The organism is Cellulomonas algicola (genome assembly GCF_019024305.1).
GTDB classification, from domain to species: Bacteria; Actinomycetota; Actinomycetes; order Actinomycetales; family Cellulomonadaceae; genus Cellulomonas; species Cellulomonas algicola.
Genome location: NZ_JAHKSJ010000018.1, coordinates 57,672 through 115,342 on the forward strand (window position 1 = coordinate 57,672; position 57,671 = coordinate 115,342).

Annotated in this window: 46 protein-coding genes and 1 tRNA gene (2 of these 47 cut by a window edge); 34 read left to right on the forward strand and 13 right to left on the reverse strand. The window is 74.1% G+C overall.

Annotation, left to right across the window (positions count from 1 at the left end):
• Together KOV94_RS14860 and KOV94_RS14865 are read left to right on the forward strand one after the other, a co-directional pair.
• A protein-coding gene (locus KOV94_RS14860; RefSeq protein WP_124343593.1) for an ABC transporter ATP-binding protein crosses the window boundary here: on the forward strand, positions 1 to 1,118 show its 3' portion. It extends 901 nt beyond the left edge of the window; only the last 1,118 of its 2,019 coding nucleotides appear in the window; the start codon falls outside the window, past its left edge; its stop codon occupies positions 1,116 to 1,118.
• An 89-nt stretch (positions 1,119 to 1,207) separates the two neighbouring features.
• Positions 1,208 to 2,101 (forward strand): SDR family oxidoreductase, encoded by an 894-nt coding sequence (locus KOV94_RS14865; protein ID WP_124343592.1) that lies wholly within the window; start codon positions 1,208 to 1,210, stop codon positions 2,099 to 2,101.
• 55 nt (positions 2,102 to 2,156) lie between these two features.
• On the opposite strand, the gene KOV94_RS14870 is transcribed toward KOV94_RS14865, so the two are convergent.
• From KOV94_RS14870 to KOV94_RS14880, 3 genes are read right to left on the reverse strand one after another with little or no spacing between them, the layout of a single operon-like run.
• Entirely contained in the window at positions 2,157 to 2,924 is a 768-nt protein-coding gene (locus tag KOV94_RS14870; protein ID WP_308160568.1) for an FAD:protein FMN transferase, read from the reverse strand.
• The gene (locus tag KOV94_RS14875; RefSeq protein ID WP_218052466.1) at positions 2,921 to 3,463 is read right to left on the reverse strand and encodes an FMN-binding protein; all 543 of its coding nucleotides are present in this window, start codon (positions 3,461 to 3,463) and stop codon (positions 2,921 to 2,923) included. Before KOV94_RS14875 ends, KOV94_RS14870 begins: the two co-directional genes overlap by 4 nt.
• A 6-nt stretch (positions 3,464 to 3,469) precedes the next feature.
• Entirely contained in the window at positions 3,470 to 4,894 is a 1,425-nt protein-coding gene (locus KOV94_RS14880; protein WP_308160570.1) for a ferredoxin reductase family protein, read from the reverse strand.
• 142 nt (positions 4,895 to 5,036) lie between these two features.
• Between KOV94_RS14880 and KOV94_RS14885 the strand changes: the two genes are divergently transcribed.
• The 4 genes from KOV94_RS14885 (at position 5,037) to KOV94_RS14900 (ending at position 9,309) form a co-directional block, all read left to right on the forward strand.
• Entirely contained in the window at positions 5,037 to 6,296 is a 1,260-nt protein-coding gene (locus KOV94_RS14885) for an MFS transporter (RefSeq protein WP_218052468.1), read from the forward strand.
• 62 nt (positions 6,297 to 6,358) lie between these two features.
• Positions 6,359 to 7,675, forward strand: a complete 1,317-nt coding sequence (locus KOV94_RS14890) for an endo-1,4-beta-xylanase (RefSeq protein WP_218052499.1) — start codon at positions 6,359 to 6,361, stop codon at positions 7,673 to 7,675.
• A 46-nt stretch (positions 7,676 to 7,721) separates the two neighbouring features.
• Positions 7,722 to 8,564 (forward strand): TrmH family RNA methyltransferase, encoded by an 843-nt coding sequence (locus KOV94_RS14895; RefSeq protein ID WP_218052469.1) that lies wholly within the window; start codon positions 7,722 to 7,724, stop codon positions 8,562 to 8,564.
• Between the two features lie 187 nt (positions 8,565 to 8,751).
• Positions 8,752 to 9,309, forward strand: coding sequence for a hypothetical protein (locus KOV94_RS14900; protein ID WP_218052470.1), 558 nt, complete (start codon positions 8,752 to 8,754; stop codon positions 9,307 to 9,309).
• A gap of 113 nt (positions 9,310 to 9,422) precedes the next feature.
• On the opposite strand, the gene KOV94_RS14905 is transcribed toward KOV94_RS14900, so the two are convergent.
• Both KOV94_RS14905 and KOV94_RS14910 read right to left on the reverse strand, forming a co-directional pair.
• Entirely contained in the window at positions 9,423 to 10,007 is a 585-nt protein-coding gene (locus KOV94_RS14905) for a YbaK/EbsC family protein (protein WP_124344154.1), read from the reverse strand.
• Entirely contained in the window at positions 10,004 to 10,543 is a 540-nt protein-coding gene (locus tag KOV94_RS14910; RefSeq protein WP_124344153.1) for a YbhB/YbcL family Raf kinase inhibitor-like protein, read from the reverse strand. The genes KOV94_RS14905 and KOV94_RS14910 overlap by 4 nt, the downstream gene beginning before the upstream one ends.
• A gap of 197 nt (positions 10,544 to 10,740) precedes the next feature.
• On the opposite strand from KOV94_RS14910, the gene imuA' reads away from it, so the two are divergent.
• Genes imuA' through KOV94_RS14935 form a run of 4 tightly spaced genes read left to right on the forward strand, consistent with a single transcriptional unit; the run spans position 10,741 to position 18,724 of the window.
• A complete protein-coding gene (imuA', locus tag KOV94_RS20770; RefSeq protein ID WP_225916750.1) occupies positions 10,741 to 11,847 on the forward strand; it encodes a DnaE2-dependent mutagenesis accessory factor ImuA' in 1,107 nt (368 codons plus the stop codon).
• Positions 11,848 to 11,857: 10 nt separating this feature from the next.
• Complete coding sequence (locus tag KOV94_RS14920; protein WP_218052471.1) at positions 11,858 to 13,894, forward strand: DNA polymerase Y family protein; 2,037 nt, start codon at positions 11,858 to 11,860, stop codon at positions 13,892 to 13,894.
• Positions 13,887 to 17,795, forward strand: a complete 3,909-nt coding sequence (locus tag KOV94_RS20775; protein WP_225916751.1) for a PHP domain-containing protein — start codon at positions 13,887 to 13,889, stop codon at positions 17,793 to 17,795. Before KOV94_RS14920 ends, KOV94_RS20775 begins: the two co-directional genes overlap by 8 nt.
• A gap of 44 nt (positions 17,796 to 17,839) precedes the next feature.
• On the forward strand, positions 17,840 to 18,724 hold the full coding sequence (locus KOV94_RS14935; protein ID WP_218052472.1) for a dihydrodipicolinate synthase family protein: 885 nt from the start codon (positions 17,840 to 17,842) through the stop codon (positions 18,722 to 18,724).
• Between the two features lie 38 nt (positions 18,725 to 18,762).
• Here KOV94_RS14935 and KOV94_RS14940 read toward each other — a convergent pair whose 3' ends face one another.
• Positions 18,763 to 19,989: an AI-2E family transporter gene (locus KOV94_RS14940; RefSeq protein ID WP_218052473.1), complete on the reverse strand. Its 1,227-nt coding sequence runs from the start codon at positions 19,987 to 19,989 to the stop codon at positions 18,763 to 18,765.
• Positions 19,990 to 20,143: 154 nt separating this feature from the next.
• Between KOV94_RS14940 and KOV94_RS14945 the strand changes: the two genes are divergently transcribed.
• Positions 20,144 to 20,226, forward strand: a tRNA-Leu gene (locus tag KOV94_RS14945).
• An 80-nt stretch (positions 20,227 to 20,306) separates the two neighbouring features.
• Here KOV94_RS14945 and KOV94_RS14950 read toward each other — a convergent pair.
• From KOV94_RS14950 to KOV94_RS14970, 5 genes are all read right to left on the reverse strand, one after another.
• Positions 20,307 to 21,980 carry a GH39 family glycosyl hydrolase gene (locus KOV94_RS14950; protein WP_218052474.1) on the reverse strand — a complete coding sequence of 558 codons (1,674 nt, stop codon included), beginning with the start codon at positions 21,978 to 21,980 and terminating at the stop codon, positions 20,307 to 20,309.
• Between the two features lie 65 nt (positions 21,981 to 22,045).
• The gene (locus tag KOV94_RS14955) at positions 22,046 to 23,077 is read right to left on the reverse strand and encodes an alpha/beta hydrolase (RefSeq protein ID WP_218052475.1); all 1,032 of its coding nucleotides are present in this window, start codon (positions 23,075 to 23,077) and stop codon (positions 22,046 to 22,048) included.
• Entirely contained in the window at positions 23,074 to 24,708 is a 1,635-nt protein-coding gene (locus KOV94_RS14960) for a glycoside hydrolase family 43 protein (RefSeq protein WP_218052476.1), read from the reverse strand. Before KOV94_RS14960 ends, KOV94_RS14955 begins: the two co-directional genes overlap by 4 nt.
• On the reverse strand, positions 24,708 to 26,252 hold the full coding sequence (locus KOV94_RS14965) for an alpha-N-arabinofuranosidase (RefSeq protein WP_218052477.1): 1,545 nt from the start codon (positions 26,250 to 26,252) through the stop codon (positions 24,708 to 24,710). The genes KOV94_RS14960 and KOV94_RS14965 overlap by 1 nt, the downstream gene beginning before the upstream one ends.
• A gap of 68 nt (positions 26,253 to 26,320) precedes the next feature.
• Positions 26,321 to 27,325, reverse strand: a complete 1,005-nt coding sequence (locus tag KOV94_RS14970) for a LacI family DNA-binding transcriptional regulator (RefSeq protein ID WP_124342272.1) — start codon at positions 27,323 to 27,325, stop codon at positions 26,321 to 26,323.
• A gap of 384 nt (positions 27,326 to 27,709) precedes the next feature.
• On the opposite strand from KOV94_RS14970, the gene KOV94_RS14975 reads away from it, so the two are divergent.
• The 10 genes from KOV94_RS14975 (at position 27,710) to KOV94_RS15020 (ending at position 40,786) form a co-directional block, all read left to right on the forward strand.
• A complete protein-coding gene (locus tag KOV94_RS14975; RefSeq protein WP_235843383.1) occupies positions 27,710 to 29,371 on the forward strand; it encodes an extracellular solute-binding protein in 1,662 nt (553 codons plus the stop codon).
• Positions 29,372 to 29,459: 88 nt separating this feature from the next.
• Complete coding sequence (locus tag KOV94_RS14980; protein WP_124342270.1) at positions 29,460 to 30,512, forward strand: ABC transporter permease; 1,053 nt, start codon at positions 29,460 to 29,462, stop codon at positions 30,510 to 30,512.
• 9 nt (positions 30,513 to 30,521) lie between these two features.
• Positions 30,522 to 31,484, forward strand: coding sequence for a carbohydrate ABC transporter permease (locus KOV94_RS14985; RefSeq protein ID WP_124342269.1), 963 nt, complete (start codon positions 30,522 to 30,524; stop codon positions 31,482 to 31,484).
• Between the two features lie 147 nt (positions 31,485 to 31,631).
• Complete coding sequence (locus KOV94_RS14990) at positions 31,632 to 32,207, forward strand: DUF624 domain-containing protein (protein WP_225916781.1); 576 nt, start codon at positions 31,632 to 31,634, stop codon at positions 32,205 to 32,207.
• On the forward strand, positions 32,204 to 34,243 hold the full coding sequence (locus tag KOV94_RS14995) for a DUF1565 domain-containing protein (RefSeq protein ID WP_218052478.1): 2,040 nt from the start codon (positions 32,204 to 32,206) through the stop codon (positions 34,241 to 34,243). Before KOV94_RS14990 ends, KOV94_RS14995 begins: the two co-directional genes overlap by 4 nt.
• Before the next feature lie 79 nt (positions 34,244 to 34,322).
• Positions 34,323 to 34,886 (forward strand): hypothetical protein, encoded by a 564-nt coding sequence (locus KOV94_RS15000; RefSeq protein ID WP_124342266.1) that lies wholly within the window; start codon positions 34,323 to 34,325, stop codon positions 34,884 to 34,886.
• Positions 34,887 to 34,972: 86 nt separating this feature from the next.
• Positions 34,973 to 36,481, forward strand: coding sequence for a cytochrome ubiquinol oxidase subunit I (locus KOV94_RS15005; protein WP_308160573.1), 1,509 nt, complete (start codon positions 34,973 to 34,975; stop codon positions 36,479 to 36,481).
• Complete coding sequence (locus KOV94_RS15010; protein ID WP_218052479.1) at positions 36,478 to 37,524, forward strand: cytochrome d ubiquinol oxidase subunit II; 1,047 nt, start codon at positions 36,478 to 36,480, stop codon at positions 37,522 to 37,524. The genes KOV94_RS15005 and KOV94_RS15010 overlap by 4 nt, the downstream gene beginning before the upstream one ends.
• Positions 37,525 to 37,595: 71 nt before the next feature.
• A complete protein-coding gene (locus KOV94_RS15015; protein WP_124342264.1) occupies positions 37,596 to 39,458 on the forward strand; it encodes a glycoside hydrolase family 15 protein in 1,863 nt (620 codons plus the stop codon).
• The gene (locus KOV94_RS15020) at positions 39,455 to 40,786 is read left to right on the forward strand and encodes an NAD(P)/FAD-dependent oxidoreductase (RefSeq protein ID WP_124342263.1); all 1,332 of its coding nucleotides are present in this window, start codon (positions 39,455 to 39,457) and stop codon (positions 40,784 to 40,786) included. Before KOV94_RS15015 ends, KOV94_RS15020 begins: the two co-directional genes overlap by 4 nt.
• A gap of 82 nt (positions 40,787 to 40,868) precedes the next feature.
• Here the strand turns inward: KOV94_RS15020 and zwf are convergent, their stop codons facing one another.
• On the reverse strand, positions 40,869 to 42,275 hold the full coding sequence (zwf, locus tag KOV94_RS15025) for a glucose-6-phosphate dehydrogenase (RefSeq protein WP_218052480.1): 1,407 nt from the start codon (positions 42,273 to 42,275) through the stop codon (positions 40,869 to 40,871).
• A gap of 118 nt (positions 42,276 to 42,393) precedes the next feature.
• On the opposite strand from zwf, the gene KOV94_RS15030 reads away from it, so the two are divergent.
• Positions 42,394 to 43,974: a GMC oxidoreductase gene (locus tag KOV94_RS15030; protein WP_218052481.1), complete on the forward strand. Its 1,581-nt coding sequence runs from the start codon at positions 42,394 to 42,396 to the stop codon at positions 43,972 to 43,974.
• A 36-nt stretch (positions 43,975 to 44,010) separates the two neighbouring features.
• On the opposite strand, the gene KOV94_RS15035 is transcribed toward KOV94_RS15030, so the two are convergent.
• A complete protein-coding gene (locus KOV94_RS15035; protein WP_218052482.1) occupies positions 44,011 to 46,593 on the reverse strand; it encodes a helix-turn-helix transcriptional regulator in 2,583 nt (860 codons plus the stop codon).
• 316 nt (positions 46,594 to 46,909) lie between these two features.
• Between KOV94_RS15035 and KOV94_RS15040 the strand changes: the two genes are divergently transcribed.
• The 12 genes from KOV94_RS15040 to KOV94_RS15095 all read left to right on the forward strand — a co-directional run.
• Positions 46,910 to 48,034 (forward strand): flavin-containing monooxygenase, encoded by a 1,125-nt coding sequence (locus KOV94_RS15040; protein WP_124343510.1) that lies wholly within the window; start codon positions 46,910 to 46,912, stop codon positions 48,032 to 48,034.
• A gap of 67 nt (positions 48,035 to 48,101) precedes the next feature.
• Complete coding sequence (locus tag KOV94_RS15045) at positions 48,102 to 48,962, forward strand: alpha/beta fold hydrolase (protein WP_218052483.1); 861 nt, start codon at positions 48,102 to 48,104, stop codon at positions 48,960 to 48,962.
• A gap of 430 nt (positions 48,963 to 49,392) precedes the next feature.
• Complete coding sequence (locus KOV94_RS15050; protein ID WP_218052484.1) at positions 49,393 to 50,952, forward strand: nucleotidyltransferase family protein; 1,560 nt, start codon at positions 49,393 to 49,395, stop codon at positions 50,950 to 50,952.
• Positions 50,949 to 52,199, forward strand: coding sequence for a glycosyltransferase family 2 protein (locus tag KOV94_RS15055; RefSeq protein WP_218052485.1), 1,251 nt, complete (start codon positions 50,949 to 50,951; stop codon positions 52,197 to 52,199). The genes KOV94_RS15050 and KOV94_RS15055 overlap by 4 nt, the downstream gene beginning before the upstream one ends.
• The gene (locus tag KOV94_RS15060; protein ID WP_124343290.1) at positions 52,196 to 53,140 is read left to right on the forward strand and encodes an alpha-amylase family protein; all 945 of its coding nucleotides are present in this window, start codon (positions 52,196 to 52,198) and stop codon (positions 53,138 to 53,140) included. Before KOV94_RS15055 ends, KOV94_RS15060 begins: the two co-directional genes overlap by 4 nt.
• Complete coding sequence (locus tag KOV94_RS15065) at positions 53,137 to 53,871, forward strand: beta/alpha barrel domain-containing protein (protein WP_124343291.1); 735 nt, start codon at positions 53,137 to 53,139, stop codon at positions 53,869 to 53,871. The genes KOV94_RS15060 and KOV94_RS15065 overlap by 4 nt, the downstream gene beginning before the upstream one ends.
• Positions 53,868 to 54,605, forward strand: a complete 738-nt coding sequence (locus tag KOV94_RS15070) for an HAD family hydrolase (protein WP_218052486.1) — start codon at positions 53,868 to 53,870, stop codon at positions 54,603 to 54,605. Before KOV94_RS15065 ends, KOV94_RS15070 begins: the two co-directional genes overlap by 4 nt.
• Positions 54,602 to 54,868 (forward strand): MoaD/ThiS family protein, encoded by a 267-nt coding sequence (locus KOV94_RS15075; protein ID WP_218052487.1) that lies wholly within the window; start codon positions 54,602 to 54,604, stop codon positions 54,866 to 54,868. Before KOV94_RS15070 ends, KOV94_RS15075 begins: the two co-directional genes overlap by 4 nt.
• Before the next feature lie 5 nt (positions 54,869 to 54,873).
• Positions 54,874 to 56,049, forward strand: coding sequence for a molybdopterin-synthase adenylyltransferase MoeB (moeB, locus tag KOV94_RS15080; RefSeq protein ID WP_124343294.1), 1,176 nt, complete (start codon positions 54,874 to 54,876; stop codon positions 56,047 to 56,049).
• A gap of 56 nt (positions 56,050 to 56,105) precedes the next feature.
• Positions 56,106 to 56,654 carry a CYTH domain-containing protein gene (locus KOV94_RS15085; protein WP_124343295.1) on the forward strand — a complete coding sequence of 183 codons (549 nt, stop codon included), beginning with the start codon at positions 56,106 to 56,108 and terminating at the stop codon, positions 56,652 to 56,654.
• Positions 56,654 to 57,115: a CYTH domain-containing protein gene (locus tag KOV94_RS15090; RefSeq protein ID WP_124343296.1), complete on the forward strand. Its 462-nt coding sequence runs from the start codon at positions 56,654 to 56,656 to the stop codon at positions 57,113 to 57,115. Before KOV94_RS15085 ends, KOV94_RS15090 begins: the two co-directional genes overlap by 1 nt.
• Positions 57,116 to 57,311: 196 nt before the next feature.
• Positions 57,312 to 57,671, forward strand: partial view of a dTMP kinase gene (locus tag KOV94_RS15095; RefSeq protein ID WP_218052488.1) — the 5' portion only. The gene runs 276 nt beyond the window's last position; only the first 360 of its 636 coding nucleotides appear in the window; the start codon lies at positions 57,312 to 57,314; the stop codon falls past the right edge of the window.

Sequence of the window (57,671 nt, forward strand, 5' to 3'; positions counted from 1 at the left end):
CCGTCTTCGGCCGCCAGCACGAGGCCGCGCAGACGTTCGACGAGCGCAACGAGGCGCTGTACCAGGCGTCGTTCAAGGCGCAGTACATCTCCGGGATCATCCAGCCCGCCCTGGGCTTCCTCGCGAACCTCAACTACCTCGTCGTCGCGGTCGTCGGCGGGCTGCGCGTCGCGTCGGGAGCCATGAGCATCGGCGACGTGCAGGCGTTCATCCAGTACAGCCGCCAGTTCACGCAGCCGATCACGCAGATCGCGTCCATGGCGAACCTGCTGCAGTCGGGCGTCGCGTCGGCCGAGCGCGTCTTCCAGCTGCTCGACGCGCCCGAGCAGACGCCGGACCCCGAGCCGGCCACGACGCTCGACCGGCCCGTCCGCGGGCGCGTCACGTTCGAGCACGTCGCGTTCCGCTACGACCCCGACACGCCCCTCATCGACGACCTGTCGATCGTCGCCGAGCCCGGCGCGACCGTCGCGATCGTCGGGCCCACGGGCGCGGGCAAGACGACGCTCGTCAACCTGCTCATGCGGTTCTACGACGCCGACTCCGGGCGGATCACGCTCGACGGCGTCGACACGCGCGACCTGACGCGCGACGAGCTGCGCTCGCAGATGGGCATGGTGCTGCAGGACACGTGGCTGTTCGGCGGCACGCTCGCGGAGAACATCGCGTACGGCGTCGACTCCGCGACGCACGAGGAGATCGTCGCCGCCGCGCAGGCCACGCACGTCGACCGGTTCGTGCGGACGCTGCCCGACGGGTACGACACGAAGGTCGACGACGAGGGCGCCAACGTGTCCGCAGGGGAGAAGCAGCTGCTGACCATCGCGCGCGCGTTCCTGGCGGACCCGGCGATCCTCATCCTCGACGAGGCGACGTCGTCGGTGGACACGCGCACCGAGGTGCTCGTCCAGCAGGCGATGAACGCGCTGCGCGCCGGTCGGACGTCCTTCGTGATCGCGCACCGCCTGTCGACCATCCGCGACGCCGACACCATCCTCGTGATGGAGCACGGGTCGATCGTCGAGCAGGGGTCGCACGACGAGCTGCTCGCCGCCGACGGCGCGTACGCGCGGCTGTACGCGAGCCAGTTCGCGGCCGCGGTGACGGCCGACGAGTGAGCGCGGGTGCGGCGCCCGAGGCTCGGGGCGCCGCACCCGGACACCTGTTCCGGTGGCGCTCCGCGGACGCGCGTGCCGACGATGGACCGATGACGGACCAGACCACCCCTCAGGACCCCCGCTCGCAGCAGCCCGGTGAGGAGGCCCAGGACGCGGAGCAGATCCCGCACCCCGGCCTCACCGAGCAGATGGACCACCAGCCCGACCACGGTGAGACGTCGTACCAGGGCGCCGACCGGCTCGCGGGCAAGCGTGCGCTGATCACGGGCGCCGACTCCGGCATCGGCCGGGCGGTCGCGCTCGCGTTCGCCCGGGAAGGCGCCGACGTCGTGCTGTCCTACCTCCCCGAGGAGGAGGAGGACGCGAAGGAGACCGCGCGCCTCGTCGAGGAGGCCGGGCGACGCGCCGTGCACGCCCCCGGCGACATCCAGGACGAGCAGACGTGCGTCGAGCTCGTCGAGACGACCGTGCGCGAGCTCGGCGGGCTCGACGTCCTCGTCAACAACGCGGCCTACCAGATGGCGCAGGAGGACGGCCTGCTCGGCATCACCACCGAGCAGCTCGACCGCGTCTTCAAGACCAACCTGTACGCGCTGTTCTGGATCACCAAGGCCGCGGTGCCGCACATGCAGCCCGGGTCGTCGATCATCAACACGAGCTCGATCCAGGCGCAGCAGCCGAGCCCGCCGCTGCTCGACTACGCGACGAGCAAGGCCGGCATCCTCAACTTCACGCGCGGCCTCGCGCAGCAGCTCGGCGAGAAGGGCATCCGCGTCAACGCGGTCTGCCCGGGCCCGATCTGGACGCCGCTCATCCCCGCGACGATGGACCCCGAGAAGGTCGACTCGTTCGGCTCCGACACGCCGCTCGGCCGCGCCGGGCAGCCCGCCGAGCTCGCCCCGGCGTACGTGTTCCTGGCGTCGCAGGAGTCCAGCTACGTGAGCGGCGACTACATCGCGGTGACGGGCGGCAAGCCGCTCTGACCCGGGTCGCGCCGCGCCGCGACGGACCGCGCACGGCACGTCGGGACGCTCGTCGCTAGACCGGGTTCGACCACGCGTGGGTCGACCCGTCGTCCAGCACGAGGACGCCCGACGTGCCGTGCAGCTCGTGCACCCGGTCGACGGCCGTGACGCCCTGCGCGACGGCCGCCGTCGCGAAGACGTCGGCCCACAGGACCGACGGCCCGATCACGGTCGCCTGACGGACGCCCGTCGCCGCGACGCCCGTGCGCGCGTCGGCGATGTGCGAGCCGCGCGCCGCCGTCCCGGACGTCGCCACCGCACCCGTGCCGACCGGGACGGTCGCCAGGACGCGCGTGCGGTCCACGGGGTCCTCCACACCGACCAGCCACGTGCCGTCCGGGTCGACGCACCGTGCCGCCAGGTCGCCGCCCGCGTCCACCGCCACGTCGGACGCGATCGGCTCGAGGATCCGTGCGGCCCGCGCCACCGCCCACCCCTTGACGAGGCCCGTCGGATCGAAGCCGTCGCGCCACCGCCACGCGTCGAACCATCCGAGCGTCCGCGCCAGCGCGGCCCGGCACAGCCGCTCCACCTCCCGCAGCTCGGGGGCCGCGTCGGCCAGCGCGAGCTCACCGCGCCGGAGCCGGGACAGCTCGGAGTCGTCGCGGAACGGGCTGAGCAGTGCGTCGATCCGGTCGACCTCCGCGAACGCCTGTGCGACGAGGCGTTCCGTCAGCTCGTCGTGCGCGGCCTCGCCCCGCACGTGCACGCTCCACGGCATGCCCATGTGGTGCTCGACCCAGGCCCGGCGCGGCGCGGCGGACGCGTCGACCGGGGTCACGAGAACGCCTGGTCGATCGCGTCCTGCAACGACTGGACGTAGCCGTCGCTCGTCACGGTCGCGCCCGAGACGAGGTCGATGCTCGCGCCCTGCGCCTGCACGACCTCCTGGTCGAGCTGCGGGATCGCGTAGGCGTTGATCTGCCGGTCGCGGCCGTTCGCGTCCGGGTGGACGACCGCGTCGGCGGACGTGATCCGGCCGTCCTGCACGACGATCTGCACCTGCACCGGACCCCAGCGGGTCTGCACCGCGGCGCCCGTGAACGTGCCGGACACCCCGGTCGAGCCCTGCGCACCGTCGGTGGCGCCGCTCGACCCGCCGGCAGTGTCCGCGGACGGGTCGGGCGTGCCGTCCGAGGTGCCAGCGTCGGAGTCGTCGGCGGAGGACGCACCGCCGGTGGACGAACCGCCTCCGCTCGCCTGCGCAGCGGCGGGGGAGTCGGCGGCCGCGTCGACGGACGCGTTCCGGCTGGTCGGGTAGGCGACGAGGGCGACGAGACCGGCCACGGTCCCGACGGCGAGGGCGACAAGACGTCTCATGGTGACCTACCAGTCGTAGCGCTCGAGGTGGACGGCGGAGTCGGGGACGCCGGCGGCTCGCACCGCCGCGACCACCGCGTCGGCCCACGGCGCCGGGCCGCAGACGACGACGTCGTGCTCGTCGAGGTCCGGGACGAGCCACCGGACGGCGTCGGGACCGGGGACGTGACCGAGGTCGGCGGGCAGCCAGGTCGTGCCGGTGGTGCTGCGTGGCCCCGTCAGGGGGACGTACCGCAGGCCGCGGTCGCGCACGAGCCACGCGACGTCCGCGGCCAGCGGCGTCTCCTCGACGGAGCTCGCGCGCAGGACGAGGGTGTCGGTGCCCGGCTGCCACGCGCTGTCGTGCAGGAGCGCCATGACGGGGGCGACGCCGGAGCCCGCGGCGAAGCCGGCGAGCCGTGGGCGCGTGCGCGCGCGCGGAGTCAGGCGTCCGTACGGCCCCTCGACGAGCACGCGCGTGCCGGGCCGCAGCCGGGCCAGGCGCGCGCCGTCGTCGCCGCGCGTCCCGACGGTGAGCCGCAGACCGGCCGACGTGGGCACGGCGGACAACGACAGGGGGTGCCCCCGGGTCCACCCGGGCCCGGTGAGGAAGCGCCACACGAAGAACTGCCCGGCGTCGACGCGGAGCTCCTCGAGCCGGCGCCCGCCGACGTGCACCGACACCAGCCCCGGAGCCTCCGGCACGACGTGGTCCACGCGCAGGCGGTGCCGCAGGGACGTCCGCAGCGGCACGCCGACGCGGAAGACGAGGACCGCGGTGACCGCGGCACCCCAGAGCGTCCACCAGAACACCGCGGCCCGCGGGCGTCCGACGAAGTCCGTCCCCGTCCACAGCTGGTGGGGGACCGCGAGCCCGACACCGAGGTAGGCGTACAGGTGGAGCAGGTGCCAGCTCTCGTACCGCACCCGGCGGCGCGCGGCGCGCAGCGACGACGTCACGACGGCCACCAGCAGCGCCGTGCCCGCGGCCGCGATCAGCATGCCGGGCAGCGTCGTCACCATGTCCCACGCCTCGCGCAGCACGCCCGTGCCGGCGGCGAGCGCATACGACACCACGAGCGTCGCCATGTGCACGAGCAGCAGGTGGAAGGACGTGAACCCCGTCCACCGGTGCCAGCGCGCGAGCCGGTCCTGGCCGAACGCCCGCTCGGCCCACGGGATGCGGGCCATGCCGAGCACCTGCAGCAGCAGCAGGTCGCTGGCGAGCAGCCCGGACAGGCGGCCCACCGAGCCGAGCACGTCGGCGGGCGACCCGGCGAGCGCGCCGACGCCGCCGCCCGTCGCCCACAGCCCGACGACCCACACGACGGTGGCCCACGTCAGCGCGGTGACCGCGTCGGGCCACCAGCGGGCGGTGCGCGGCGGACGCAGGCGCACGGGGAGCGGCGGGGGTGCCGCGGCCGGGGGCTGCTCGACTGTCGTGGTGCTCACGGGACTGACGCTCGTGCCCGTTCCTGGGAGAACCCCGTGAGCAGTGCGGGAGGCGGCCATGAATGGGCCGAGCGGGTGGCCGCGCGCCGCGGGGGACCTCCGGCCCGCGGGACGCGTCACCGGCGGGACGTAACCTGCCCGCATGACCCCCTCCCACCCGCGGCTCCGGCGCGACCGCTTCACCGTCGCGCTGTACGGCTGCTTCGTCGTGTGGGGGTGGCTGCTCTACTCGTTCAACCCGAGCGTGCCGCTGCTCGCCGACGACCTCGACCTCACCGGCGCGCAGGCCGGTCTGCACGGCACCGCGATGGCGGCGGGCGCGATCCTCACCGCGTTCCTCACGCCGCGCTCGGTACAGACCCGCGGGCGGCGCTGGACGCTGCTCGCGTCGTGCGCCGTCGTGGTCGTCGGCATCACGGTGCTGCTCACCGCGGGGTCGCTCGCGGTGAGCCTGCTCGGGATGTTCGTGCTGGCGATCGGTGGGAACCTCGCGATCAGCTCGGCCCAGCCGGGGCTCGCGCAGCACCACGGCCCCGCGGCGTCGGCGGCCGTCACCGAGGCCAACGGCGTCGGGTCGGGCGTGGGCCTGATCGGGCCTCTCGCCGTGGGGGCGTGCGTCGCCGCCGGGTTCGGCTGGCGGCCGGCCGTCGCGGTCACCGCGGCGCTCGCCGTCGTCACCGCGGTGCTCGTGTCACGGCAGCGGGTCGGCGGCGCGATGACGCCGGCGGAGCGGGCCGCGCTCGCGGACGGGACGCCCGCGCCGGACGTGCCGACCGTCGACGTCGCCGACGGGTCGCGCCGCGCGGGCGCGCCGACGTGGTGGTTCCTCGCCGCCATCGTCGCGGCCATCGCGCTCGAGAACGCGACGACCTACTGGGCGACGGACCTCGTGCGCGAGCAGACCGGCGCCGGCGCGGGCATCGCGGCCGCGACCACCGCCGGGCTCGTCGCCGGCATGACGGCCGTGCGGTTCGTCGTCGCGCCGCTGTCGCTGCGCGTGCGGCCCGCGCTGCTGCTGGTCGTCGCGTTCGGCGTGGCGATCGTCGGGTGGGCGATCCTGTGGACCGCGACCGTGCCCGGCGTCGCGCTCGCAGGCCTGGTCGTCGCCGGGTTCGGGTACGGCGCGCAGTACCCGCTGTCGATCTCCCTGCTGCTCGCCGCGGCGCCCGGGCAGGGTGACCGGGCGCAGGCGCGCGCGACGCTCGCGGGCGGGATCGCGATCGGCGTCGCGCCGTTCGCGCTGGGGGCGCTGGCCGACGTCGTGGGTGCGCACACCGCGTTCCTCGTCGTGCCCGTGATCGCGGTCGTCGGGGCCGTCGCGTCGTGGGTCGGCGGGTCCGCGCTGCGGCGTGAGGCGTCCGCGGGTGTGTCGGCGGACGTGCGGGCCGCCGGGGTTCGATAACGTTATCGAACCGGGTGGGCTCCGACCCGGTCGACGACGACCACGAGGACACGCGCAACCCCATGACCCAGCTCTCGCACGCCCCCGTCACCGCGACCACCACGACCGCCGCCGGGGGCGCCGACCCCACGCTGACACACCGGACCGCCGACGTCCGCCTGCTGCTGCGAGGTCCGGACGGCGAGCCCCTGACCAGCACCGACGTCGTCGTCGAGCAGACCCGGCACGCCTTCGGCTTCGGCTGCATCGGCTTCGACCTGATCGGCCTCGCGAACGGCGCGACCACCGACGCGCCGTCCGCGTTCGGCGGCGCGAGCGCCGGGTCCGCGCCCGCGCTCGCCGACCTCTGGTTCGACGTCTTCAACACCGTGACGCTGCCGTTCTACTGGGGCCAGTTCGAGCCCGAGCGCGGACGTCCGGACACCGAGCGCCTGCTGCGCGCGGCCCGCTGGTTCGCCGAGCGCGGCGCCCACGTCAAGGGCCACCCGCTCGCCTGGCACACCGTCGCACCGTCCTGGCTGCGCGACCTGCCCGTCGACGAGGTCGAGACGGCCGTGCGGGACCGCATCACGCGCGACGTCACCGCGTTCGCAGGCGTCGTCGACACGTGGGACGCCATCAACGAGGTCGTCATCATGCCCGTCTTCGACAAGGAGCCGAACGGGCTCACGCGCCTCGCCTGGGACCGCGGGCGCATCCCGACGATCCGGCTCGCGTTCGAGACCGCGCGCGCCGCCAACCCGGGCGCGACGCTCCTGCTCAACGACTTCGACATGTCCACCGCGTACGAGTGCCTCGTCGAGGGCGTGCTCGAGGCCGGCATCCAGGTCGACGCGCTCGGCCTCCAGAGCCACATGCACCAGGGCTACTGGGGCGAGGAGAAGACGCTGCGCATCCTCGACCGCTTCGCACGGTTCGGGCTGCCGCTGCACCTCACCGAGACGACGCTCGTGTCGGGCGAGATCATGCCCGCGCACGTCGACGACCTCAACGACCACCAGGTCGACTCGTGGCCGTCGACGCCCGAGGGCGAGGCGCGGCAGGCCGACGAGCTCGAGCGGCACTACCGCACGCTCCTGTCGCACCCCGCGGTCGCGTCCACGACCTACTGGGGGATCGCCGACGAGGGCGCGTGGCTCGGTGCGCCCGCGGGGCTCGTGCGCCGCGACGGGACGCCCAAGCCCGCCTACGACGCGCTGCGGCGGCTCGTGCGCGACGAGTGGTGGCTCGCGCCGACGACGCTGCGCACCGACGACGACGGGACGGTTCCGGTACGCGGGTTCCTCGGCGACTACGCCGTGACCGTCGGCGACCGCACGGTGCCGTTCGTGCTCGACGGCGGTGCCGTCGGGCCGGTCGAGGTGCGTCTGCCGGCCTGACCGCGGCCCGTGCCGGGGCGTGGTCCGCGGCTGGGAGGATGGGCGCGTGCCACGCCCGGACCTGCAGCCCGTCACCGACCCGTCCGACCCGCGGCTCGCCGACTACGTCTCCCTGACGGACGTCGCGCTGCGCTCCCGGCACGAGCCCGAGAAGGGCCTCTACATCGCGGAGTCGTCGACCGTGCTCGGCCGCGCGCTGCGGGCCGGGCACCGGCCGCGGTCCGTGCTGCTCGCGCCGCGCTGGGTGCCGGACCTCGAGCGCATGCTGGCCGACCTGCCCGACGACGGCGCGATCGTGCCCGTCTACGTCGCGGACGAGCCCGTGCTCGAGGCCATCACCGGCTTCCACGTGCACCGGGGCGCGCTCGCCGCGATGCACCGCCCGCCGCTCGCGCCCGTCGCCGACGTGCTCGCCGGTGCGCGTGACGGTGCCGGGGCGCGTCGCGTCGCGGTGCTCGAGGACGTCGTCGACCACACCAACGTCGGCGCCGCGTTCCGCTCCGCCGCCGCGCTCGGCGTCGACGCCGTGCTCGTCACGCCGCGCTGCGCCGACCCGCTCTACCGCCGCTCGGTGCGCGTGTCGATGGGGACCGTGTTCCAGGTGCCGTGGACGCGCATCGACCCGTGGCCCGACGGCATCGACGAGCTGCGCGCGCACGGGTTCGTCACCGCGTCCCTCGCTCTCGCCGACGACGCGCTCACGCTCGACGAGCTGGTCGCCGAGCCGCCCGGACGGCTCGCGCTCGTCCTCGGGGCCGAGGGGCACGGCCTCAAGCCCGCGACCGTCGCCGCGTCCGACCTCGTCGTGCGCATCCCCATGGCCGGGGGCGTGGACTCGCTCAACGTCGCTGCCGCGGCCGCGGTCGCGTTCTGGGCGACGCGCGCCTGAGCCGCTCCTCGGGCAGCCGGTCGGGTCCGTCCCGTGTGACGAGACGCACACGCGGCCGCTCGGGCGAATCGGGGTGCGCGATGTCGGTGGCGTGCGGCAGGCTCGGAGGCTGACGCCGGCGTCTGCGGTCCTCGCTGTGCTCGCGTGCGCCGCAGGAGCACGGGTGCGACGAGGACGGAGGTGGGACGTGGCCGCATGGGGCCCCGGCGCGTTCGACGCCCACCCCGCGCTCGACTTCCTCGAACGACTCACGTTCCAGCACGCCGAGGTCGACGCGACCCTCGACGTCGTGCCCGGCTCGGTCGACGTCGACGCCGTCGCCGAGCGCCTGCGCCACGAGCTGCGCTCCGCCGCCGACGGCTTCCCGTTCGCGTGCTACGCCTTCCCGCAGTCCACCTACGCCACGGCCGGCCTCGTCGCCGCGGTGCTCACCGGTGCGCACCGCCGACCCCCGTCGCGCCGCCGCCGCGGCGGTCGCGACCGGCTCGGGCTGGGCGCGCACGGCGGGCACACCGTGCTGCTCACCGAGCGGCACGCGCTCGACCTGCAGCCCGACGCCCGGGCCGCCGCCCGCGTCCTCGCGTCGCCCGAGGCCTGGGCCGACGAGCCCGACGCGACCGTGCACCTGCTCGCCGCGACGCGGCAGCTCGAGTCGCTGCTCGGCCGCACCTACGCGCCGTCGCCCGCACCGCTGCGCGTGCCGGGGCAGGCCGTGTGGGGCCGGACGCTCCCGCACCGCCGCTGACGCGTCCGCGCTGACGGCGCGCCGCTGACGATCCCGCTGACGCACGGCAGTCGACGCCCACGCCGTGAGCACCCACGAGTCGCCCCGGCGTCCCACGCCGCCGGCTCCACCGGTCAGCCGAGCGCGAGCCCTTCCACGACCTCGACGCCCGGTGCGGACGCGAGCAGCGCACCGGGCAGCGCGACCTTCGAACGGCGCAGACCGCTGCCGATGACGACGACCGGGCCCGCGTCCGGGTCGTCCGTCGCGACGCGCGCGTCGACCAGCACCCGGTAGTCCGCCGGCAGGCCGAGCGGCGTGATGCCGCCGTACTCCATCCCCGACTCCGCGACCGCGCGGTCCGTCGGCAGGAACGACGCCTTGCGCACGTCCAGCAGCCGCTTCACGGCGTTGTTGACGTCCGCCCGGGTCGTCGCACGCACGACAGCCGCGGCGACGCGCTCGTCGCCCTCGCGGCGGCCTGCCACCAGCACGCAGTTCGCCGACGCCGCCGGCGGCAGGTCGTAGGCGGCCGTGAGCGCCGCGGTGTCCGCCAGGTCGGGGTCGATCTCGGTGACCACCACGGCGTCCGCGACGCGGTCGTCGGCGGCGGCCCACGCCTCGACCGCGGCGCGCACCGGGTCGGCCAGCAGGTCGGGGCGGTCGAGCGCGCGGACCCAGGTCAGCGAGCCGAGCGTCGTCGTCGGGTCCGCCGTCACCGCTGGTACGTCCCGACGAGCACGGCACGCGCGAGCGTGTGGAACACGACGGCGGTGTTCACCGCGCCCGGCATCGCGTCCGGTCCGACGCCGAGCGAGTCGGTGTCGAGCGCGTGCACGACGAAGAAGTACCGGTGCACCTGGTCCCCGGGCGGGGGAGCAGCGCCGACGTAGGCGGGCTCGCCGTCGTCGCCGCGCAGCGCGAAGGCCCCGTCGGGCAGCGTCGTGCTGCCGGCGGTCCCCGCGCCCGTCGCGAGCTCGGTCGTCGTCGCGGGCACGTCCACGAGCGTCCAGTGCCACCAGCCCGCCGGGCCGGGGGCGTCCGGGTCGAAGCAGCTCACGACGAACGAGCGCGTCTCGGGCGGGAAGCCCGACCACGCCAGGTGCGGCGACACGTTGGCGCCGGCCGGGGTGTTCGTGTGCGCGTCGGGGAGGCGGTCGCCGTGCGTGACGTCGTCGCTGCGCAGCTCGAACGACGGCACCGCGGGCAGCAGCGAGTACGGGTCGGGGGCGACGGGGCGGGTCAGCGAGGTCATCGCGTCATCATCGCCCGGCGGGGCGTGCGGTGCGCGCGGTCCAGGCCTGGCGATCGCCCGGGCGGGTGGCTCGGATTGACACGCCTCCGGGTGTCAGCGTCTACTGAGATACTTCGAACAGATGTTCGATCGGATGCGAGATCACGAACGTCGCCGCAGGTCACAGCGGTGTACGTGCGTGCTGGAGGTGGGTGCCGATGGCGGCGAGCGTGCTGTCCGAGCAGGCACGGGTCGAGCTGGCCCGGGCCGTGCTGGCGCACGCCGAGCTGCGGACCGGGGCACGCAGCGTCCGGGTCGGGACGCGCCCGGCCGAGCCGTCCGCGAGCCCTGCCGCGGGCACCCGGCACGGGTCGGAGACCGGGTCCACGCCGGCCGGCGGCGCGCCCGTGCCGTTCGCGGCGGACCCGGTGCGCGGGGCGACACGTCCGTCGTCGGGTCTGCTGCCGACGCACCGTGCCGACCGGTCCACGGCGTCCGCGACGCCCGGCGCCGTGCCCACCGACCGTGCCGTGTCGCCGCACGGCGTGCCCGTCGACCACACCGCGTCGCCGCACACCGCCCCCGCCGACCGCACCCTGTCGTCGCGGGCCGCGGACGAGGCGTGGGCACGGTCGCACCCGACCACGTCCGTGCCCCGGCCCGCCGGGGTGCTCGCCGCCGAGCGGCCGCCGCTGCCCGTCCCGGACCGGCTCGCGCCGCTGCTGCCTGACGGGCTGCGCCGCGGTGCGACGACGGCCGTCGTGGGATCGACCTCGCTCGTCCTGGCGATGCTCGCGCACGCCTGCGCGGGCGGGGCGTGGGCGGCCGTCGTGGGGCAGCCGACCGTGGGGCTGCTCGCCGCCGCGGAGGCCGGGGTGGCGCTCGAACGGCTCGCGCTCGTGCCGCGGCCGGGCCAGGACGCCGCGACCGTCGTCGCGGCGCTCGTCGACGGCATCGACGTGGTGCTCGTCGGGCCGGACACCGTGCTCACCGACACCGACCGGCGCCGGCTGTCCGCGCGGGCGCGCGACCGCGGCGCGGTGCTGCTGTCGAGCGTCGCGTGGCCGGGCGCGTCGACGGTGCTGACCGTCGAGGCGGGCCGCTGGTGGGGCGTCGGCGCGGGGGACGGGCGGCTGCGCACGCACGAGCTGCGCGTCACACGGTCGGGGCGCGGCGGGTCGGCCGTGCCGCTGTCCGTGGACGTCACGCTGCCGCTGTCGGCGGACAGCCCGTCCGTCCCCGTCGCGCCGCCCGCGGCGACGGTCGTGCCGCCCGAGGTCGTCGACGAGCAGCAGCCGGCCGTCGGCCTGCGGCTCGTGGGTTGAGAGGCGCGTCGTGAGCACCCGCACCACCGTCCTCTGGGTCCCCGACTGGCCCGTCGTCGCCGCGACCACCGCCGACGAGGTCCCCGCGCACCTGCCCGCCGCCGTGCACGACGGCCGGCGCGTCACCGCCGTCTCGGCGCTCGCGCGCGTCGAGGGGGTCCGTCGCGGCATGCGGCGTCGGCAGGCGCAGGGGTGCTGCCCCGAGCTCGTGCTGCTGCCCGCCGACGACGCGCGCGACGTGCGCCTGTTCGAGCCGGTCGCGAGCGCCGCGGAGACCGTCGTCGCCGGGATCGAGGTCGTGCGCGCCGGTCTGCTGCTGCTGCCCGCCGGGGGTGCCACCCGGTACCACGGGTCGGAGGACGTGCTCGCGGAGCGGCTCGTCGACGCCGTCGCCGCGCGCGCGGGGCACGAGAGCGCGGTCGGCACCGCCGACGGGCTGCTCGCCGCGGTCGTCGCCGCGCGCACCGGGGCCGTCGTGCCGCCGGGCTCGTCGCCCGCGTTCCTCGCCGCACGCGGGGTCACCGAGCTCGTGCACGCCGCCGTCACCGAGGACGCCGCCCAGCAGGTCGCCGACCTCGTCGACCTGCTGCACCGGCTCGGCCTGCGCACGCTCGGGCAGCTCGCCGCGCTGCCGACCGGGGACGTGCACGCGCGCTTCGGGCGGCTCGGCGTGTGGGCGCAGACGCTCGCGCGCGGCGACGACGAGCGCCCACCGGCCCGTCGCCGCCCCGAGGCCGACCTCGAGGTCGTCGCCGAGCTCGACCCGCCCGTCGACCGGGTCGACACCGCGACGTTCGCCGGCCGCCGGCTGGCCGAGGACCTGCACGCGCAGCTCGTGCACCGGTCCGTGTCGTGCGGGCGCATGCAGATCGCCGCGCGCACCGACGACGGCACCGACCTGGTCCGCACCTGGCGCACCGACCTCGGCGGGTTCGGCGGGCTGACGCCGCAGCGCATCACCGACCGCATCCGCTGGCAGCTCGAGAGCTGGCTGTCGTCCACGGCCGTCGCGACCGCCCGCAGCCGCGCGCAGGACGCCCCCGAGCGCGTCCGTGCGGCCCGTGCGCGCGCCGCACGTGCCCGGGCCGCGCGCGACGGGTCGCAGGACCCGTGGGCGTTCGACGACCTCGTCGACGAGCCGTGGGTCGACGACGACGTCCGGCCCGTGACGCTCGTGCGGCTCGCCGTCACCGCGCTCGACGTCGCCCCTGCGGGTGCGGAGCAGGGCCGGCTGTGGGGCGGCCCGTCGGGCGGCGACCTGCGGGCGCACCGCGCGCTCGACCGCGTGCAGGGGATCGTCGGCGGGCAGGGCGTGCTCACCGCGACGCTCCAGGGCGGTCGCGGTGTGCGCGACCAGGTGCACCTGCAGCCGTGGGGCGAGCAGACGCAGGCCGTGCGCGCCGCCGACCTCCCGTGGCCCGGGCGGCTGCCGGACCCGGCTCCCGCGACCGTCCTCGCACGTCCGCTCCCTGTCGACGTGCGCGACGCCGCCGGGCGGCCCGTGGTCCTCGACGTCCGCGTCGGGCTGCGCGGCGAGCCCGCGACGGTCCGCTGGCCGCTCGCGTCGGACGCCGACGTGCCGTCGGGGGCGCGGGCGTCGGCGCGCTCGGCAGGACCGGGCGCGTGGGGTCCCGGTGGGACGGCACGTCCGTCGGCGTACCGGACGTCGTCCGCAGACGGCTCGTCGGGCCACCTCCCGTCGTCCGCTCGGCTCGCGCCGTCGGCTCGTCCCGGCTCGTCCGCGCGGTTCCCCTCGTCGGGCGGTCTCACGTCGGCCGACGGGTTCCTGGCGTCCGACGGGTGGCCGTCCGGCGGGCCGCGACCGGGTGCGGGTGTCGCGTCGGACGACGGACCCGGCGAGCCGGGCGGAGTGCGCGAGCGGGCGGTCGTCGGGTGGGCGGGCCCGTGGCTGTCGAGCGAGCGCTGGTGGGGGACCGGAGGACGGGGCGGCGTGCGCGGGCACCTGCAGGTCGCGTTCGACGACGGTGACGCGGTGCTGCTCGCCGGCGACGCGGACGGCTGGACGTGCGAGGCGACGTATGACTGACAACTGGCTGGCGCCCGACCGCTCGGCGGTACCTGACGTCTCCCGCACGTCGCGGGCCTCCTTCCCGCCGCGGTACGCCGAGCTGCACGTGCACTCGGCGTTCAGCTTCCTCGACGGCGCGAGCCAGCCCGAGGAGCTCGCCGCGGAGGCCGCCCGGCTCGGGCTCGGCGCGCTCGCGCTCACCGACCACGACGGGCTGTACGGCGTCGTCCGGTTCTCGCAGGCCGCGAAGGCCGTCGGGCTGCCCACCGCGTTCGGCGCCGAGCTGCACCTGCCCGCCCCCGACGGCCGCAAGCACGCGCGGGAGCGCACGCGCGCCACCCCGGGGCTGCCGGTGCTCGACCTGCCGACGGGCGTGCCCGACCCGCGCGCGTCCCACCTCCTGGTGCTCGCGCGCGGACCCGCGGGGTACCGGGCGCTGTCCCGGTCGATCGCCGAGGCGCACCTGCGCACGGGGGAGAAGGGTGCCGCGGACTACCGGCTGGAGGAGCTCGCCGCGAACGCCGCGGGCCAGTGGCTCGTGCTCACGGGCTGCCGCAAGGGCTCCGTGCGGCGCGCGCTCGCGGGCGGCGACCCGTCGGGCGTCGGCGGGGTCGCACCGGGGGGTCTGGACGCCGCACGCACCGAGCTGGACCGGCTCGTCGCGCTGTTCGGCCGGGACAACGTCGCCGTCGAGGTCACCGCGTCGGCCGACCCCTACGACTCCGAGCGGGCCGACGCGCTCGCGTCGCTCGCCGCCGACGCGGGCCTCCCGCTCGTCGCGACGGGCAACGTGCACTACGCGACGCCGCGCGACGCGGACCTCGCCGCGGCGCTCGCGGCCGTCCGGGCCCGCTCGTCCGTCGAGGACCTCGACGGGTGGCTGCCCGCGGCCCCCGTCGCGCACCTGCGGTCCGCGGAGGAGATGCTCGCGCTGCACCGGCGGCACCCGTCGGCGGTCGGCACGGCCGCGGCGCTCGCGGCCGAGTGCGCGTTCGACCTGTCGCTCGTCGCACCGCAGCTGCCGCCGTACCCGGTCCCGGACGGGCACACCGAGGCGACGTGGCTGCGCGAGCTCGTCCGGCAGGGCGCGCTCGAGCTGTACGGGCCGCCCGACGACGAGCGCGTGCCCGGCGCGTACGCGCAGCTCGCGCACGAGCTCCGCGTCATCGAGGACCTCGGGTTCCCGGGGTACTTCCTCGTCGTCTACGACCTGGTGAAGTTCTGCCGCGACCACGGGATCCTCGCGCAGGGCCGCGGCTCGGCCGCGAACTCGGCGGTCTGCTACGCGCTGCGCGTCACGGCCGTCGACGCGGTGCGGCACGGGCTGCTGTTCGAGCGGTTCCTCGCACCCGAGCGTGACGGGCCGCCGGACATCGACGTCGACATCGAGTCCGCGCGCCGCGAGGAGGTCATCCAGTACGTCTTCGAGAAGCACGGCCGGTCGCACGCCGCGCAGGTCGCCAACGTCATCTCGTACCGGCCGCGCTCCGCGATCCGCGACGCGGCCCGGGCCCTCGGGTACGACGCCGGCCAGCAGGACGCGTGGGCCAAGTCCATCGAGCGCTGGGGCAGTCTGCGTCCGCCGGAGCCCGCACCGGCACCCCCGCCGGCACCCCCGTCGCCGGCGCGCCCGACACCGCCGCCGCCCGCCCCGCCGGGACCGTCGGGCCGGCGGCGGTCCGCCGAGACCCCCGCCGCCGGACCGCAGGGGGTTCCGGCGGCGGGCCGTCCCGACCGGTCGCACGACGGCCGTGCCGGGTCGCCCGGTCGACCGGACGACGGCCGTGCCGGATCGCCCGGTCGACCGGAACGCCCGCACGACGGCCGCGCCGGATCGCCGGGCCGCCCCGACCGCCCGCACGACGGGCACGTCGGACTGTGGCCGCCGGAGGGCCACGGTTCGGGGGGTGAGCCGCACGACCGGGCCACGGCCGTCAGCACGGCGCGCGACGAGCGGCGCCGTGCCAAGGCGTCGATGTGGGGCAACACCTACGAGCCGCCGCCGGTGCTGACGCGCTCACCGCGCGGGACCGAGGTGCCGGGGCTCGCGACGTCCGACGGCCACGACGTCGTCCCCGCGGTGCTGCCGCCCGCGGCGAGCGACCTCGACGAGATCCCGGAGCACGTCGTCGACCTCGCGGACCGGTTCCTGCGTCTGCCACGCCACCTCGGGATCCACTCGGGCGGGATGGTGATGTGCGACCGGCCCGTGATCGAGGTGTGCCCGGTGGAGTGGGCGCGCATGCCGGGGCGCACGGTCCTGCAGTGGGACAAGGAGGACTGCGCCGACGCGGGACTCGTGAAGTTCGACCTGCTGGGCCTCGGGATGCTCACGGCGCTGCGGCTCGCGTTCACGGACGTCGAGAAGCACGAGGGGGAGAAGCTCGACCTGCACGCGTTGCCCGCCGAGGACGCACGCGTCTACGACCTCCTGAGCGCGGCGGACACCGTCGGGGTGTTCCAGGTGGAGTCACGTGCGCAGATGGGGACGCTGCCACGGCTGCGACCGCGCACGTTCTACGACATCGTCATCGAGGTCGCGCTCATCCGGCCCGGGCCGATCCAGGGCAACTCGGTGCACCCGTACATCGAGCGCGCGCACGGCCGGCAGGCCGTCACGTACCTGCACCCGCTGCTGGAGAAGTCGCTCGCCAAGACCAAGGGCGTGCCGCTGTTCCAGGAGCAGCTCATGCAGATGGCGATCGACGTCGCCGACTTCACCCCCGCGGAGGCCGACCAGCTGCGCCGCGCGATGGGCTCGAAGCGCTCGACGGAACGCATGGAGGCGCTCAAGGGGCGGCTCATGTCGGGCATGGCGTCGCACGGCATCGGGCCGGACGTGGGGGAGCAGATCTACGAGAAGCTGCGCGCGTTCGCGGACTTCGGCTTCCCCGAGTCGCACGCGTACTCGTTCGCGTTCCTCGTGTACGCGAGCGCGTGGCTGAAGGTGTACCACCCGGCCGCGTTCTACGCGGGGCTGCTCGCGGCGCAGCCGATGGGCTTCTACTCGCCGCAGAGCCTCGCCGCGGACGCCCGCCGGCACGGCGTCGAGGTGCTGCGGCCCGACGTGCAGGCGTCCGACGTGCAGGCGTGCGTCGAACGCACCGGCCCGACGCCGCCGGACGGGGAGCCGCTGCTGGTCCCCGCACCGAGCGGCACGGGACCGGCCGTCGCCGCGGGTGTGCGGACGGGCGCCGACGCGGACGTGCCGCGCTCGCTCGCGGTGCGCCTCGGGCTCGCGTCGGTGCGGTCGGTGGGGGAGGACGTCGCGCAGAAGGTCGTCGACGAGCGCGTCGCGCACGGCCCGTTCGCGGACCTGCGCGATCTCGTGCGGCGCGTCCGGCTGACCACCGTGCAGGTCGAGGCGCTCGCGACCGCGGGTGCGCTCGACAGCCTCGGCTCGACCCGCCGCGAGGCGCTGTGGGCGGCCGGGGCGCTCGCGCAGGAAGGGCCGGACACGCTGCCCGGGGTGAGCGTCGGGGTCGCGGCGCCGACGCTGCCGGGGCTCAGCGACGTCGAGGTCGCGACGGCCGACGTGTGGGCGACGGGCGTGTCCGTCGACTCCTACCCGACGCAGTTCGTCCGCGACGGCCTGGACGAGGCGGGGGTGCTGCGCGTCGTCGACGCGTTCCGCCACGAGCCCGGGCGACGGGTCGCCGTCGCGGGGGTCGTGACGCACCGGCAGCGTCCGGGCACCGCGGGCGGGGTGACGTTCCTGTCGCTCGAGGACGAGACCGGGCTGCTCAACATCGTGTGCTCCGCGGGTCTGTGGCAACGGTTCCGACGCGTCGCGCGGACCTCCCGGGCGCTCGTCGTGCGTGGTCGCCTGGAACGGTCCGACGGCGCGACGAACCTCGTCGCCGAGCACCTGGGCGTCCTGTCGCTCAAGGTCCGCTCCACGTCCCGCGACTTCCGCTGACACACCCGACGCCCTGGCGACGGGTCTTCGCTAGCCTCCCGCCCATGCTCGGACCCCTCGCCGCGTACCTGCCCACCCCGCGCACCGCCGACGGCGGCGTCGCCCCCGGCGTGCTGGCCGCGCTCGCGGACCGCGCCGTCGCTGCCGGAGCGGACGCGGTCGCGGTGCTCGGGTCGACCGGCGGCTTCGCCTACCTGAACGGTGGTGACCGGGCGCGCGTCGCGCGGGCCGCGGTCGAGGCGGTCGACGGCCGGGTGCCCGTGGTCTGCGGGATCGGCGCGCTCACGACGGCCGACGTGCTCGGCCACGCCGCCGCCGCGCGCGCCGCGGGCGTCGACGCGGTGCTGCTCCCGCCGATGTCCTACCTGCCGCTCACCGCCGGCGAGGCGCTCGCGCTGTACCGGGACGTCGCCGCGCTCGCGGAGGTGCCCGTGTGGATCTACCACAACCCCCGCACGACGGGCCTCGAGCTCACGGTCGACGACCTCCTCGCGATCGCCGCGCTGCCCGGTATCGGCGGCCTCAAGGACCGCGGCCTCGACGCCGCCGACGTCCGCACGCGCTGCGCCGCGCTGCTCGCCGGTGTGCCGGCGCACGTCGAGGTCGGGTTCAGCGGTGACGCGCTCGGGTCGCAGGCGCTGCTCGCGGGTGCCCGGACGTGGCACAGCGGCCTCGCGGGCATCCTGCCGGGCCCGTGGGTCGCGACGGCCGCCGCTGCGGTCGCCGGTGACGTCCCGACCGTCGACGCGTGGACGCAGCGGCTCGCCCCGCTGACCACCCTCGGTGCGCGATGGGGGGCGATGCGCCTCGCGGGCGCCGTGGCCCGGCACGTCGCGCTCGACCTCGGCCCGCTGCCCGCCCCGCTGCTCGACCCTCCGGCCGTCGTGCTTGCGGAGGTCGAGGCGGCCGTCGAGGCGGCCCTGGCCTGACACCCGCCGCGACGCGCCCGACTGCCGCCTGCCCGGGTTCAGCCGTGCGCGGGCGTGCTCGCGGTGTCGTCGTCGCTGGTCGGCCGCACCTCGTCGTCCGCCTCGTCCTCCTCCATCGGCGGGTCGAGGGTCCGCAGGCGGGAGAAGATCGCCCAGACGACGGACACGAGCGGCACGGCGATGACGGCGCCAAGGATCCCGGCCGTGAGCGTCCCCGCCGTGACGGCGAGCGCGACGACGACGGGGTGCAGCGACACCTGCTTGCCCATGACGAGCGGCTGCAGGATGTGCCCCTCGAACTGCCCGATGAGCGCGATGCCGATGCCGACGATCGCCGCGGACCACAGCCCGTTCGCGGCGAGCGCGACGATCATCGCGATGATCATGGCGGCGGGTGCGCCGACCAGCGGGATGAACGCACCGATCATGACGAGCACCGCGAGCGGCGCCGACAGCGGCACGCGCAGGATCGTCAGCAGGATGAACGCGAGCAGGCCGTCGGTGACGGCGATGATGACCGTCCCGCGCGTGTAGCCGGAGAACGTGTACCAGCCGGCGCCGCCCGCGACCTTCCAGGTCTCGCGGAACCGCGTGGGCAGCTGGTTGAGGAACCAGGTCCACATCTCCTGCCCGCGGGCCAGGAAGAACACCGTGCAGAAGATCGCGAGCGCGAGCGCGGTGAAGATCTCGACGACGGACCCGGCACCGGCTGCGGCCTGCGACGCGAGGTCGCCCGCGTGGTCCTGCACCCACTTCTGGGCGTTGCTGATCCACTCGGCGATCTGGTCGTTCGTGATCGTGAACGGCAGCGACCCGCTCTGCAGGAAGTCGGTGATCTGCGAGATGCCGTCGCTGAACTGCTTCGTGAGGTCGTTCCACTGGTTCGCGATCGAGTACCCGATGTAGGTGAGCAGCCCGACGAAGAACAGGATCCCGCCCAGGATCGCGAGCGCCGTCGCCAGCCCGCGCCACATGAACCGCGACAGGAAGTCGACGATCGGCCGCAGCACCGCGCTGAACACGAACGCGAGGAACACCGCGATGAACAGCAGCTGCACGCGGGACGTGGCGTAGAACACGAGCGCGACGGCCGCGAGCACCACGAGGAGCCGCCAGGACACTCCCGCCATGACCCGCAGCCAGTGCGGTGCGGTGTGCTCGACCCCGTACACGCTGGGGTTGCGTCGTGCCCCTGCCACCTTGCGGGCTGCCGGGTTGCTCGGGCCGGTCAGCCCCTTGCTCCCGGTGCCGGTCGCCTCGGCCATGAACCCCCCGCCACCTCGGACTCGATCCCCGGCGCTGATGCCCAGGCCGGTGGCGTCAGTCTGCACCCCGGGGCCGATGCATGCCCGGCCGCCGCACCGTGCTATCTTTTCTGCCGCACCTGAGGGAGCCCACGGGCCCCCGGACGGTCCACCTGTCCGGGTGGCGGAATGGCAGACGCGCTAGCTTGAGGTGCTAGTGCCCGAAAGGGCGTGGGGGTTCAAGTCCCCCTCCGGACACTCGTTGAGACAGCGAACACGAAGGGCCTCGATCCACGGATCGGGGCCCTTCGTGTGTGTGCGGGCAGCCCGGACACCCGTCACCGCGCCGCGGCGGCGCCGGCGACCGCCGCGGGGGTGACCGGGACGACGGAGGCGACGGCCCAGGCGGGCAGGTCGAGGTCGATCTCGAGGACGCCCGACTCCCGGACCGTGATCGTCCACCGGCGCAGGTCGTCCGCGACGGCCTTGAGCGCGGCGGTCTGGGCGCGGGTGAGGTTGAGCGGCTCGCCCATCTGGTGCCACGCCTCCGCGGCGTTGCCGTGCTCCCAGTCGAGCTGCTCGACCTGGAACACCGTGCCCGGCTCGAGGCCGGCGATCGTGTGGCGGACCCGCCGGGCCGTCCCGATCTCCCGGTACGCGCGCGTCGCGGCGTAGGAGTCGTGCTGCTCGACGCCGCGGGTGCCCATCTCGGCGGGGTAGTTCAGGAACACCGCGGACACGCGGCCGTCGTCGGACGAGCGCGTGATGATGCCCTGCTCGTCCTGGTGGACGACGCGGTCGCCCAGCCGGTTCAGCATCGCGACGGCGTGGAACGTGGGCTTGTGGATGCCCTGCTCGTTGACGAACCCGAAGCCGCCGTGGAACGGGCCGAGCCCGGCGCCGCCCTCCTCGAAGATGTCGGTGAACGTCCAGTAGGAGATCGAGTCCGCCAGCGCGGCGCCCTTGAGGAGCGCGCGCGTGATGTACGTCGCGGCGAACAGGGTGTCGTGCGTGCGGTCCCGGCTCGACGGCGAGCTCGACCACTCGGTGATGTGCAGCTCGGCGTCGGGGTACGGGCTCGCGGCGATGAGCTCGCGCATGAGGCGCAGGTCCTGCTCGGTGGCGTCGACGTGGCGGTGGATGGCTCTGAACCCGCTGCCGGTGCCGTCGGCGGCGTAGTCCGTCGGGTAGAGGTGCGTCGAGAGGAAGTCGAGCGGGAGGTCGCGCTCGGCGCACCACTCGACGAGCTCGCGGACCCAGACCGGCTGCCAGTCGAGCGCGTCGGGGTCGGGTGCCTGGCCGGTCGCGAACTCGGCCGCGCGGTCGTAGGTCTCGCCGGCGTAGCGGGCGTCGGGCACGAACACGGACGTCGACGGCCCGCCGACCTTGAGCTGCGGGTCGATCGCCTTCAGGGCGCGCGCGGTCGCCTCGTAGAGCTCGAAGTACTCGGTGCGGGTGCCGGTCCAGAAGTGGGGGACCAGGTTGGGCTCGTTCCACACCTCGAACCGCCACTGGCGCACCTCGTCGAGGCCGTACCGCTCGATCCAGTGCCGCACCGTCTCGCTCACGAGGCGGACCCACTCCGCCATGTCGGTGGGCGGGCTGCAGTGCGCCTTCCACCAGAACAGCGTCTCGGTCTGCGTGGCCAGGTCCCGGGGCATGAACCCGAGCTCGACGAACGGGCGCGCGCCCGCGTCGAGGATCGCGTCGAACACCATGTCGACGTAGCTGAAGGTGATCGGCGGCTCGGGCAGGACCTCCGGCGGGGCGAACCCGCCGCCGTAGGTGGCGCGGTACACGAACATGTCGTCGTGGAACAGGCCGTGGAACCGCACGGACCGGACCCCGAGCACGTCGACGGCCTCGCGGAGGTGGGCCTGCCAGTCGGCGCGCAGCGCCTCGTTGGCCCGGCCCGCGCCCACGCACCGGTTCCACACGTGGTGCAGCGGCGCGTCCGTCGGCGGCGCGCCGTCCACCCGGAGCGCGTCGAGCGCGTGCGCGTCGTGGGACATGGAGATCTCCTTCGGTCCACGCGGTGCCTCCTGCGGTCCGTCGCGGCCGGGCACCGTCCGTCGGGTCAGGTTCGGGGGGTCGAGTGCTGCCGATCCGCGGCGGCGTGTGCACCGAGCCGCCCGGCGAGAGCGTCCAGGGTGTCCCGCGCGGACGCGAACCCCACCCAGTCGAGGTGGCCGTGGGGCACGCCCGCCCGGGTCACCTCGACGACGTCGACGCCGGCGGCGCGCAGGCGCGTGCTGAAGTGCTCGCCGCTCGCCCGGAACGCGTCGCACTCGGCGTTCTCCACGTAGGTCGCGGGGAAGCCCTCGAGACGCGCCGCCAGGCCGGGGAACGCCTCGTCGTCGGACTGCTTCGGCTCGTGCCCGAGCACCGTGCGGTTCGTGGCGTCGACCATCCACAGCGGGAGCTGGAGCGCGCGCGGAGCAGAGTCGACCGCCGCGCGGAGCTCGGCTCCGAGCTCCGGCACCCGGGCGTGCAGCATCGGATACACCAAGAACGTCTGCCAGGGCGCCCGGCCGTCCTCGACGGTCCGCAGGGTCACGGCCGCGGCGAGGAAGGCGCCCGCGCTCGCGCCACCGATCGCGACCCGAGCCGTGTCGACCCCGAGGCGTGCCGCGTCCGCGCGCACGGCGTCGAGCACGGCGCGGCAGTCGTCCTGCGGGACGGGGAACCGGACGGGCTCGCCGCGCTCGTCGACGCGGTCGCCGACGGTGCCGCCGAGCTCGGGCATCACCGGGCACAGGCGGTAGTCGACCGACACGACCACGGCGTCCGCGCGGCCGGCGACGCCGCGGGCGACCTCGTGCGCCTCCGCCATGTCGAGGTCGCCCCACGCGAACGCGCCGCCGTGCATCCAGACCAGGCACGGTCGGCCGCGTTCGGGTGGCGGGCCCACCGGCGTGTAGACGCGCACGGGCACCGGGCCGTGCGGGCCGGGGACCACCTGGTCGACCACGGTCAGGTCCCAGTCCTCGGGCGGCCCGAACGGTGCCTTCCACCGCGCGACGACCGCCTCGGGGATCTGCGTGAAGTCCGGGTGGTCCTCGACGAGGTGGCGCCGCGCCTCGAGCTCGGGCACCAGTCGTCCCGTCATGGCCGCATCCCTCCGATGTCGTCGCCGACGCGGAACCAGTCGACGTCCACGTGCCCGCCGGTCTCGGCCGTCGCGTAGCAGAAGATCGCGAACCGGTACCCGGTGAAGTGGTCGAGGCTGTACTCCATCGCCAGGTCGTCGCCGATCGGCGTCCACGCATCACCGTCGAGCGAGTACGCGAACGAGGCGCGGTCGGCGGCATCCCGGAAGTCCACGTCCACCCGGAGCAGGACCGTCTCAGAGGTCAGCGGCACGGGAGCGCTGGTGAAGGCCACGCCGCCGTTCCGGTCGGCACGGCGCATGACGAGCCGGCGGGCACCGTCGGCCATCTCGACCGCCACGTACCCGTACTTCTGCTGGAGCGCGGACAGCCCGGCGACGTCGCCGTCCACCATCGCGGAGACGTCCAGCGAGATCGCGGCGGCGCTCGCGGGCCCGTACGTGCGCTGGGTGAGCGTGTTGCGGGCGTCGAGGATGCCGGACGCGATGCTGCCCGTGGTGAGCCGCAGGTGGCCGGGCCGGTCGGTGAGCGACCAGAACCGGTGGTCCGGGTTGTGGTTCCACTGCCATGTGAGCCCGAGGCTCGACCCGTTCCAGGCGTTCTCGTCCGACGCCGTCAGCGCACCGGCACCAACGGCGTTCCAGTAGCCGGCCGGCGTGGGTGCGTTGTCGAAGTCATCCGAGACGAGGAGCTCGGTCGCCCCCGCCGACGTCGCCGTTCCCGGGAGCGTCGTCCCGGCGTCGAGCGTGTAGACCGGCCACCCGTCCTCGTCCCAGGTCACGCGCGCGAGCTGCGGTGCGCGCCCGAGCGGCCCCTCGTCCTGGAAGAGCATCGCGTACCAGTGCCCGTCGGCCGCCTGGACGACGCCGCCCTGGGCGACGCCGTCGCCGGGGCGCCCGTCGACCGTGACCGCCTGGCGGAGCACGACCCTGCCCTCCCAGGTCCCGCCCTGGGACTGCGGCGTCAGCGACGTCGACCGCCACACGACCTCCTGGCGGATCCCGTCCGTCGGCCACTCGATCATGAAGACGTAGTAGTGGTCGCCGATCTTGTACGCGTGCGCGCCCTCGGCGTCCAGGCCGCTGGTCTGGTCGACGTTCGCGTCGTCGACGAGCCGCGTCGCCGGACCGTCCCAGACGAAGGTCCCGTCGTCGTCCCGGCGGAGCCGGCGCAGGTCGATCACCCCGCCGCCGTAGACGAGGGAGGTGTCCCCGTCGTCGAACAGCAGCGACTGGTCGTGGGCGTAGCCGTCGAGGACCGACCGCGTCCACGGGCCGTGCTCGATGCTCGGCGTCGCGTAGACGTACGTCGTGTCGGTGGTCAGGCTGCCGACCGAGACGTAGAACGTGCCCTCGTGGTACCGGATGCTCGCGGCCCAGCTGCCCCGCCCGTAGGCGTTCTGCCCGTCGCGCAGGGCGAGCGCGTCCGTGTCGTCGAGGATCGCGCCGGTGTAGCCGACGATCGACCAGTGCACCAGGTCGCTCGAGCGCATGATCGGCACGCTCGGCGCGAAGTACATGGTCGTGCTGACCATGTAGTAGTGCCCACCGTCGTGGACGACGTCCGGGTCGGGGACGTCCGCGACGATGACCGGGTGGGCGAAGGTGAGCGCCCGGTCGCCACGCTCCATCAGCGCAGGGCCAGACTGACGGTGACGTAGGAGTGGGCGGGGAGGTCGACCTCGAGCCCGCGCGCGTGGGGCCGCACGTCGTCGTACGCGGTCGGCCGGACGGCGTCGAGCTGCTCCGGGGTGTTGTGCGCGTCCAGGGCCGCCGCGGTCAGCACGCGCGCCTCGTGCCCGACGACGTCGCGGCCGCGCAGGTCGAGCACGACCGTGCGGGCGGTGTCGGCGTCGAGGTTCGACAACGAGACCAGCGCGGTGTCGCCCTTGACCGACGCGGACGCCGAGACCAGCGGGAGCTCGGTCCCGTCGACGGTCCGGGTCTGCACGTCGCGCAGGTGGACGGCGAGCGCGGCGGCGTCGTGGTGCCCGCGGTTCATCGCGAACACGTGGTACGTCGGCGTGAGCACCAGCGCGCCGGTGTCCGGGTCGGTGAGGATCATCGCCTGCAGCACGTTGACCGTCTGCGCGATGTTCGCCATCACGACCCGCTCGGCGTGCCGGTGGAACGCGTCGAGGTGCACGGACGCGACCAGCGCGTCGCGCAGCGTGTTCTGCTGGTACAGGAACCCGGGGTTCGTGCCCTTCTCGACGTTCCACCACGTGCCCCACTCGTCGACGACCAGGCCGACCTTGCGGTGCGGGTCGTACCGGTCCATCACCGTCGAGTGGCGGGTGAGCAGCTCCTCCATGCGGCGAGCCCGGGCCATCGTCGTGTACCACTCGTCGGTGCTGAAGCCGGTGGCGTCGCCCTTGTCGCCCCACGAGCCGGACATCGTGTAGTAGTGCAGCGACAGGGCCTGGAACGGCCGGGCCGGCTCGGCCGGGTCGGCGGCCAGGTCGTCGAACGACCGCATGAGCGTCTCGGTCCAGTGCAGGTCCGACTCGTTCGCGCCCGCCGCGATCCGGTACAGCGCGTTCCCGCCGTGGTCGCGCGAGTACGTGGCGTACTGACGGGCCAACGACGCGAACTGCTCCGCGCGCAGGTGCCCCCCGCACCCCCACGCCTCGTTGCCCAGGCCCCAGAACGGCACGCGCCACGGCTCGTCGCGCCCGTTCGCCCGCCGCAGCGCCGCCATCGGCGAGTCGTCCGCCCGGGTCAGGTACTCGACCCAGTCCGACATCTCCGCCACGCTGCCGGACCCGACGTTCCCCGACACGTACGGGTCCGCCCCGAGCAGCTCGCACAGGTCCATGAACTCGTGGGTGCCGAACGCGTTGTCCTCGACGACGTCACCCCAGTGCGAGTTGACCATCCGGGGCCGCTGCTCGCGCGGGCCGATCCCGTCCCGCCAGTGGTAGTCGTCGGCGAAGCAGCCGCCCGGCCAGCGCAGGTTCGGGATGTGCAGGTCCCGCAGGGCCGCGACGACGTCGGACCGGATCCCGCGCACGTGCGGGACGGGGGAGTCCTCTCCGACCCAGAACCCGCCGTAGACGCACCGGCCCAGGTGCTCGGCGAAGTGCCCGTACACGTGCCGGCTGATCGTCGCACCGGGCAGGTCGAGGTCGATGATCGCTGTCGTGCGGGTCGGCGACGGCACAGAGGTGCTCACAGGGGTGGGTCTCCTTTGACCGGGGGAGCGAGGTGGGGTGACGCGGCGGGCCGCGCACGTGCGTGTGGCTAGTCGCCACCGCGGGTGGATCCACGCACCACGAGGCGGACGGGTGCGACGACGTGCTCGGCAGGACCGGTCCAGCCCGACATCTGGCGGTGCAGCAGACCGACCGCCGCCTGGGCCACGCCCTCGTGGTTGGCGTCGACCGACGTGATGCCCGGGGGGACGAAGCGCGACATGTCGAGGTTGTCGAACCCGGCGAGCTGGACGTCGACGGGGACGCGCAGCCCGTTGTCGACCAGCGCGGACAGCGCCCCGAGGGCGACGATGTCGGTGACGGCGAAGACGCCGTCGAAGGGCAGCCCGGAGGCGATGACCTCGAGCATCGCGTCGCGACCCCCGAGCGACGTGTAGTCGCTGACGGGCACGACATAGGCCGGGTCGGCGGCGAGGCCGGCGTCGCGGCACGCGTTCTCCCACCCGACGCGGCGGTCCGTGGTCATCATGTGCGCGGCGTCGAACGAGCAGCCGAGCGCCACGATGCGGCGCGAGCCGCGCTCGATCATGTGGGCCGTGGCGAGGTGGGCACCCGACTCGTTCGCGAGGCGCACGTGGTTGAGGTGGTCGGGCACGTCGCGCTCGCCCAGCAGCACGATCGGCTTGGCGGTGCGCACCCGCGCCAGCTGCTCCAGGTCGAGTCCGGCGACCGACAGCAGGACGCCGTCGTAGATCTGGAGCCGCGCGACGCTCAGCGCCTCCATCTCCTGCTCCGCGTCGGCGCTCGTCCGTTCGAGGACGAGGTGACGCCCCTCCGCCTCGATCAGCGGGGCGACCTGGTCGGCGAGCTCGCCGAAGTAGTCGTGGAAGCTCGGGACGACGAAGGCGACGGTGTCGGTCCGTCCGGCCCGCAGGTGCCGCGCCGTCAGGTTGACCTCGTAGCCGAGGGCTTCCACAGCCGCCATGACGCGGGCGCGCGTCGGCTCGTTGACGGGGAGGCGCTCGTTGAGGACGTTCGACACGGTCATGACCGAGACGCCGGCCGCGCGGGCCACGTCCGCCATCCGCACCATGCGCGTCCTCCTCTCCCGCGACAGTCTGCCAGTCCAGCCTGCGCTCGTCGGACCCGGAGGTGTCTCGCCACGGCGCCGGGGCGCGCTCACTATATCGATAAAAAGTTGGTCCGCAAGACCCTCGTCACGGGCGACGTCGAGGGAGCCCCGGTGCCGTCGGGGCCGGGTGTGACCGTGACCATCTCGAGACCTTCGAAGGGCTTGACGGTTCGTGGGGGCGTCTCTACTTTAACGCTAAAATCCCGCCGGGATGAGGACGCCAAGCCCGAGCTCGCGTCCGATGTGCACGGGTTCCCGTCAAGGACGACCGGAACTGTTCTCAAGGGAGAGACCTCGGTGCGTACCGCTAGAACGAAGTTGTCAGCTCTTGTCCTGGTCGCCGCAGTGTCGGCCGGACTGGTCGGGTGTACCTCCGACGCCCCCGACGAGGACCCGAAGGACGTCGTCATCCCCGAGGGGGAGCTCGCGGACCAGTCGGGGACGCTCACCCCCAGCAACCCGACGACGCTCACGACCTGGATCACGACGGCCTCGCAGGCCCCGGCCCCCGACAACAAGATCACGAAGCTGCTCGAGGAGAACCTCGGCGTCACGCTGAAGTACGAGATCGTCACGCCGGACGCCGTGGACCAGAAGATCGGCGTCATGCTCGCGGGCGGCGAGTACCCCGACCTGGTCGGCACCACCGACCTGAAGATGCGTCTGCTCGAGGGCGGCGCCCTCCTGCGTCTGGACGACATGCTGGAGACGGGCGACTACCCGAACCTCTCGACGCACGTCGAGGACGACCTCAAGAAGATGAGCTACTCGGGCGAGGAGGTGGACCCGGGCCTGTACATCTTCCCGAACTACAACCGCTTCTACGGCGAGGTCACGGGCGGCACCTACTACGGCCCCGCGTTCTGGATCCAGAAGCGTGTTCTCGAGGACGCAGGCTGGCCGGACCTCAGCACCATGACGCTCGACCGCTACTTCGAGCTCATCGCGAACTACAAGGCGAAGAACCCCCAGACCGACGGCGCCCCGACGGTCGGCTTCGAGGTCCTCGCGTCGACGGGCCGTGAGTGGGGCATGACCAACCCGCCGGCGCTGCTGGCCGGCTCGCCGAACAACGGTGGCGTCATCGTCGACGACGACGACCACGCGGAGATCTACGCCGACAAGGACATCGCGAAGGACTTTTACCAGGTCCTCAACGAGCAGTACAAGGCGGGTGTCGTCGACCGCGAGTCCTTCACCCTGACGTTCGACCAGTACACCGCGAAGCTCGCCACCGGCACCGTCCTCGGCATGCACGACCAGGGCTGGAACTTCCAGACCGCCACCGACTCGCTGCGCAGCGCCGGCAAGGACGAGTACACCTACGTGCCGCTCATGCCCGTCTACGACGGTGCAGAGCCATGGTACGCCGACCGCCCCGTGATGAACACGAACCAGGGCTTCGGCATCTCCGTCTCCAGCAAGCAGCCGGAGAAGGCGATGAAGTTCCTCGACCTGATGCTCAGCGAGCCCTGGCAGAAGGTGCTCTCGTGGGGCGTCGAGGGCGAGGACTACCAGGTCGGCGAGGACGGGATGTTCACGCGCACCGAGGAGCAGCGGGCCAACGCGCGCGACCTCACCTGGCGTGCCTCCAACCGTCTCGAGGCGCTGCTCGACGTGCTGCCCAAGCACAACGGCCAGTTCTCCGACGGCAACGCCTACAGCCCCGACGACCAGCCCGCCGAGTTCTTCGCGACGCTGACCGAGTACGACCGCGGCGTCATGGAGAAGTACGGCAAGAAGACCTGGCTCGAGTTCATGAACCCGCAGCCGGAGAACCCGAAGTACTACCCGGCGTGGAACATCACGCTCTCCGACGAGGCCAACGAGGTCAACCAGCAGCTGACCGACGCCAACGTGCAGAACCTGCCGAAGATCATCGCGGGTGACCCCGCCGAGTTCGAGGCGGGCTGGAAGGCCTACGTCGACACGATCAAGAAGATCGACGTCGAGGTGTACGAGGACGCCATCAACGCCGGCATCCAGGACCGTCTGGAGAACTGGTAGCAGTCCGCGAGGACGCGTGGTGGGGGGTGCCCTCTCACCACGCGTCCTCGACGACGACCCACCGCCCGGCGACGACGAGGTTGGACAGATGACGGACACCACGGTCACCACGCTTGTGGCCGCCACCGGGCTCGAACCGGCCCAGGAGCCCGCGAGCGGCTCGCGCGCTCCACGCCGCAAGGCCCGGACGCGAACGCCGAAGGAGCCCCGGCGCAAGATCACCTGGGACAGGATCTGGGCGCAGCGGGTCCTGCTCGCGATGGCCGTCCCGCTGCTGATGTACCAGATCCTGTTCAAGTACGTCCCGGTCTACGGCTGGGCGATCGCCTTCCAGGACTACAAGCCGGGTCGCGGCAGCATCTGGAACCAGGAGTGGGTCGGCTTCGAGAACTTCGTCGACCTGTTCACCGGCGTCAACGGTGAACGCTTCCGCCGGGTCGTGATCAACACGGTCGGGCAGTCGGTCCTGACCCTCGTCGTCGGGACCCTGGGGGCCATCGTCCTGGCGCTGCTGCTGAACGAGGTCAAGAACGCCCCGTTCAAGCGGATCATGCAGAACATCACCTACATGCCCCACTTCCTCAGCTGGGTGATCGTGGCCAGCCTGGCGTCGGTGGCGCTGTCGCTGCCCTCGTCGGGCGGGTTCATCAACCAGGCCCTCATGGCCGTGGGCCTGGTGCAGGAACCGGTCCTGTTCCTCACCGAGCCGAACCACTTCTGGGGGATCGTCGCCGGGACGAGCCTGTGGAAGGAGCTCGGCTGGAACACGATCCTCTACCTGGCCGCGATCACCGCGATCGACCCGAGCCTGTACGAGGCCGCCGAGGTCGACGGGGCGGGCCGGTACCGCAAGATGTGGAACATCACGCTGCCCGGGATCCGGCCCACGATCGTCGTGCTGCTCATCATCAACGCCGGCTGGATCCTGTCCACGAACTTCGAGCTGCCGTACTTCCTCGGCAACGGGCTGATCTCCGAGCGGGCCGAGACCATCGACGTCTTCGTGCTGCGCTACGGCTACCAGCTGGGCAACTACGACCTCGCCGTCGTCGCGGGCATCTTCAAGACCGTCGTCGCCATCATCCTGGTGGGCTCGGCGAACCTGGCGGCCAAGCGCCTGAACCAAGAGACGCTGGTCTAGGAGGACGTCATGACAAGCACCCTCGCCCCGAAGTCCCTGCCTCGGCGCGCACCGCGGAGCAGGTCGCCGCGTCACCGGTGGACGGCCGAGCGCGTCATCTTCACGACGCTGAACACCACGTTCCTCCTGGCGCTCGCGACGCTCATGGTCTACCCGCTGCTCAACACGCTCGCCATCTCGCTGAACGACGGCATGGACGCCGTCCGCGGCGGCATCGGCATCTGGCCCCGGGTCTTCTCGCTGAAGAACTACGAGGTCGTGCTCAACATGAACACGATCTACCAGGCGTTCTTCATGAGCGTCCTCAAGACCGTCGTGGTGGTGGCGACGAACCTGTTCTTCACCTCGATGCTCGCCTACGCGCTCAGCCGCAAGGAGTTCATCTTCCGCCGCCCGATCACCCTGATCTTCGTGCTGACCCTGTACTTCGACGCCGGGCTGATCCCCAACTACCTGCTCATCAAGGACCTGGGCATGCTGAACAGCTTCCAGGCCTACTGGGTGCCGGTGATCATCAGCGCGTTCAACCTGATCATCCTGCGCACGTACATGAAGTCGATCCCCGACGAGATCACCGAGTCGGCGCGCGTCGACGGGGCGGGGGAGTTCCGCACGTGGTGGCAGATCATCATGCCGCTGTGCAAGCCCGCGCTGGCCGTGGTGGGGCTGTTCGTCGCGGTCGGCAGCTGGAACGCCTGGCTCGACACGCTGCTGTACAACTCGGGCGACCAGGCGCTGTCCACGCTGCAGTACGAGCTGCAGAAGCTGCTCGCGAGCTCGATGAACGCCGGGGCGAACTCCGCGAACGTCGCGGGCAACGCGGCCTCCGTGGGGAGCGGTGGGCAGCTCACCACCCCGATCGCGCTGCGGTCGGCGATCACGATGGTGGCGGCCGTGCCGATCCTGCTCGTCTACCCGTTCCTCCAGAAGCACTTCGTGTCCGGTCTCATGATCGGCTCCGTCAAGGGCTGACGGCGTCGGCCTCCCGCCGTACGGGAGGCCGACCCGTCCGCACGACCCGCCACGTCGCACCGAGAGGCCCCGACCATCTTCCGCTTCAACCCCGCGTCGCGGCTGTGGCGCGTCCTCGACTCGCTCGGCTCCGTCATCCTGATCAGCCTGTTCTGGCTCGTGAGCGTCGGCCTCGTCGTGACGGCGGGGGCGGGAACCGTCATCGCCTACGAGGTCTGCCGCCGGTACGTCCTGGGCAAGGACGCGGGCCTGCTGACCGTCGTCACCACGGCCTGGCGGCAGAGCTGGAAGCAGGCGACCGCCGTCGGGCTGCTGGCCGTCCCGGTCGCGGCCGCCGGCATCGTCTCGCTCTCGTACCTGCCCACGTCCGGGCTGGCCGAGGTGCTCGTACCGCTCCTGGTCGTCGGACTCGTCCTCCTCCTGCTGCTCTTCTGGTGCCTCCCCCTCGTCGCTCGCTTCACCAACCCCACCTGGCGCCAGCTGCGCAACGGGTTCACCTTGGGGCTGACGACGCCCAGCCTGACGTTCCTGCTCGCGATCGCCGCGGTCCTCGGGGGCGTCCTCCTCTGGAACGTCCCGATCGCGGTCCTCGTGGTGCCCGGCCTGATCCTCGTGTGGTGGTGCTACCTGCTCGAGCGGTTCTTCGTCGCCCGGCGGTTCGTGCCACCACCGGAGCCGCAGGAGGCGGCGGACTCCGGCGATCGACGAGAGGCGCTGTCATGACCGTCCTGCACGTCGCCGTCACCGGCTCCGACCTGGCCGACGGGTCGGCCGAAACCCCCTTCCGGACCATCGACCGGGCAGCGCAGGCCGCCATGCCGGGCGACACCGTCGCGGTGCACGAAGGCGTGTACCGCGAGTGGGTGAACCCCCCGCGCGGCGGGACGGTCGACGCGCCGATCACCTACCAGGCCGCGGTCGGCTCCGACGGGCGCTTCGAGCCCGTGACGATCTCCGGTGCCGAGGTCGTCACCGACTGGCGGCCCCATCCCGGCGCCGACGGCCGCGTCTGGGTCACCGAGGTGCCGAACGCCCTGTTCGGGGGACGCAACCCGTACGCGGAGCGCATCGGCGGGGACTGGTTCTTCGACCGGGTCAACACCTGGCACACGGGGGAGGTGTACCTCGACGGGAAGTCGATGTACGAGTCGCTGACGCTCGGCGGCGTCGAGCACCCCGAGGTCACCCCGGACTCGTTCGACCCGGAGGGCTCGCTGCTCACCTGGTACTGCGAGGTGGGCGACGACGTCACCACGATCTGGGCGAGCTTCGGCGGCGCGGACCCCGCCGAGCACGAGGTCGAGATCAACGCGCGCACCTTCGTCTTCTGGCCCTCCGCGACGGGCATCGACCACATCACCGTGCGCGGGTTCACCCTGACGAAGGCCGCCACGCAGTGGGCCCCGCCCACCGCGCTGCAGGAGGGGCTGATCGGCCCGCACTGGTCGACGGGCTGGGTGATCGAGGACAACACGATCACCGACTCGAAGAACGTCGGCGTCTCGCTCGGCAAGGAGGCCAGCACCGGGCAGAACGAGGCGGCGGCGGGGCCGGACGGCGCGAAGGGCGGCACGCAGCGCGAGCGCGAGGTGATCCAGCGGGCGCTCGTCCTGGGCGGGCCGGATGCGGGCGAGCCGCACCCGTGGCACCGGGACCACGTCGGCTCCCACACCGTGCGCCGCAACACGATCCGGGACTGCGAGCAGGCCGGCGTCGTCGGGCACCTGGGCGCGGCGTTCTCGACCATCGCCGACAACCACATCTCGCGCATCCACGTGAAGCGGCAGTGGCACGGCGCCGAGGTGGCGGGGATCAAGCTGCACGCCGCCGTCGACACCGTGATCAGCGGGAACACGATCCACCACACGCACCGCGCGCTGTGGTTGGACTGGCAGGCCCAGGGCACCCAGGTCCGGCGCAACGTGCTCTACGCCTCGACGGCCGAGGACCTCATGGTCGAGGTCTGCCACGGTCCGTACCTCGTGGACTCGAACCTCTTCCTCTCGCCGTGGGCGGTCAAGGACATGTCCACCGGCGGCGCGTACGTGCACAACTACGTCGCGGGGCGCTTCGCGAACTGCACCGAGCACCAGCGGTACACGCCGTACCACCTGCCGCACGCGACGGCCGTCTACGGCGTGTCGAACATCCTCGGCGGCGACGACCGGTTCTACAACAACGTCTTCGTCGGGGACCGCGGCACCAGCGACGCCCCGGGGTCGGACGGGCAGGTGGAGCCGGCGCTCGCGAGCTTCTGGTCCGGCGCGATCGACATGGACGGCGTGCCCGGGCGGGCGACCTTCGTCCCGACCCCGGTGGGCACGTCGCAGTACGACGCCTACCCGACGCCGGAGGAGTACCCGCACGAGCAGGGCAGCGACCTGGCAGGTCCGCGGCTCCCGGTCTGGGTCGACGGCAACCTCTACGCGGAGGGCGCCGAGCCGTTCCGCGCGGAGCGCACGCCGCTCGTGGTCAGCACGTCGCCGGTGCGCGTCAGCGTGGTCGACGCCGAGGCGGGGACCGTCCGGGTCGACGTGGACGACGCCGAGGGCATCGACGTCGTCGCCCCCGTGACGACCGCGCGGCTCGGGACGAGCTACCAGGCGGAGATGCCCTGGACGAATCCCGACGGCTCCGACCTGGACCTCGGCACCGACGTCTTCGGGATCCCGCGGGACAAGGTCGTGCCGGGGCCGTTCGCCGCCTCGGCACCCGGGTCGCGGTTCCTCGCCGCACCGGGCCCGGCTCGTCGGCGGTAGACGGTTCCGCGGCCGCTGCGTGTGGCTCCGACCCGTCCGACCCCTGGACAGGACGGTTTGCGGCGGTATGGTCGGGTCCATGGGACTGGGGGCGGTCCGTCGTGCAGCAGCCGCGAGCAGCGTCGCCGTCGTCGTGATGGCGACGGTGTGCTCCTGCGCCACCTCGGGTGGCGGGGAGCCCGAGGGTGAGCCGACGAGCAGGTCCCCCTCCACGTCCTCCAGCCCGACCGCGGACGCGTCACCGCAGGCGATCCAGGAAGCCGTCCTCGAGGCGGGCGTCACCGGGTCGGGCCTGCCCGCGGGCGTGACGCCGCCGGACGACAGCGGCTCGCCGGGTGCCGGCTGGGCGCCGGACGACGGGCTGTTGTACGTCGTCACTTTCGGCTCGAGCACCTGCCCGATCGTCGCCGAGCCGGAGGCGACGCTCACGGGCGGCACCCTGACCGTCGAGGTCGGGGCCACGTCGGACGGCCCGTGCACGATGGACTTCGTCCCCACCACGTCGGTCGTCGGCGTGCCGGACGACGTCGACGAGAACGCGCCGGTCACGGTCGACCTGGGTGACCAGATCATGCTCGACGTCCAGCCGCGCAGCGCCGCGGGCTCCGCCGGCCCGATCACCTGGGCGCCGACCCCCGGCTGACCGGTCCGTGGCGCCACCCGGCGCCACCGCACCAGAGCACCAGAGCACGTCCTCCACCCGATCGTCGCCGTACGGGGAGTCGCGACGTGGACACGAGCCAGACGTTCGACGTGCTGACCGCGCTCGCCGCGGTGGACCCGGTGCCGTGGGCGCGGTCGCAGATGGCGTTCACGCTGATGTTCCACATCATCCTGGTGCCGCTGGGCGTCTCGTGGGCGGCGATGGCGCTGATCGCGAACTACCGCGCGATCAGGCACGACGACCGGGACGCGCTCGAGCTCGCGCAGCGGTGGTCGAAGTACATGGCGGTGACGTTCGCGGTGGGCGCCGTGACGGGGACGGTGCTGAGCTTCGAGTTCGGGCTGCTGTGGCCACGGTTCATGGGGCAGTGGGGCGAGGCGTTCGGGGTGCCGTTCGCCTTCGAGGGGCTGTTCTTCTTCCTCGAGGCGATCTTCATCGCGGTGTACATCTTCGGCTGGAAGCGCCTGCGGCCCTGGCCGCACCTCTGGACGGGCGTGCCCGTCGTGCTCGCGGGCGTCCTCGGGTCGGTCTCCGTGGTGGCGGCCAACGCGTGGATGAACGCGCCGACGGGCTACACGCTGGACTCCCAGGGGAACGTGGTCGACGTCGACCCGGTGCGCGTGATCTTCAACGAGTCGATGCCGTGGCAGGCGGCGCACATGGTCGTCGCGGCGTACCTGGTCGGCGGGTTCCTCGTGGCGTCGGTGTACGCCACGGCCATGCTGCGCGGACGACGCGACCGCTACCACCGGCTCGGGTTCACGATCGCGTTCACGGTCGCCGCGATCGCGGCGCCGGTCCAGATGGGCGTGGGTGACGGCCTGGCGCGATGGGTGTACGAGAACCAGCCGGTGAAGTTCGCGGCGATCGAGCTGGTCCCGACGACCGGTTCGGACGTCCCCGAGACGCTGCTCGGGCACCTCGACGAGGACGGGCAGGTCGAGGGCGGGATCCCGATCCCCGGGCTCGCGTCGTGGCTGTCGGACCCGAGCACCGGGCGCTCGACGGTGGTGCAAGGGCTCGACTCGGTCCCGCCGGACGAGCGCCCGTCGATCCGCGAGACCAACATCGTCCACCTCGCGTGGGACGTCATGGTGGGGATCGGGACGCTGCTGTTCCTGCTGGCCGTCTGGTACGGCCTGACGTGGCTGGTGAAGCGGCGCGCGCCGCAGGGGCGGCTGTTCCTGGGCATCGCCGCATGCTCGGGCGTGCTCGCGGTCGTCGCGATGGAGGCCGGCTGGATCGTCACCGAGGTCGGGCGCCAGCCGTGGATCGTGTACGAGGTCATGCGCGTCGAGGACGCCGCGACCGGCAACGAGAGCGTGTGGCTCACGTTCGTCGCGATCGTCCTGCTGTACGTCGCGCTCGGCACCACCACGGTGCTCGTGCTGCGCGCGATGAGCCGGCGGTTCCGCCGCGCCTCCGGGTTCGTCGACGACGACACCCCGTACGGCCCGACGCCGGGGTCCGCGCGCGTGCCCGAGCCCGCGGGCGTCGCCGGACCCGGCGACGGCAGGGCCGAGGACGGGCGCCACGGCGACGAGCGACGGCAGGACCCGGAGCCCGTGACATGAGCGCGACCCTCGTCGCCGCGGTGCTGCTGCTCGCCATCGCCGCGTACGCGACCTTCGCGGGGGCCGACTTCGGCGCGGGGTTCTGGGACCTGACGGCCGGGGGAGCCGAGCGGGGCGCGGCGCCGCGCGACCTCGTCGAGCACTCGATCGGTCCCGTGTGGGAGGCCAACCACGTCTGGCTGATCTTCGTCCTCGTCGTCACGTGGGCGGGCTTCCCGGAGGCGTACCAGTCGATCTGGCTGACGATGTTCGTCCCGCTCACGATCGCGGCGATCGGCATCGTGCTGCGCGGGGCGTCGTTCGCGTTCCGCAAGGCCGTCGTGACGACGCGCGCGCGGCGCGTGTTCGGCGGTGGCTTCGCGCTGTCGTCGGTGCTCGTGCCGTTCTGCTTCGGTGCGGTCGCGGGTGGCATCGCGTCCGGTCAGGTGCCCTCGGGCGGCCGCGCGGGCGACCCCGTGCAGAGCTGGCTCAACCTCACGTCGGTGAGTGTCGGGATCCTCTCCGTCGCGCTCGCCGCCTACCTCGCGGCCGTCTACCTCGTCCGCGACGCGCGGCACGCCGGCGACGGTCGCATGACGCACTACTTCCGGCGCCGCGCGGTCGTGGCCGCGGTCGTCGCGGGCGTCGCCGCGGCCGTCGGGCTCGTCGACCTGCGGTCGGAGGCACCGGACGTGTTCGAGGGCCTCACGACGCGCGCCCTGCCGCTCGTCGTGGTGTGCGCCGCGTGCGGCGTGGGCGCGCTCGTCCTGCTCGTGCGTGACGCGCCGCGCGGCGCCCGGCTGCTCGCGGCGCTCGCGGTCGTGACGCTGATCGTCGCCTGGGGCGTCGCCCAGTGGCCGTACCTCCTGCCGGGGCAGCTCACCGTCGCGGACGCCGCCGCGCCCGACGGCACGCTCACCGCGCTCGTCGTCGCGGTCGTCGCCGGCGTGCTGCTCGTGGGGCCGGCGTTCGTGCTGCTCTACGTGCTCGCGCTGCGCGGGCTCCTGCCCGAGGAAGGAGTCGAGACCGCCGACGCGGACGCGGTCGACAGCCCGCGCCGGTGACGCACCACCGTCGAATCTCGCCGCGGGTCGCACCGGGCGGCCCGCGCGTGCCGAGCGTGAGGAGCCCACCCGTGTCACCGTCCCTCTCCCCGTTCCCGCCGATCGCCGACTACGCGTTCCTCTCCGACTGCCACACGGGCGCGCTCGTGGCCCCGGACGGCTCGGTCGACTGGCTGTGCCTGCCGGCGTTCGACTCGGCGAGCGTCTTCGGCAACCTGCTCGACCGTGGCGCGGGCTCGTTCCGGTTCGGCCCGTACGACATCAACGTCCCCACGGCGCGCGCGTACGAGCCGGGCACCAACGTCATGACGACCACGTGGCACACACCGAGCGGATGGCTCGTGGTGCGGGACGCGCTCGTGATGGGGCCGCGGCGCGGGGCCGACGTCGTGACGCCCCACACCCGGCCGCCCGCCGACGACGACACCGAGCACATGCTCGTGCGCACGGTCGAGTGCCTGCGCGGGTCGGTCGAGGTCGAGCTCGTGTGCGAGCCCGCGTTCGACTACGGCCGCACGCCCGCGACGTGGACGCTCGTGGGCGACGACGACCACACGGCCGACGCGACGGGAGCCGGTCAGACGTTCCGCCTGTCGACGGACATGCTCATCGGCATCGAGGGCGGTTCGGCGCGCGCCCGGCACGTGCTGTCCACGGGGGACACGGCGTTCTGCGCGCTGTCGTGGTCCGCGACGCTCGCGGCGCCGACCGACGCGCAGGACGCCGTCGCCCGCGTCGAGGCCACGATCCACTTCTGGCGGCAGTGGCTGTCGCGTGCGCGGGTGCCCGACCACCACCTGCGGCCGGCGATCGAGCGGTCGGCACTGACGATCAAGGGCCTGACGTACATGCCGACGGGCGCGACGGTCGCGGCGCTCACGACGTCGCTCCCCGAGACGCCGGGCGGCGAGCGGAACTGGGACTACCGCTACACGTGGATCCGCGACACGACGTTCACGCTGCAGGCGCTGCACTACCTCAACCTCGACTGGGAGGCGGACGAGTTCATGCAGTTCGTCGCCGACCTCGAGCCGACCGAGGACGGCAGCCTGCAGATCATGTACGGGATCGACGGCCGCCGGGACCTCACCGAGTCGACGCGCGACGAGCTGAGCGGCTACGAGGGCGCGAGGCCGGTGCGCATCGGCAACGGCGCGTTCGACCAGCGGCAGAACGACGTGTACGGCGCGGTCCTCGACTCGATCCTGCTGCACACGGCGCGCAGCTCGCACCTGCCACGACGGCTGTGGCCGCTCGTCGAGTCGCAGGCCACGGCGGCGATGAAGGCGTGGCGCGAGCCCGACCAGGGCATCTGGGAGGCCCGCGGCAAGCCCCAGCACTACGTGTCGTCGAAGCTCATGGGATGGGTGGCCCTCGACCGGGCCGCGAAGCTCGCAGCGATCCGCGACGACGCCGAGCGCGAGGCGACCTGGCGCGCGGAGGCCGACGTCATCAGGGCGGACATCCTCGAGCACGGCGTGAGCGACGCGGGCGTGCTGCGGCAGCACTACGACACCGAGGCGCTCGACGCCTCCACGCTGCTCGCGCCGCTGTTCGGGTTCCTGCCCGGCACCGACCCGCGCATCCGCGCGACCGTCGAGGCCGTCGAGCGCGACCTGTCGGAGAACGGGTTCGTGCTGCGCTACCGCACGGACGAGACCGACGACGGCTTGTCGGGCAAGGAGGGCACGTTCCTCATCTGCTCGTTCTGGCTCGTGTCCGCGCTCGCGACGATCGGGGAGATGGACCGCGCCAACGCCGTCATGGAGCGGCTGCTGCGGATCGCGTCGCCGCTCGGCCTGTACGCCGAGGAGTTCGAGGTCGAGCGCGCGCGGCACCTCGGCAACGTGCCGCAGGCGTTCTCGCACCTCGCCCTCATCGAGGCGGCCGGCCGGATCGTCCTCGACGACTACCGGCGGGAGCTGTCGCTGTGAGCGCCGCGGAGGTCGTGGACCTGCCCGTCGTGGTGCTGGGCGGCGGGCTCGCGGGCGTCGCGTGCGCGCACCGGCTGGCCGACGCCGACGTGCCCGTCGTGCTCGTGGACCGCAACGACTACCACCAGTTCCAGCCGCTGCTGTACCAGGTCGCGACGTCGCAGCTGCCCGCCGAGGACGTCGCGCGCCCGCACCGGACGGTGTTCCGGAGGCACCCGGCGGTCCAGGTGCGCACGATCGAGGCCGTCGCGGTCGATGCCGGCGCCCGCGCCGTGACGCTCGCCGACGGGCAGGTGCTGCGGGGCTCGGCACTCGTGCTCGCCGCGGGCGCGCAACCGGAGTTCTTCGGGGTGCCCGGCGCCGCCGAGCACGCGTTCCCGCTGTACTCGGTCGCGGACGCCGAGCGCCTGCGGCGGCACCTGCACGACGTCGTGCGCACGGGGGCGGACGCGCCCGACGGCGCCCGGCACGTCGTCGTCGTGGGCGGTGGCCCGACGGGGGTCGAGACCGCGGGCGCGGTCGCGGAGCTGTTCGCCGCGCTCGCGCACACCGGGCGGCTGGCCGGCCCGGCGAAGGTCACGCTCGTCGACCGCGGGTCCGCGCTGCTCGCACCGTTCGCCGAGGCGTCGCACGCGTACGCGCACGAGCACCTGGTGCGGCACGGCGTCGACGTGCGGCTCGGCACGGGCGTCGCGGCGGTGCACGCCGACCGGGTCGAGCTCACCGACGGCACGGTGCTGCCCGCGCGCACCGTCGTGTGGGGCGGCGGCGAGTCGGCGGCCCCGATCCTCGCGGGCGCGGGGGTCCCGACCGGCCGGGGCGGGCGCGTCACCGTGCGGCCGGACCTGCGTGTCGAGGGCCTGCACCACGTGTACGCGGTGGGCGACGCCGCCAACGTCCCGGACGGCGACGGCGACGGCACGCTGCCGCAGCTCGGGTCGGTCGCGCAGCAGTCCGGGCGCACCGCCGCGGACAACCTGCTGCGCGAGCGCGCGGGGGAGGACCCGCACCCGTTCCGGTACCGCGACAAGGGCATCATGGCGATGATCGGCCGCAACGCCGCCGTCGCCGAGGTCGGCCGCAAGCACCACCAGGTCGAGGGTCCCGTCGCGTTCGCCGCCTGGCTCGGCGTGCACGCGATGCTGCTGAGCGGCGCGCACAGCAAGACCGACGCGTTCCTGTCGTGGGGGTGGGACTACTTCGACCGCGACCACGCCGCGCTCGTCGAGATGTCGTCGACGCCGCACCGCATCGCGTGGGGCGACGACGAGGCGGACGTGCCGCACATCGTCGTCGACGGCACACCCGCACGGAGCGCCGCGGGCTGACGTCGGGTCCGCGCCGCGCGGGTGACGGGGCGCGGCGTGGACCGGACGGGTCTCGTCGCCGGCTCGGCCGACGTCGCCCGGCTCAGCCGACCCAGGGCTCGTGCCAGCCGCCGAACCCGTCGGGCAGCGCGTCGGCCGCCGCGGGCCCCCACGAGCCCGGCGCGTACGCGTGCACCGGGGGAGGGGCGTCGAGCAGCGGCTGCATGACGCGCCACGTCTCCTCGATCGCGTCCTGCCGCGAGAACCGCGTGCTCTCGCCCGCGAGCGCCGCCTGCAGCAGCACCTCGTACGGCGTCGGTCCTTCACCGCCCTCGTCGGCGAACTGCATGTCGAGCATGATCGGCGCGACGCGCGCGACGTCGGCGCGGCGCGCGTCGACGCGGATGCGGATGCCGGTGGACGGGTCGAGCCGCACCACGAGCTGGTTCGGCTCGGGCTCGTGGCTCCAGGGCCCGAACCCGAGGCGCGGCGGGCGCTTGAACACGAGCCGCAGCTCGGTCTGCGTCGTCGGCAGCCGCTTGCCCGTGCGCAGGAAGAACGGCACGCCCGCCCACCGCCAGTTCTCGATCTCGAGGCGCAGCGCGGCGTACGTCTCGGTCGTCGAGCCGGGCGCGACGCCCGGGATCGCGGTGTACCCGTCGTACTGACCGCGCACGTAGTGCCGCGGGTCCGCCTCGACGACGGCTCGGAAGAGCGCCGTCTGCGCGTCCTTGAGGGTGGCGGGGTCACCCCGCGACGGCGGCTCCATCGCGGACGCCGCGACGACCTGCATGAGGTGGTTGACGACGACGTCGCGCAGCGCGCCCACCGGGTCGTAGAAGTGGCCGCGCGTCTCGACGCCGAAGTCCTCGGCCATCGTGATCTGCACGCACTCGAGGTAGTTCCGGCTCCACAGCGGCTCGAGGATCGCGTTCGCGAACCGCAGGTGCAGGATCTCCTCGAGGCCCATCTTCCCGAGGTAGTGGTCGATCCGGAACAGCTGCGACTCGTCGAGGTGCTCGTGCAGCTCGTCGGCGAGGGCGGTCGCCGACCGCTGGTCGTGCCCGAACGGCTTCTCGACGACGACGCGCGCGTGCTCGGTCAGCTCCGCCTCCGCGAGGCCCTGCACGACGCGACCGAACAGGAACGGCGGGATCTCCAGGTAGAACACGGGCGTCGCGGCACCGTCGACCGCCTTCGCGACACGCTCGTACGTCTCGGGGTCCGTGAAGTCGCCGCTCACGTACGACAGCCGGCCGAGGAACCGGCCCAGCACGTCCTCGTCGACCGTCTCGCCCGTCGCCGCGATCGACGTGCGCGCCCGGTCGGCGAGCTGCTCGAGCGTCCAGTCGTCCGCCGCGACACCCACCACGGGCACGTCGAGCAGACCGCGTCGCTCCAGCCGGTACAGCGACCGGAACGTCATCACGTGGGCGAGGTCGCCCGTGATGCCGAAGATCACCAGGACGTCGGCGGGGCGCGTCGCGCCCCCACCACCTGCTGCTCCCATGGCCGCCTCCCGCAGCGTCGGGACCGTTGACACCCCCGAGCCAAACGGCCCGACGCGCCCGTGTCGTCATCCGCCGCGGACGACGGCGGGCCCGGCGCGGGCGGCCACGGTGGTGCGCATGGCCGACGAGCAGCACTACGACGTCATCGTGATCGGGACCGGCGCGGGCGGCGGCACGATCGGGCACCGCCTCGCGATCCAGGGCGTGCGTGTCCTCTGGCTCGAGCGCGGGTCGTTCCTGCCGCGCGAGCTCGACAACTGGGACACCAAGGCGGTGTTCGTGCGCGGCACCTATCTCGCGCACGAGCAGTGGTACGACCGGCACGGGCACGAGTTCCAGCCCGAGGTGAACTACTACGTCGGCGGCAACACCAAGTTCTACGGCGCCGCGCTGTTCCGGCTGCGGCCCGAGGACTTCGGCGAGGTCGTGCACCACGGCGGCGTGTCACCGGCCTGGCCGATCGGGTACGACGACCTCGAGCGGTACTACACGCAGGCCGAGCACCTCTACAAGGTGCACGGCCGGCACGGCGAGGACCCGACCGAGGGCCCGGCGAGCGCGCCGTACGCGTACGAGCCCGTCGCGCACGAGCCGCGCATCCAGCAGCTGAGCGACGACCTCGAGGCCGCCGGCCTGCACCCGTTCCACCTGCCGATCGGCGTCGACCTGCACGAGGACGCGCCTGGGGTGGCCGCGCGGGCGTCGGCCTGCATCCGGTGCACGCGCGTCGACGGGTTCCCGTGCCTGCTGCAGGCGAAGTCCGACGCGCAGGTGATCTGCGTCGACCCCGTGCTCGACCAGGACAACGTGACGCTCGTGACCGGGGCGTCCGTGGACCGCCTGGTCACGGATGCGGGCGGGCGGTCGGTCACCGGCGTCGTCGCGACGTTCGAGGACGGCACGACGACGACGTTCTCGGCCGACGTGGTCGTCGTGGCGTGCGGAGCCGTGAACTCGGCGGCCCTGCTGCTGCGCTCGGCGACGGACGCGCACCCCGAAGGCCTCGCGAACTCCTCGGGCGTCGTCGGGCGCTACTACATGCGGCACAACAACGTCGCCGTCATGGCCGTCTCGGTCGAGCCGAACCCCACGCGGTTCCAGAAGACGCTCGCGTTCAACGACTGGTACCTCGGCGCCGACGACTGGGACTACCCGCTCGGCGGCGTCCAGATGCTCGGCAAGTCCGACGACGCGATGATCCACGCCGAGGCGCCGCGCTGGGCCGGGAAGCTCTCGCCCGACCTGCCGTTCGAGGTGATCGCGCACCACGCCGTCGACTTCTGGCTGTGCGGCGAGGACCTCCCGCGGCCGGAGAACCGCGTCACCGTCGACAAGGACCTCCGTGTGCACCTCGCCCTCGACGAGGACAACAACGTCGAGGGCGTGCGGCGGCTGCGGCACAAGCTCGACGGGATGCTGTCCCACCTCGGGATGCAGCACCACCGGCTCCTGGACCACAGCCTGTACCTGCACAAGTCCATGCCCGTCGGCGCGACGGCGCATCAGGCCGGCACGGTCCGGTTCGGCACCGACCCGGCGTCGAGCGCGCTCGACCCGTTCTGCAAGGCGCACGACCTCGACAACCTCTACGTCGTCGACACGAGCTTCTTCCCGTCGATCGGCGCCGTGAACCCGTCGCTCACCGCGATCGCGAACGCGCTGCGCGTCGGGGACCACCTCGTCGAGCGGCTGCGCTGACACCGGCCCGAGGACCGGCCGAGGACCGGTGCGACGTCAGGCGGAGAGCAGGTCGAGGTCGCGCGCCCGCCGGATCGCCTCGTTGCGGCCCGACGCCGAGAGCTTCGCGAGGATGTGCCGCACATGCGTGCGCACGGTGTTGACGGAGACGCCCATCGACGCCGCCGTCTCCTCGGTCGACAGCAGCGCCGCGAGGTGGACGAGCGTCTCGCGCTCGCGCGCCGTGAGCGGTTCGACCGGGTAGAGGCGCCGGGTGCCGCTGACCGCCGTCGCGTCGACGGCGGGTTCGTCGCCGCCGTCCGACCGCGCGCCGCCCGACCCGTCGAGCCAGCGGCCGGCGGCCTCGAGGCGCGGTTGCGCCCGCAGCAGGTCGAGCACCTGAGGGTGCGCCTCGACGAAGGGGCGTCGGAGGCGCTCGCGGCCCGCGAGGTGCAGCGCGTGGCGCAGCGCCGCCGTCGCGGGACGCGTCCGCCCGAGCCTGACGAGCCGCTCGGCCTCGAGCAGCCACCCCGTGACGCGGTTGTCGAGCGGCGCCCCGGCGTGGCCGAGCGCGTCGACGAACTCCGGGTCACGTGCGGTGTCGCCGCGCGCCAGCCGGGCGCGGGCGCGCACGAGCGCGGCGTCCAGCCCGTCGGCCGGCACGTCCGCCGGATCACGGTCCGCGGCGGCGAGGTCGTCGCACGCCGCCCGCTCGACCGCGACGCGACCCACGAGCCACGCGGGCGGGCGGGGCGCGTCGTCGGCGACGGCGCGCAGCACCCGGCGCGCCTCGGCGACGTGCCCGGTCAGCCGCAGCACGCGGGCACGCACGAGCGTCAGCGCGGCCGCCGCCGACGGCGTGGCAGCGCCGCCGGCGTCGTCGACGTGCCGTCGTGCCGCGCGGAGGTCGACGTGCTCGGTCGCGACCCACGCGAGCGCGACGTGCGCCGCGGCCGACCGCGGTGTCGCGGGGTCCGCGCCGCGCGGGAGCTCCGCGAGCCGGCCGGCCCGGCGGAGGTCGCCCTGCATAGCCTCGAGCAGGGCGAGGCCGGCGCGGCACGGCTCGCCGAGGGACGCGTCGCCCGCCTCGTCGGCGACCGCCACGCCGCGGAGCCACGAGTGCCGGGCCCGCGACCGGTCGCCCGACCAGGCGTGCAGGTCGGCCTGTGTCGCGAGCGCGTCGACCAGGACGCGCACGGTGTCGGCGTCGCGCGGACCGTCCGCCGCGCACGCGTCCTGGACACGGGCCGCGGCCGCGAGACCCGCCTCGACGTCACCCCGGACGCGCGCGACCGCGAGGTCGACGACGGCGCGGTGCCGCACGACGAGCGCGTGCGCGTCCGTGGCGGGACGGGTGGGCCCGGGCTCCGTCAGGCGCGCGGCGGCCGCGTGCACGTCGCCGCGCAGCAGGGCCCCGGCGGCGCGCGCGACGCGGCTGGCCTCGTGCGACGCGTCGGGCGGGACTGCGGCGAGCGCCGCCGCGAGGGGGGTGGTCGTCCCGCCGGGTGCGAGCAGCAGCGTCCCGAAGTCCGGCCGGCCGACGACGGCCTCGGTCGTCTCGCGCCAGCGGCCCGCGGCTCGTGCGTGGTCGAGCGCCTCGGTCGTCGCCCCGTGCTCGGCGCACCAGCGAGCTGCGGTGACGTGCAGGGCGGGCACGAGCTCCGGTGTCCGTGCCGTGAGCTCGACGCGCAGCAGGTTCGCGACGAGCGGACCGACCTGGAACTCGTCCGCGGTGCCCGTGGCCCGGGCGAACGCACCCGAGCGGACGAGCTGCGTGAAGAGCGAGCCCGACGCGTCCCCGACGAGCGCGTCGAACAGACCTGGTCGCAGGCGGTCGGCGACCGCGCTGCGCAGCAGCGCCCCCCGCACCTCGGGCGGTGCCGTCCCGAGGACGTGGGTCGAGAACCAGGCGGCGAACTCGCCGTCGACGCCCGACCACGCCGCGGCGGCCGCGTGCGCCGGGTCGTCGGTCCGTGCGGCCGCCCGGGCCGCGAACCGGACGGCCGCGGCCCAGCCCTCGGTGCGCTCCACGAGCCGGGCGACGTCCCGGCCACGCAGACCGGTACCGCGGCACACGTCGGCGACCTCGGCGTCGGTGAGCGCGAGGTCGGCTCGGCCCACCTCCGCGACGTCACCGCTCAGCCGGCGGGCGAGGACCTGGGGGAGCGGGACGAGACGCGTCGCGGCCACGAGGCGCAGCCGGCCGTCGGCCAGGCGGACGAGGCGGTCGAGATCGCCGACGGTCGCGGGCGCGAGGTGGTGGGCGGCGTCGACGACGAGGAGCACCGGGCGCGGTGCCGACGCGAGCGCGGTCGCCAGCCGGATCACGACGTCGGGCGACGCGGCACGACGCGGCGGCATGCCGACGCCCGCGCGCACCAGCGCGGCCTCGACGTAGCGCCAGAACCGGCCGGTCGCGTCGTCGCCGCTCTCGACGGACACCCAGGCGGCTCCCGGTCCGGCGCGACCGTCGGCGAACCACGACGCGAGCAGCACGGTCTTGCCGGTGCCGGCCGGCGCGCTCACGAGGGTGAGCGGCGCGGACGACGCGTCGTCGAGCGCCCGGACGAGCCGGGGACGCCGGGCGAGCGGCACACGGAAAGCGGGCACTGCGAGCTGGTGCTCCAGCAGAGCGACCACGGACGGCCTCCTCATCCGCGGGCGGCGACGACGCCCCCCTCGACGGCGTCGGCGTGAGCCGAGCCGCACGGGCCCTGACAGCGTGGCCCGGCGAGGAGGCAGCGCGCAAGGGACGTCGCGGGCCGTCTGACGCGCGGGTCGGGAGCCCGCTGCGCGTCGGCCCGGGTGCTGCGACGCTCGCGCTCCTGCCCGACGCAGGGCGGCGTGCGTGCTCGGCCGGCCGGCTGACGACCTGGACAACCGTCCGGAAAGGCTGGCGGCGGGGCCCGACGCGTGGAACGCTGGGCCGCCCGTGACTCGAGGAGGAGGTCGGCGGATGGTGGCAGGGCCGGTTCTGGTGGTGGGCGCGGGGCCCGGCGGGCTCGCAGTCGCCGCCGCGCTGCGGGCGCGGAAGGTCGACGCGGTCGTCGTGGAGAGGTCGTCCGCGGTCGGCGCCTCGTGGCGCGGTCACTACGACCGGCTGCACCTGCACACGACGCGCCGCTGGTCGTCGCTGCCGGGGCTGCCGATCCCGCGGGCCTACGGCCGGTGGGTGGCCCGCGACGACGTCGTCCGGTACCTCGAGCAGTACGCCGACCACCACCGGCTCGAGGTGCGGACCGGGGTCGCGGTCGAGCGCGTCGAGCGGGCGGGCGCGGGGTGGCGGCTGCGCACCGCCGGGGACGGGACGGTCGAAGGGAGCGCGGTCGTCGTGGCGACCGGCTACAACCACACCCCGGTGCCGCCCGCGTGGCCGGGCGTCGCGGAGTTCCCGGGCGAGGTCGTGCACGCCTCCTCCTACCGGAACGCCCAGCCGTACCGCGGCCGCGACGTCCTCGTGGTCGGCGTGGGCAACACCGGCGCGGAGATCGCGGTCGACCTCGTCGAGGGTGGCGCCGGGCGGGTACGGCTCGCGGTCCGGACGCCGCCGCACATCGTCCGGCGCTCGAACCTCGGCTGGCCCGCGCAGGGCACCGGGATCGTCGTGCGTCACCTGCCCGTGCCGCTCGTCGACGCGACCGCGCGGCTGATCGCGCGGGTCGAGGTCCCCGACCTGGCTGCCCACGGGCTGCCCCGCCCGACGACCGGCCTGTACTCGCGCGTGCTCGAGGGCTCGGTGCCGCTGCAGGACGTCGGGCTGATCGCGGGCGTGCAGTCGGGCGCGATCGAGCCCGTCGCTGCCGTCGAGTCGTTCGAGGGCACGAAGGTCGTGCTCGCCGACGGCACACGCGTCGAGCCCGACGTCGTGATCGCGGCGACCGGCTACCGACGCGGTCTCGAACCGCTGGTCGGCCACCTGGGCGTCCTCGACGCGCGCGGTCTGCCGCGTGCGCACGGCCCGCGGCCGGCCCGGCCGGGCCTGTACTTCACCGGCTACACCAACCCCATCAGCGGCATGTTCCGCGAGCTGCGCCTCGACGCCGAGCGCATCGCCCGGTCGGTGGCACGCTCGCGCGGCTGAGGTAGCCGGCGCGTGCGGGAGCGGGGCGCCGGTCGACGCACGCGGTGCCCCCCGCCACGATGGGGAGGTGAGCCGCAACGAGCGCGTGGTCGACGTCGGCGGCGTCGCGCTGTGCCTCGACGTCACCGGTCCGCCCGACGCGCCGGTGCTGCTGCTCGCGCACGGCGGTGCGTGCTCGCTCGACGCGTGGCCCGACGCGCTCGTCGAGCGGCTCGCGCAGGAGCGGCGCGTGATCCGGCTCGACTGGCGCGACACCGGTCGGTCGGCGACGTGGCCGCCCGGCGAGCCGGGGTACGGGCTGCCGGACCTCGCGGAAGACCTCGTCGGCGTGCTCGACGTCGAGGGTGTGCCGGCCGCGCACCTCGTCGGACTGTCCATGGGCGGTGCGGCGGCGCAGCTCGTCACCCTGGACCACCCCGAGCGGGTGCGGACGCTCACGCTGGTCAGCGCGACCCCCGGCGTACCCGGTCGCGAGGCCGACGACCTGCCGTCGTTCGACCCCGACCTTTTCGCGTCGTCGCCGCCCGAGCCGGACTGGTCCGACGGCGCCACCGTCGTCGCCTACCTCGTCGAGGAGGAGCGGCCGCTCCAGCGCGGCGGCTTCGACGCCGACGTCGAGCGTGCGATCGCCGAGCGGACCGTCGCGCGGGCCACCGACATCCGGTCGCGCACCAACCACGGGATCATGGACGGCGGGCCGTCGTGGCGCGACCGGCTGGGGGAGATCCGCGTCCCGACGCTCGTCGTGCACGGCGCCGACGACCCCATGTTTCCCCTGCCGCACGGCCGCTCGCTCGCGGACGAGATCCCCGGCGCTGAGCTCCTGGTGGTCCCGGACGCGGGTCACGGAGTGCCACCGCGCCGGGCATGGCCGACGCTCGTCGACCGGCTGCTGCGGCACACCGCGGAGCCGCCGGAGCGGGGCTGACCGCCGGCGGGCGACCACCGGCGGCGGATGATCGGCGTCGACGGCCGGTCGCGCAACCAGGTCGCCGGACTGTCCGACATGCGGACTGGCTCGTCGGGTCGCGCGAGGCCCGTCCGCCGGTCCCGTCGACGGCCGACGACGCGATCGAGGACGATCCGAGATGGTCGGGTCGCCCCGTCGTCGGACCGTGCGCTGCGGCATGATCACCGGCCTTCGGCGCGTCGCGGCCCGCCTGACCCGCCCCGTTCTCGGACGACGCCTAGACGGGCGTCCAGGGCAGCGCGAGACGCTTTTTGACGCACGAATTCCGTGTCCGATATGCGTGGATTAAAACATTCTCACGCGATTGACCGCCTTCCGTGACCGTGCGTAGCGTCTCGGCCCGTTGCCTGAGCCCGGCACTGACGCCGGCCGAGACGTGGAGGCGCCGTTGTCGTCGTTGAGTGGGATCCGCCGTGCGCTGCTGTGGGCGGCGGGAGGAGCCGAGACGCCGGACCTGGCTGGGATCGACCAGGACGTGCTCGTCCGCGCCCTGCGCCAGCACAGGCTCGAGGGCCGGTTCCTACGCCGCCTCGACGACGAGGCCGTGGACGCGCCCGAGACGCTGCGGCGACGGGTCGCGGCCGGACACGACGAGGTCGTCGCGCGCGTGCGGGACCAGATCGCGCTGTTCCGCACGGTGCGCGACTCGCTGCACCACGAGGGGCGTGGTCCCGGCCTCGTGCCGGTGAAGGGCTTCGGCCTGTACGCCCTGACGGGCGACCCGGGGCACGCCGCGTTCAGCTGGGACATCGACGTGCTCGGTGCCGACCCCACCGAGGTGGCGCGCGCCGTCGAGGCGACCGGTGGGTCGGGCTTCCACTTCCACGGCGAGGAGCACCCCTACGTCTTCGCGCACATGGACGACGTCGAGGTGCACGCCCGATACATCGTGACCGGGATGCCGTCGCAGCTGGCGGAGTCGGCGGTCGACGTCCTCGGCACCCCCGGCCGCTGCGAGCTGCGCACGCCGTTCTCGATCTCCAGCGTCACGTACGACGACCTGGTCGACCTGCTGGCCCCGGGGACCGGCGAGGCGCAGGAGATCGACGTGCTCGGCCCCGAGATGTCCGTGCTGATCCGGTGCGCGCACGTGTACGTCGGCTTCGCGATGAACACGCAGCCGCTGCCGTGGGCGACGGTGCGGCTCGTCGAGCTCGCCCAGATGCGCGACTACCTCGCGCTCGGCTCGTTCGACACGGACGTCTTCCGCACGCTGCACGAACGGTTCGACGCCGGGCTCGTCACGGACTTCGCCCGTCGCCTGCACCTCGACCTGTTCGGCGAGGACCCGTTCGAGCCGGTGTTGGGCGCGTCGTCCGCGATCCGCGACTGGTTCCCGCGCAACCTCTGGTGGGACGGCATCGACGCCGGGTTCCCCGTCAGCCTGCCCTGGGCGGCGGCGGACCTCGTCGCGTCGGACGCCGACCACCAGGACCTCGCGGACCTCCTCGGACCGGACCCGGTGGTGCTGGGCTCCGACGGCACTGCGGCGCTGTCGTTCCTCGCGACCGACGACGACCACGCGGGGCGCTATGTCTTCCACCGCTTCGGCGGCGACCTCGGGTCGATCCGGGCCGAGCTGTCCGCGACGCCGGAAGGGCTGCACGCGACCGCGCACTTCCCGGCGCTCGAGGACCAGCACATGGCGGCCCTCGGCTGGGCCACGGGCACGTATCGCTACGAGCTGTTCTACCGACCGCTCGACGGGACCCACGAGTTCTCCGACTACTCGAGCGACAAGACGGGACCGCGCCCGCGCGTCGAGCTGTGCACCGCGCGCGGCGACGGGCACGAGCTCGCCGTCGTGTTCCCGTGGGAGTCGCTCGGGGTCGACGCCCCGGCCGACGCGCTCGACCTGCCGCTGACCTTCCGCGCGCGGGTGCAGGAGCGTCCGTGGGGGGCGGTCGTCGGAGGCGTCGTCGCGCCGCTGCGGGTGAGCCGCGCATGAGCGACGTGCTCGGAGCCGGTTCGTGTCCGCGCGGCGACGTCGTCGACGCCGTCGTGAGCAGCGTCGTCCTCGTCGCCGACCCGCGGCTGCAGGAGGCCGCGGTGGACTACTGGGACATGTCGTCGGCCGCCCACCGCGGGGTCGTGGACCGGCTGCGACGCGTCGGGAGCGTCGAGCTCGCGCTGGCGACCGAGGCCGTGCTCGGTGACCCGCACGACCCGGTCGCGGTGCACCACCTCTCCGACGTCGTCGCCGCGACGTTCGGCGACGGCGGCGCCTGGCGCTCGCTCGGCGAGCAGGCGCTCCACGCCGACGGCACCGGCCGCCTCGCGGCCCACGTCGGGCGCGCGCACGACCCGGCCGCAGTCGAGGTCGGCGCCGCCGACCTCCTCGCGTGGCCGGCCCCGGCCCCGCCGGCGGACGTGCCCGACGCACCCGTGCTCGTCGTCGTCCCCTTCCGCGACCGCACCGCCGGGCGTTCCCGCCTGCGGAACCTGCTCGCGTGCGTCCGCGCCCTCGCGGACCAGACGGCGGACCGCGCGTCCTACCGCGTGGTCGTCGTCGAGGCGGACGAGCAGCCGCGCTGGGAGGCGGTCGTCCGCCCGCGCGTGCACTCCTACCTCCACCTGCGGGCCGCGGGTCACTTCAACAAGGCATGGGCGGTGAACGCCGGCGTCGTGCAGGCCGGACCGAGCGAGGTCGTGTGCGTCCTCGACGCCGACGTCCTCGTCGACCGGGAGTTCGTCGACCGCAACGTCGCGCGCTTCCGTGCACGCGGCGCGCAGGCCCACCTGCCGTTCCGGGACGCGCTGTGCCTCGACCCGGCCTCGTCGGACGCGGCGATCCGCCGACGCCTGCTCCACGCCGACGCGTCGGTCGCCCCCGACGTCCTGCGCGGTGCCGTCCTTCGTCGCCCGCCCGGCCACTGCGTGTGGGTGCGCACGGACCTGTTCCACCGTGTCGGGGGCTTCGACGAGCGGTTCGTCGGCTGGGGAGGCGAGGACCTCGACCTCGTGTTCCGGCTCGACGTGGTCGGAGCGGTCGACCGGTACGGCGACGCGCTGCTGCACCTCCACCACGAGCGCCCCCAGACGCAGGTCGACGGCAAGCGGTTCTACGCGGGCCGGCGCCTGCTGAGCTGGCACCCCGCCGGGCCGATCGGCCAGCTGGACGCTCCAGCGACGTCGACGGACGACGACCTCGCCGGGCTCATCGAGCGGGTCGAGGACGCGGCGGCATCGCTGTGAGAGCGCTGTCATGCCTCGACCGAGCGGTCGACCCGGAACGCCTCGTCAGGACGGCGCACGCCGCGGGTCTCGACGCGGTCGTGCTGAACGACGACCTCGTCGAACTCGAGGACGTCGTCGCGCTCGTGCGGGCCAGCGGGCTGCGCGTCGTGCTCAACCTGCCGCTCCTCTTCGACGTGGACCTGCTCACGCGCCTCCCGGACAGCCTCGCCGTGACGAGCGCGGGCCGGCCCGCGGTCGCCGAGTGGCTCCGGATGGCATGCCCGCGCGACGACGAGTTCTGGCAGGCGCGGCTCGACAAGATCCGGCCGGCCGTCGAGAGCGTGCGGCCCGACCTCGCGCTGCTCGACTTCGCCCGCACGTTCGTGCTCTGGGAACAGGTCGGGCCCGACGCCGAACCGCGTGCGATCGAGCACGGCTGCTGGTGCGCCCGCTGCCGGGCCGCCGGCGACGACGCCACGACGGTCCCCGCGGACGCGGTGACGGCGCGCGTGATCCAGGCGAGCGCCCTCGTCCGACGGTCCGCCCCTGGCACGCCGGTCGGCGTCAAGCTCGTGCCGTGGCTCGCGACCGACTACGGCGGTGCCCGCGAGTGGGCGTGCGGGCAGGACCTGCGCGCGCTCGCGCCGTGGGTCGACGTCGTCGTCCCGATGTCGTTCTCCTCGCTCATCGGCCGTCCGACGACGTACCTCGCGACGCTGCACCGCGAGATCCGGGAGACGACCGGGCGGGCCCTCATGCCCTGGCTGCAGGCGGCCGACCCCGCGAGCCCGACGGCGCTCGGCGTGGAGCAGGTCTCCGAGATGCTCGACGCCGTCGAGCGCGACGCCGACCTCGGCTACGGCGTCTTCCACCTCGACGGCGTCGCCGACCGTCCCGACATCCTCGCGCTGCTGGCGTCGCGCGCCCCGCAGCACCGATCACCGAAGGAGACCTCATGACCCCGGAACGCGACGTGTTCGGACCCGAGCCGTGGCTGCGCCTCGGCGACCGCGGCTTCCACTCCCGGCTGCTCGTCGGTGTCGAGCAGTACACAGACCCGGGGCTCGTCGGCCGGGTGCTGACGGCGAGCGGCGCCGACGTCTTCATCACCACGTACGACCTCGAGCAGACGCGCAGCAGCCTGCTGCTGTCCGACGTGGACCGCGAGGTCGACCTCGGCGCGTTCACCTGGATCGGCACGACGTCGTTCGCGCACTCGGCGAAGGACGCGGTCGAGACCGCCCGACGTCTGCGCGACGCGCTCGGGCTGGACATCATCAAGCTCGACGTGCGGGACGCCACCAACCTGCCCGACGGCGACGCGACGGTGTCCGCGGCGAAGACGCTGCTCAACGACGGGTTCAGCCTCCTGCCGTTCATCCTTCCCGACCTGGGGACCGCACGGGTGCTCGAAGGCATGGGCTGCTCGGCGCTGCGCCTCATGGCCTCGCCGGTCGCGAGCTACCGCGGCCTCGTCGACCCGGACCTGCTGCGCGGGTGCATCGACGCCGTCGACATCCCCACGGTCGTCGAGGGCGGGCTCGGCAGCCCGGCGGACGTGACGCGGGCGTTCGAGATCGGCGCGAGCGCGGTGCTCGTCAACACGCTCGTCGCCCGCGCGCCCGACCCCGTCCGGATGGCGCGCGCCGTGCGGCACGCCGCGCTCGCGGGCGGCCTGGTGCGGGGGTGACCTCGGCGCTCGCGGGCGGTCGCCGCCTCGACGCCGTCCTGCTCGACGTCGACGGCGTCCTCGTCGACACCGAGGAGGCGGTGGTGGAGCTCTGGCAGGTGCTGTGCTTGCGGCTCGGGCGGCCGCCGCTCGACGACGCCGACCACGCGCACATCGTGGGCTGCGCCGTCGAGCACACCGTCGACCACCTCTTCGGCACCCTCGGCCCGGACGTGGTCGACCGTGCGCACCTGATGCTCGCCGACCTCGAGCCCGCGCTGCCGGCCCGCCCGGTCGAGGGGGCGGCCGAGCTCGTGCACGACCTGTGCGCGCGCGGCGTCCCGGTCGCCCTCGTGACCGGCGCGTCGAGGACCCGCCTCGACGCGGTCGTGCGGTCGCTCGGCGCCGCGGGTCAGCCCCTCACGGCCGTCACGGCGGGGGAGTCCGAGGGCAAGCCGCACCCCGGTCCCTACCTGCTCGCGGCGCGCCGGCTGGGCGTCGACGCCACGCGGTGCGTCGTCGTCGAGGACGCCGTCGCGGGTGTCCGCAGCGCGATCGCGGCCGGCGCGATCTGCCTGGGACTCGCGCCCGCGGGCAGCCCGCGGGGCGGGGCGCTCCTCGACGCCGGCGCCGAGGCGGTGCTCGAGACGCTCGACGCCGTGCGAGCGGCCCTGCGGCCCGTCGGCGACGGCTCCGCGGGCCTCCCGGCACCGACAGCGACACCTTCAACGACGAGAGGAACGTCATGGGCGTGACCATCCACCTTCCCGCGGTGCTCGCGGGCCGCGCGGGAGGATCCCGCACCGTCACCAGCACGGGGACGACGGTCGCCGAGGCGCTCGAGCGCACGGCGCAGGAGCACCCTGACCTCGTCCAGGTCATCCGCGGCCGCGAGGGCCTGTCCCGCTTCGTCAACCTGTACGTCGACGACGTCGACGTCCGCGGCACCGGGGGCCTCGCGACGCCGCTGGCTCCCGGCGCCGAGATCGTCGTCGTCCCCGCGGTGGCCGGAGGGTGAGCGTCGTGACCGCTCCTGCCGCCACGCTGCCCGGGCCCCTCGTCGAGCCGGCCGGCGAGCTCACGCGCGAGGAGACCGCGCGCTACAGCCGGCACCTGCTGCTCCCGGAGGTCGGGGACGCGGGGCAGCGTCGCCTCAAGGCCGCCCGGATCCTCGTCATGGGGGCCGGCGGGCTCGGCGCGCCCGTCCTGACGTACCTCGCTGCCGCGGGCGTCGGCACGATCGCCGTCGTGGACGACGACGTCGTCGACGTCTCCAACCTGCAGCGCCAGGTCCTGTTCGGCCACGACGACGTCGGCCGGCGCAAGGTCGAGGCCGCGGCGGACCGGATGCGCGCGATCAACCCGCACGTGACCGTCGTCGAGCATGCAGTCCGGGTGGACGCGTCGAACGCGCTCGACCTGTTCCGCGGCTACGACCTCGTGATCGACGGCACCGACAACTTCGCGACGCGCTACCTCGTGAACGACGCGTGCGTGATCCTCGGGCTGCCGTACGTGTGGGGCTCGGTCTTCCGCTTCGAGGGTCAGGTCAGCGTCTTCTGGGAGCAGTACGGCCCGCAGTACCGCGACCTGTACGGCGAGCCGCCGCCGCCGGGTCTCGTGCCGTCGTGCGCGGAGGGCGGGGTGCTCGGCTCCCTGTGCTCGATGGTCGGGGCCACGATGGCGACGGAGGCGCTCAAGCTCATCGTCGGGACGGGCGAGCCGCTCGTCGGTCGCCTGCTCGTGCTCGACGCCCTGGCGATGCGGTGGCGGAGCCTGCCGGTCGCGCGGCAGGAGGGCACGCTGCGCGTGCGCACGCTCGACGAGTGGCCCTACGAGGAGCGGTGCGCGCTGCCCGGTGCCGCCAGGTCCGCCACGGCGGCGGGCGCGGAGATCACGGTCCCGCAGCTCCAGGAGCTCCTCGCACGGCCGGGCGGCCGGGACGGCGTGACCCTCGTCGACGTGCGCGAGCCCTTCGAGCACGAGCTGGGCGCGATCCCGGGCAGCCTCCTGCGGCCCAGCGGCGACCTGCGCACCCGCGAAGGGCGTGCGGAGCTCCTCGGCCACCCGGCGGTCGTCCTGTACTGCAAGTCCGGCGCCCGTTCGGCCGCCTGCCTCAGTGCCCTGCGGGCGGACGGGCACGCCGACGTCCGCACCCTGGTCGGCGGCTACGACGCGTTCGCGCGGAGCACGTCGTGACCGCCGCACCCCCCGCCGCCCCGACGCCCGCCCGTCCCGCCCCCCGGAGGTCCCCCGTGCCCGCAGACCCGCACCCCGCGTCCGAGCTCGAGCTCGAGCTGACCTTCCTCGCCGACCGCGTGCCCGACGAGGTGCGCGGCACGCACCCCGTCCGGCTCGTGGACGTGTACGTCCCCGAGGACCGGCAGGTGCACCCGCGGCTGCGGCTGCGCCAGCAGGGTGACCGGTTCGAGCTGACCAAGAAGCTGCCCGTGGTCGAGGGCGACGCGTCGCAGCACCACGAGCTGACGGTCACGCTCGACGACGCGGAGTTCGCCTGCCTGGCCGCCGCGAGCGGGCGCCGGGTCGAGAAGGACCGCTACCGCGTCGTCATCGACGGCCACCCGGCCGAGGTCGACGTCTTCCGCGGCGACCTGCAGGGTCTCGTGCTCGTCGACTTCGAGTTCGGCGACCGCGCCGACCTCGAGTCGTTCGTCGCGCCGGCGTGCTGCGGGCCCGACGTGACGCAGGAGGACTTCATCGCCGGGGGCCTGCTCGCGGGCCGCGCCTACGCCGAGATCGAGCCCGAGCTGGACCGGCTCGGCTACACGCGTCTCGACGTGTGATGCGCGAGATCGAACGGAAGTTCCTCCTCGCGTCGGTGCCCGACGGGACCGGCCGGTGGGTCCGGGTCCGGCAGGGCTACCTGGCGCAGGACGCGCGGGCGGCGGTCCGTGTGCGGGAGGTGGCGGGCCGCTTCTGGCTGACGTGCAAGCGGGGGGAGGGGATCGTGCGCGAGGAGTGGGAGGTCGAGCTCAGCGCCGCGCAGTGGGAGCAGCTGTGGCCCGCCACCGGCGGCGCACGGGTCGAGAAGGACCGCGGGCGCGTCGACCTCGACGGTGCGGTCGCGGTCGTCGACGTCTTCGACGGACCGCTCGCCGGGCTGCGGCTCGCGGAGGTCGAGTTCCCGACGCGCGCGTCCGCGCACGCGTTCGTCCCACCGCCGTGGGTCGGCGCCGAGGTCACCGACGACCCGCGCTACGGCAACCGGTCCCTCGCGGTCAGGGGGCTGCCCGTCCCCGGATGACGCGTCGGGGCGCCGCGCCGCACGCCGGGCGCGCGCTCCCGGCGCCGTCGCAGCACGCCACGTGCGCGCCATCCACACCGTCGTGGACGGACGACCGGCGGGCGGGTCGCAGGACCCGCTGACCGCCGGCGACGGCACGACGCCACGTTCTCTCGAAGGGGGTTCCACCGTGCATGCGTCCTCACCGACCGTCGTCGTGATCGAAGGGATCGACGGCGCCGGCAAGTCCTCGCAGTGCGGCCGGGTCGCGGAGCGGCTCACCGACCGCGGCCTCCGGGTCGTCACCTGCGCGCCCGACCGGCCGTTGCGACGGGTCTACAAGTCGTTGATCGACGACGCCGACGGCTTCCCCGACGCCCGCACCTCGGTGCTGCTCGGGCTCGCGGACTACGCCTACGCGACGCAGGACGTCCCGCCCGCGGACGTCGTCCTGCTCGACCGCTACGCCTACTCGTCGTGCGCCGACGCGCTCGCCCTGGGGATGCGGCCCGACCAGGTGCTGCCGCTCCTGCGGCTGTTCGACGCGCCCGACCTCACGCTCCTCGTCGACGTGTCG

Coding starts and splice junctions, on each gene's coding strand:
- KOV94_RS14865 (WP_124343592.1), top strand. CDS start 1,208: ATGACGGACCAGACCACCCCTCAGGACCCCCGCTCGCAGCAGCCCGGT.
- KOV94_RS14875 (WP_218052466.1), bottom strand. CDS start 3,463: ATGAGACGTCTTGTCGCCCTCGCCGTCGGGACCGTGGCCGGTCTCGTC.
- KOV94_RS14885 (WP_218052468.1), top strand. CDS start 5,037: ATGACCCCCTCCCACCCGCGGCTCCGGCGCGACCGCTTCACCGTCGCG.
- KOV94_RS14890 (WP_218052499.1), top strand. CDS start 6,359: ATGACCCAGCTCTCGCACGCCCCCGTCACCGCGACCACCACGACCGCC.
- KOV94_RS14910 (WP_124344153.1), bottom strand. CDS start 10,543: ATGACCTCGCTGACCCGCCCCGTCGCCCCCGACCCGTACTCGCTGCTG.
- imuA' (WP_225916750.1), top strand. CDS start 10,741: ATGGCGGCGAGCGTGCTGTCCGAGCAGGCACGGGTCGAGCTGGCCCGG.
- KOV94_RS20775 (WP_225916751.1), top strand. CDS start 13,887: ATGACTGACAACTGGCTGGCGCCCGACCGCTCGGCGGTACCTGACGTC.
- KOV94_RS14935 (WP_218052472.1), top strand. CDS start 17,840: ATGCTCGGACCCCTCGCCGCGTACCTGCCCACCCCGCGCACCGCCGAC.
- KOV94_RS14940 (WP_218052473.1), bottom strand. CDS start 19,989: ATGGCCGAGGCGACCGGCACCGGGAGCAAGGGGCTGACCGGCCCGAGC.
- KOV94_RS14950 (WP_218052474.1), bottom strand. CDS start 21,980: ATGTCCCACGACGCGCACGCGCTCGACGCGCTCCGGGTGGACGGCGCG.
- KOV94_RS14955 (WP_218052475.1), bottom strand. CDS start 23,077: ATGACGGGACGACTGGTGCCCGAGCTCGAGGCGCGGCGCCACCTCGTC.
- KOV94_RS14960 (WP_218052476.1), bottom strand. CDS start 24,708: ATGGAGCGTGGCGACCGGGCGCTCACCTTCGCCCACCCGGTCATCGTC.
- KOV94_RS14970 (WP_124342272.1), bottom strand. CDS start 27,325: ATGGTGCGGATGGCGGACGTGGCCCGCGCGGCCGGCGTCTCGGTCATG.
- KOV94_RS14980 (WP_124342270.1), top strand. CDS start 29,460: ATGACGGACACCACGGTCACCACGCTTGTGGCCGCCACCGGGCTCGAA.
- KOV94_RS14985 (WP_124342269.1), top strand. CDS start 30,522: ATGACAAGCACCCTCGCCCCGAAGTCCCTGCCTCGGCGCGCACCGCGG.
- KOV94_RS14995 (WP_218052478.1), top strand. CDS start 32,204: ATGACCGTCCTGCACGTCGCCGTCACCGGCTCCGACCTGGCCGACGGG.
- KOV94_RS15000 (WP_124342266.1), top strand. CDS start 34,323: ATGGGACTGGGGGCGGTCCGTCGTGCAGCAGCCGCGAGCAGCGTCGCC.
- KOV94_RS15010 (WP_218052479.1), top strand. CDS start 36,478: ATGAGCGCGACCCTCGTCGCCGCGGTGCTGCTGCTCGCCATCGCCGCG.
- zwf (WP_218052480.1), bottom strand. CDS start 42,275: ATGGGAGCAGCAGGTGGTGGGGGCGCGACGCGCCCCGCCGACGTCCTG.
- KOV94_RS15030 (WP_218052481.1), top strand. CDS start 42,394: ATGGCCGACGAGCAGCACTACGACGTCATCGTGATCGGGACCGGCGCG.
- KOV94_RS15040 (WP_124343510.1), top strand. CDS start 46,910: ATGGTGGCAGGGCCGGTTCTGGTGGTGGGCGCGGGGCCCGGCGGGCTC.
- KOV94_RS15055 (WP_218052485.1), top strand. CDS start 50,949: ATGAGCGACGTGCTCGGAGCCGGTTCGTGTCCGCGCGGCGACGTCGTC.
- KOV94_RS15065 (WP_124343291.1), top strand. CDS start 53,137: ATGACCCCGGAACGCGACGTGTTCGGACCCGAGCCGTGGCTGCGCCTC.
- KOV94_RS15090 (WP_124343296.1), top strand. CDS start 56,654: ATGCGCGAGATCGAACGGAAGTTCCTCCTCGCGTCGGTGCCCGACGGG.